The 57,671-nt window shown below is 30.8% G+C and carries 60 protein-coding genes, 3 riboswitches and 1 other annotated feature (1 of these 64 running past the window's edge); of the genes, 9 read left to right on the top strand and 51 right to left on the bottom strand.

Translation table 11 applies throughout. From position 1 onward, the window contains the following. The 17 genes from pheS to RR430_RS00625 all read right to left on the bottom strand — a co-directional run. Nucleotides 1-279 carry the start of a phenylalanine--tRNA ligase subunit alpha gene (gene pheS, locus RR430_RS00705; protein WP_332486301.1) on the bottom strand. The gene continues 756 nt to the left of window position 1, outside the view, so the window shows 279 of its 1,035 coding nt (coding positions 1-279); its start codon is at nucleotides 277-279; the stop codon falls past the left edge of the window. A 39-nt stretch (nucleotides 280-318) separates the two neighbouring features. Continuing rightward, nucleotides 319-522, bottom strand: a binding site (T-box leader). A gap of 39 nt (nucleotides 523-561) precedes the next feature. Then, complete coding sequence (locus RR430_RS00700; RefSeq protein ID WP_332486302.1) at nucleotides 562-3,228, bottom strand: hypothetical protein; 2,667 nt, start codon at nucleotides 3,226-3,228, stop codon at nucleotides 562-564. Then, entirely contained in the window at nucleotides 3,194-3,544 is a 351-nt protein-coding gene (locus tag RR430_RS00695; protein WP_332486303.1) for a hypothetical protein, read from the bottom strand. The genes RR430_RS00700 and RR430_RS00695 overlap by 35 nt, the downstream gene beginning before the upstream one ends. Then, nucleotides 3,541-4,314 (bottom strand): hypothetical protein, encoded by a 774-nt coding sequence (locus tag RR430_RS00690; protein ID WP_332486305.1) that lies wholly within the window; start codon nucleotides 4,312-4,314, stop codon nucleotides 3,541-3,543. Before RR430_RS00690 ends, RR430_RS00695 begins: the two co-directional genes overlap by 4 nt. Before the next feature lie 11 nt (nucleotides 4,315-4,325). Next, the gene (locus tag RR430_RS00685; protein ID WP_332486306.1) at nucleotides 4,326-5,192 is read right to left on the bottom strand and encodes a hypothetical protein; all 867 of its coding nucleotides are present in this window, start codon (nucleotides 5,190-5,192) and stop codon (nucleotides 4,326-4,328) included. Then, nucleotides 5,189-6,220, bottom strand: a complete 1,032-nt coding sequence (locus tag RR430_RS00680; protein WP_332486307.1) for a CpaF/VirB11 family protein — start codon at nucleotides 6,218-6,220, stop codon at nucleotides 5,189-5,191. Before RR430_RS00680 ends, RR430_RS00685 begins: the two co-directional genes overlap by 4 nt. Further along, nucleotides 6,213-7,016 (bottom strand): Flp pilus assembly protein CpaB, encoded by an 804-nt coding sequence (gene cpaB, locus RR430_RS00675; protein WP_332486308.1) that lies wholly within the window; start codon nucleotides 7,014-7,016, stop codon nucleotides 6,213-6,215. The genes RR430_RS00680 and cpaB overlap by 8 nt, the downstream gene beginning before the upstream one ends. Next, nucleotides 7,013-7,414, bottom strand: coding sequence for a DUF5411 family protein (locus tag RR430_RS00670; protein ID WP_332486310.1), 402 nt, complete (start codon nucleotides 7,412-7,414; stop codon nucleotides 7,013-7,015). Before RR430_RS00670 ends, cpaB begins: the two co-directional genes overlap by 4 nt. A gap of 13 nt (nucleotides 7,415-7,427) precedes the next feature. Then, nucleotides 7,428-7,577: a hypothetical protein gene (locus RR430_RS00665; protein WP_332486312.1), complete on the bottom strand. Its 150-nt coding sequence runs from the start codon at nucleotides 7,575-7,577 to the stop codon at nucleotides 7,428-7,430. Between the two features lie 82 nt (nucleotides 7,578-7,659). Further along, entirely contained in the window at nucleotides 7,660-8,922 is a 1,263-nt protein-coding gene (locus tag RR430_RS00660) for an MFS transporter (protein ID WP_332486313.1), read from the bottom strand. Between the two features lie 14 nt (nucleotides 8,923-8,936). Then, nucleotides 8,937-9,260, bottom strand: coding sequence for a TfoX/Sxy family protein (locus tag RR430_RS00655; protein ID WP_332486314.1), 324 nt, complete (start codon nucleotides 9,258-9,260; stop codon nucleotides 8,937-8,939). A 9-nt stretch (nucleotides 9,261-9,269) separates the two neighbouring features. Further along, nucleotides 9,270-9,998 (bottom strand): TrmH family RNA methyltransferase, encoded by a 729-nt coding sequence (locus tag RR430_RS00650; RefSeq protein WP_332486315.1) that lies wholly within the window; start codon nucleotides 9,996-9,998, stop codon nucleotides 9,270-9,272. A 13-nt stretch (nucleotides 9,999-10,011) separates the two neighbouring features. Next, complete coding sequence (locus RR430_RS00645; RefSeq protein WP_332486316.1) at nucleotides 10,012-10,764, bottom strand: DUF2087 domain-containing protein; 753 nt, start codon at nucleotides 10,762-10,764, stop codon at nucleotides 10,012-10,014. A 121-nt stretch (nucleotides 10,765-10,885) separates the two neighbouring features. Continuing rightward, complete coding sequence (locus RR430_RS00640) at nucleotides 10,886-12,589, bottom strand: hypothetical protein (RefSeq protein ID WP_332486318.1); 1,704 nt, start codon at nucleotides 12,587-12,589, stop codon at nucleotides 10,886-10,888. Between the two features lie 35 nt (nucleotides 12,590-12,624). Continuing rightward, nucleotides 12,625-13,359 carry an RNA methyltransferase gene (locus RR430_RS00635; protein WP_332486319.1) on the bottom strand — a complete coding sequence of 245 codons (735 nt, stop codon included), beginning with the start codon at nucleotides 13,357-13,359 and terminating at the stop codon, nucleotides 12,625-12,627. 1 nt (nucleotide 13,360) lies between these two features. Further along, entirely contained in the window at nucleotides 13,361-14,566 is a 1,206-nt protein-coding gene (locus RR430_RS00630) for a peptidase U32 family protein (RefSeq protein ID WP_332486320.1), read from the bottom strand. A 7-nt stretch (nucleotides 14,567-14,573) separates the two neighbouring features. Further along, on the bottom strand, nucleotides 14,574-15,446 hold the full coding sequence (locus tag RR430_RS00625) for a peptidase U32 family protein (RefSeq protein ID WP_332486322.1): 873 nt from the start codon (nucleotides 15,444-15,446) through the stop codon (nucleotides 14,574-14,576). Between the two features lie 92 nt (nucleotides 15,447-15,538). Next, nucleotides 15,539-15,629: riboswitch (THF riboswitch) on the top strand. Between the two features lie 47 nt (nucleotides 15,630-15,676). Between RR430_RS00625 and RR430_RS00620 the strand changes: the two genes are divergently transcribed. After that, nucleotides 15,677-16,240 carry a folate family ECF transporter S component gene (locus tag RR430_RS00620; protein WP_332486324.1) on the top strand — a complete coding sequence of 188 codons (564 nt, stop codon included), beginning with the start codon at nucleotides 15,677-15,679 and terminating at the stop codon, nucleotides 16,238-16,240. On the opposite strand, the gene RR430_RS00615 is transcribed toward RR430_RS00620, so the two are convergent. Continuing rightward, nucleotides 16,233-17,348 carry a CapA family protein gene (locus tag RR430_RS00615; RefSeq protein WP_332508541.1) on the bottom strand — a complete coding sequence of 372 codons (1,116 nt, stop codon included), beginning with the start codon at nucleotides 17,346-17,348 and terminating at the stop codon, nucleotides 16,233-16,235. The two genes, RR430_RS00620 and RR430_RS00615, sit on opposite strands and share 8 nt — an antisense overlap. A 29-nt stretch (nucleotides 17,349-17,377) precedes the next feature. Next, on the bottom strand, nucleotides 17,378-18,256 hold the full coding sequence (locus tag RR430_RS00610) for a PHP domain-containing protein (protein WP_332486326.1): 879 nt from the start codon (nucleotides 18,254-18,256) through the stop codon (nucleotides 17,378-17,380). A gap of 60 nt (nucleotides 18,257-18,316) precedes the next feature. On the opposite strand from RR430_RS00610, the gene RR430_RS00605 reads away from it, so the two are divergent. Continuing rightward, nucleotides 18,317-18,949, top strand: coding sequence for a YggS family pyridoxal phosphate-dependent enzyme (locus RR430_RS00605; RefSeq protein ID WP_332508538.1), 633 nt, complete (start codon nucleotides 18,317-18,319; stop codon nucleotides 18,947-18,949). 101 nt (nucleotides 18,950-19,050) lie between these two features. Here RR430_RS00605 and RR430_RS00600 read toward each other — a convergent pair whose 3' ends face one another. Then, nucleotides 19,051-19,386, bottom strand: a complete 336-nt coding sequence (locus RR430_RS00600; RefSeq protein WP_332486331.1) for a hypothetical protein — start codon at nucleotides 19,384-19,386, stop codon at nucleotides 19,051-19,053. A gap of 118 nt (nucleotides 19,387-19,504) precedes the next feature. Between RR430_RS00600 and RR430_RS00595 the strand changes: the two genes are divergently transcribed. Next, nucleotides 19,505-20,731 carry a pyridoxal phosphate-dependent aminotransferase gene (locus tag RR430_RS00595; RefSeq protein ID WP_332486333.1) on the top strand — a complete coding sequence of 409 codons (1,227 nt, stop codon included), beginning with the start codon at nucleotides 19,505-19,507 and terminating at the stop codon, nucleotides 20,729-20,731. Between the two features lie 25 nt (nucleotides 20,732-20,756). Here RR430_RS00595 and RR430_RS00590 read toward each other — a convergent pair whose 3' ends face one another. The 22 genes from RR430_RS00590 to RR430_RS00485 form a co-directional block, all read right to left on the bottom strand. Continuing rightward, nucleotides 20,757-21,380 (bottom strand): HAD family hydrolase, encoded by a 624-nt coding sequence (locus tag RR430_RS00590; RefSeq protein ID WP_332486335.1) that lies wholly within the window; start codon nucleotides 21,378-21,380, stop codon nucleotides 20,757-20,759. Then, nucleotides 21,380-22,432 carry a low-specificity L-threonine aldolase gene (ltaE, locus tag RR430_RS00585; RefSeq protein WP_332486337.1) on the bottom strand — a complete coding sequence of 351 codons (1,053 nt, stop codon included), beginning with the start codon at nucleotides 22,430-22,432 and terminating at the stop codon, nucleotides 21,380-21,382. Before ltaE ends, RR430_RS00590 begins: the two co-directional genes overlap by 1 nt. A 124-nt stretch (nucleotides 22,433-22,556) precedes the next feature. Beyond that, nucleotides 22,557-23,099, bottom strand: a complete 543-nt coding sequence (locus tag RR430_RS00580) for a hypothetical protein (RefSeq protein ID WP_332486338.1) — start codon at nucleotides 23,097-23,099, stop codon at nucleotides 22,557-22,559. A 1-nt stretch (nucleotide 23,100) separates the two neighbouring features. Beyond that, nucleotides 23,101-23,739 (bottom strand): ATP-binding cassette domain-containing protein, encoded by a 639-nt coding sequence (locus tag RR430_RS00575; protein ID WP_332486340.1) that lies wholly within the window; start codon nucleotides 23,737-23,739, stop codon nucleotides 23,101-23,103. A 1-nt stretch (nucleotide 23,740) separates the two neighbouring features. Further along, nucleotides 23,741-25,759 carry a hypothetical protein gene (locus tag RR430_RS00570; protein ID WP_332486341.1) on the bottom strand — a complete coding sequence of 673 codons (2,019 nt, stop codon included), beginning with the start codon at nucleotides 25,757-25,759 and terminating at the stop codon, nucleotides 23,741-23,743. 97 nt (nucleotides 25,760-25,856) lie between these two features. Then, the gene (locus RR430_RS00565; protein ID WP_332486342.1) at nucleotides 25,857-26,186 is read right to left on the bottom strand and encodes a hypothetical protein; all 330 of its coding nucleotides are present in this window, start codon (nucleotides 26,184-26,186) and stop codon (nucleotides 25,857-25,859) included. Between the two features lie 32 nt (nucleotides 26,187-26,218). Continuing rightward, entirely contained in the window at nucleotides 26,219-26,851 is a 633-nt protein-coding gene (locus RR430_RS00560; protein WP_332486343.1) for a hypothetical protein, read from the bottom strand. Next, nucleotides 26,848-27,738: a C39 family peptidase gene (locus RR430_RS00555; protein ID WP_332486344.1), complete on the bottom strand. Its 891-nt coding sequence runs from the start codon at nucleotides 27,736-27,738 to the stop codon at nucleotides 26,848-26,850. Before RR430_RS00555 ends, RR430_RS00560 begins: the two co-directional genes overlap by 4 nt. Before the next feature lie 273 nt (nucleotides 27,739-28,011). Further along, a complete protein-coding gene (locus RR430_RS00550; RefSeq protein WP_332508537.1) occupies nucleotides 28,012-29,148 on the bottom strand; it encodes a GHKL domain-containing protein in 1,137 nt (378 codons plus the stop codon). A 141-nt stretch (nucleotides 29,149-29,289) separates the two neighbouring features. Beyond that, nucleotides 29,290-29,985: a LytR/AlgR family response regulator transcription factor gene (locus RR430_RS00545; RefSeq protein WP_332486347.1), complete on the bottom strand. Its 696-nt coding sequence runs from the start codon at nucleotides 29,983-29,985 to the stop codon at nucleotides 29,290-29,292. 1 nt (nucleotide 29,986) lies between these two features. After that, on the bottom strand, nucleotides 29,987-30,568 hold the full coding sequence (locus RR430_RS00540; protein WP_332486349.1) for an accessory gene regulator B family protein: 582 nt from the start codon (nucleotides 30,566-30,568) through the stop codon (nucleotides 29,987-29,989). A gap of 153 nt (nucleotides 30,569-30,721) precedes the next feature. Continuing rightward, entirely contained in the window at nucleotides 30,722-31,225 is a 504-nt protein-coding gene (gene nrdG, locus RR430_RS00535; RefSeq protein WP_332486351.1) for an anaerobic ribonucleoside-triphosphate reductase activating protein, read from the bottom strand. Continuing rightward, nucleotides 31,212-33,467, bottom strand: coding sequence for an anaerobic ribonucleoside triphosphate reductase (locus tag RR430_RS00530; protein ID WP_332486353.1), 2,256 nt, complete (start codon nucleotides 33,465-33,467; stop codon nucleotides 31,212-31,214). Before RR430_RS00530 ends, nrdG begins: the two co-directional genes overlap by 14 nt. Before the next feature lie 26 nt (nucleotides 33,468-33,493). Beyond that, nucleotides 33,494-33,688, bottom strand: a riboswitch (cobalamin riboswitch). Beyond that, nucleotides 33,655-34,086 carry a hypothetical protein gene (locus tag RR430_RS00525; protein ID WP_332486355.1) on the bottom strand — a complete coding sequence of 144 codons (432 nt, stop codon included), beginning with the start codon at nucleotides 34,084-34,086 and terminating at the stop codon, nucleotides 33,655-33,657. It overlaps the preceding riboswitch by 34 nt. Then, a complete protein-coding gene (locus RR430_RS00520; RefSeq protein ID WP_332508536.1) occupies nucleotides 34,083-34,580 on the bottom strand; it encodes a cytochrome B in 498 nt (165 codons plus the stop codon). The genes RR430_RS00525 and RR430_RS00520 overlap by 4 nt, the downstream gene beginning before the upstream one ends. After that, entirely contained in the window at nucleotides 34,570-35,067 is a 498-nt protein-coding gene (locus RR430_RS00515; protein WP_332486359.1) for an ATP:cob(I)alamin adenosyltransferase, read from the bottom strand. The genes RR430_RS00520 and RR430_RS00515 overlap by 11 nt, the downstream gene beginning before the upstream one ends. Before the next feature lie 104 nt (nucleotides 35,068-35,171). Further along, a riboswitch (cobalamin riboswitch) is annotated at nucleotides 35,172-35,351 on the bottom strand. A 165-nt stretch (nucleotides 35,352-35,516) separates the two neighbouring features. Then, nucleotides 35,517-36,443: an ABC transporter ATP-binding protein gene (locus RR430_RS00510; RefSeq protein ID WP_332486360.1), complete on the bottom strand. Its 927-nt coding sequence runs from the start codon at nucleotides 36,441-36,443 to the stop codon at nucleotides 35,517-35,519. Further along, nucleotides 36,436-37,530 carry an ABC transporter ATP-binding protein gene (locus tag RR430_RS00505; protein WP_332486361.1) on the bottom strand — a complete coding sequence of 365 codons (1,095 nt, stop codon included), beginning with the start codon at nucleotides 37,528-37,530 and terminating at the stop codon, nucleotides 36,436-36,438. Before RR430_RS00505 ends, RR430_RS00510 begins: the two co-directional genes overlap by 8 nt. Nucleotides 37,531-37,541: 11 nt before the next feature. Continuing rightward, nucleotides 37,542-38,558 carry an ABC transporter permease gene (locus tag RR430_RS00500; RefSeq protein WP_332486363.1) on the bottom strand — a complete coding sequence of 339 codons (1,017 nt, stop codon included), beginning with the start codon at nucleotides 38,556-38,558 and terminating at the stop codon, nucleotides 37,542-37,544. Nucleotide 38,559: 1 nt separating this feature from the next. Next, nucleotides 38,560-39,495 carry an ABC transporter permease gene (locus RR430_RS00495; RefSeq protein ID WP_332486365.1) on the bottom strand — a complete coding sequence of 312 codons (936 nt, stop codon included), beginning with the start codon at nucleotides 39,493-39,495 and terminating at the stop codon, nucleotides 38,560-38,562. 64 nt (nucleotides 39,496-39,559) lie between these two features. Then, nucleotides 39,560-41,200, bottom strand: coding sequence for a peptide ABC transporter substrate-binding protein (locus RR430_RS00490; RefSeq protein ID WP_332486367.1), 1,641 nt, complete (start codon nucleotides 41,198-41,200; stop codon nucleotides 39,560-39,562). Between the two features lie 175 nt (nucleotides 41,201-41,375). Continuing rightward, a complete protein-coding gene (locus tag RR430_RS00485; protein WP_332486369.1) occupies nucleotides 41,376-43,007 on the bottom strand; it encodes a putative manganese-dependent inorganic diphosphatase in 1,632 nt (543 codons plus the stop codon). Between the two features lie 119 nt (nucleotides 43,008-43,126). Between RR430_RS00485 and RR430_RS00480 the strand changes: the two genes are divergently transcribed. Further along, nucleotides 43,127-43,828, top strand: coding sequence for an AzlC family ABC transporter permease (locus RR430_RS00480; protein WP_332486370.1), 702 nt, complete (start codon nucleotides 43,127-43,129; stop codon nucleotides 43,826-43,828). Then, nucleotides 43,821-44,123, top strand: coding sequence for an AzlD domain-containing protein (locus tag RR430_RS00475; protein ID WP_332486371.1), 303 nt, complete (start codon nucleotides 43,821-43,823; stop codon nucleotides 44,121-44,123). Before RR430_RS00480 ends, RR430_RS00475 begins: the two co-directional genes overlap by 8 nt. Here RR430_RS00475 and RR430_RS00470 read toward each other — a convergent pair. The 7 genes from RR430_RS00470 to RR430_RS00440 form a co-directional block, all read right to left on the bottom strand. Continuing rightward, nucleotides 44,116-44,631 carry a nitroreductase family protein gene (locus RR430_RS00470; RefSeq protein ID WP_332486373.1) on the bottom strand — a complete coding sequence of 172 codons (516 nt, stop codon included), beginning with the start codon at nucleotides 44,629-44,631 and terminating at the stop codon, nucleotides 44,116-44,118. The two genes, RR430_RS00475 and RR430_RS00470, sit on opposite strands and share 8 nt — an antisense overlap. Before the next feature lie 10 nt (nucleotides 44,632-44,641). Then, entirely contained in the window at nucleotides 44,642-45,505 is an 864-nt protein-coding gene (locus tag RR430_RS00465; protein WP_332486375.1) for a methionyl aminopeptidase, read from the bottom strand. 5 nt (nucleotides 45,506-45,510) lie between these two features. After that, on the bottom strand, nucleotides 45,511-46,815 hold the full coding sequence (locus RR430_RS00460; protein WP_332486376.1) for a M18 family aminopeptidase: 1,305 nt from the start codon (nucleotides 46,813-46,815) through the stop codon (nucleotides 45,511-45,513). Between the two features lie 72 nt (nucleotides 46,816-46,887). Continuing rightward, entirely contained in the window at nucleotides 46,888-47,397 is a 510-nt protein-coding gene (locus tag RR430_RS00455; RefSeq protein ID WP_332486389.1) for a deoxyuridine 5'-triphosphate nucleotidohydrolase, read from the bottom strand. Beyond that, nucleotides 47,394-48,680 (bottom strand): patatin-like phospholipase family protein, encoded by a 1,287-nt coding sequence (locus RR430_RS00450; protein WP_332486377.1) that lies wholly within the window; start codon nucleotides 48,678-48,680, stop codon nucleotides 47,394-47,396. The genes RR430_RS00455 and RR430_RS00450 overlap by 4 nt, the downstream gene beginning before the upstream one ends. 100 nt (nucleotides 48,681-48,780) lie before the next feature. Next, nucleotides 48,781-49,740 (bottom strand): 2-keto-3-deoxygluconate permease, encoded by a 960-nt coding sequence (locus RR430_RS00445; protein WP_332486378.1) that lies wholly within the window; start codon nucleotides 49,738-49,740, stop codon nucleotides 48,781-48,783. Between the two features lie 8 nt (nucleotides 49,741-49,748). Continuing rightward, on the bottom strand, nucleotides 49,749-50,498 hold the full coding sequence (locus RR430_RS00440) for an SDR family NAD(P)-dependent oxidoreductase (RefSeq protein WP_332486379.1): 750 nt from the start codon (nucleotides 50,496-50,498) through the stop codon (nucleotides 49,749-49,751). Nucleotides 50,499-50,638: 140 nt separating this feature from the next. On the opposite strand from RR430_RS00440, the gene RR430_RS00435 reads away from it, so the two are divergent. Both RR430_RS00435 and RR430_RS00430 read left to right on the top strand, forming a co-directional pair. Next, the gene (locus RR430_RS00435; RefSeq protein WP_332486380.1) at nucleotides 50,639-51,856 is read left to right on the top strand and encodes a PucR family transcriptional regulator; all 1,218 of its coding nucleotides are present in this window, start codon (nucleotides 50,639-50,641) and stop codon (nucleotides 51,854-51,856) included. 69 nt (nucleotides 51,857-51,925) lie between these two features. Continuing rightward, nucleotides 51,926-53,806, top strand: coding sequence for a glycosyltransferase (locus RR430_RS00430; protein ID WP_332486382.1), 1,881 nt, complete (start codon nucleotides 51,926-51,928; stop codon nucleotides 53,804-53,806). 214 nt (nucleotides 53,807-54,020) lie between these two features. Here RR430_RS00430 and RR430_RS00425 read toward each other — a convergent pair whose 3' ends face one another. After that, a complete protein-coding gene (locus tag RR430_RS00425; RefSeq protein ID WP_332486383.1) occupies nucleotides 54,021-54,143 on the bottom strand; it encodes a hypothetical protein in 123 nt (40 codons plus the stop codon). Between the two features lie 239 nt (nucleotides 54,144-54,382). Between RR430_RS00425 and RR430_RS00420 the strand changes: the two genes are divergently transcribed. Both RR430_RS00420 and RR430_RS09285 read left to right on the top strand, forming a co-directional pair. Then, the gene (locus RR430_RS00420; protein ID WP_332486384.1) at nucleotides 54,383-55,060 is read left to right on the top strand and encodes a hypothetical protein; all 678 of its coding nucleotides are present in this window, start codon (nucleotides 54,383-54,385) and stop codon (nucleotides 55,058-55,060) included. A gap of 179 nt (nucleotides 55,061-55,239) precedes the next feature. Further along, complete coding sequence (locus RR430_RS09285) at nucleotides 55,240-55,644, top strand: transposase (RefSeq protein WP_442879630.1); 405 nt, start codon at nucleotides 55,240-55,242, stop codon at nucleotides 55,642-55,644. A gap of 97 nt (nucleotides 55,645-55,741) precedes the next feature. On the opposite strand, the gene ltrA is transcribed toward RR430_RS09285, so the two are convergent. Next, on the bottom strand, nucleotides 55,742-57,028 hold the full coding sequence (gene ltrA / locus RR430_RS00415; RefSeq protein ID WP_332508534.1) for a group II intron reverse transcriptase/maturase: 1,287 nt from the start codon (nucleotides 57,026-57,028) through the stop codon (nucleotides 55,742-55,744). Nucleotides 57,029-57,671 lie beyond the last annotated feature (643 nt).

Below are 57,671 nucleotides of genomic sequence, written 5' to 3'. Positions count from 1 at the left end.
ATCAATCTTTTCTTTTTCAAGTTTTGATGATAATGCACTTACTTCTAATATTTGTTGCTTTTCATCTACTGCTTTTGCAATTGTTTGTTTACAAACATTAACTTCTTGTCCAAATGCAGGTTTTTCCTCAGCACTTAAATCTTTCATCAATGCCATTAATTCTTGAACAGGTCCTTTTTTCCCTAAGTAAGTAACCTTAACTTGTTGTAGTTCTTCCATCGTTGCACATGTTTCTATTTGCTTAAGTGCTTCTTCTTGAACTAATTGAACTTTTTCCATATCATTTCTCCTTTTTCAAATAAAAAAAATCGCTCCCATAACAGGAACGATTAACTCGCGGTACCATCCTGATTTACCTCAAAAAATTGAGATACACCTTAATCCTTGATAACGGGAAACCCCGGAGATGATTAATCTCACTATAAAGGTGAATTCATAAGTCGCCTTGCAAGTGAATTTCACCATTCATCACTCTCTCTAAGCAATTTGTTTCTTACTACTAATCCTTTAGTACGCTTTAACACTTGTTATTATAGTAAATTCACGGCTTTTTTGCAACGACTATTTCTTATCAAGAATCACTTGCTTAATTGGATTAGTTAAATCTAAATCATTAAACCAATTTACTTTTCCTTCCCAACTCTTAGGTAATCCATTTTTAAATGGATCTTTAGGTTCAGAAAAATGAATTCTGAAATCATCATAATAATGATGTGTAATTGCATATTTACTACTCAAACGATATGCAAAACGATTGAATCCAATATCATTACCATTAACAACTATTGGATACTCTTGGCATTCACCACGCGGATTACTATACCATTTATTACCCCCATCCAACCTCGATACATCACTATCTACATACGTTATTCCTGTTTTCTTATCTAAATATACTCGAGGTAATAGAAAACTATTATTATTAAATGTTACTGGCACAACATAATCACTACCAACTAAATAAATATTACTAGCTAATGAAGCTCCTTCTTTAAAGGTCATTGTTGATTGTCCTGTATTAAGTTGAGTATTCAACTCTCCAATATCATTAATAATTCCACTCTTACACTCAAAGTCCTGAATCACACTACATTCATTCTGATATTGTGTATTTACTTTTAAATCAATTCCTTCACCACTCATAATTTCTTTTTTATCTTGATGAAGTGATAAGATAAGTTTTTCATTATACACTCGTGATGATAAACTTGAATCAATAGCACTTGCTACAATAGCATCAAACTCCAAGTAGCCTTTATCAGATTCTTTAAATTCTCTAGTTTTTTCCATAACTTTTAATGTAACTGTTTCATTCTGTATTTGAAATGATAATTCTAAACTACCGATATCATTGGGATTAAAACTTGTTTGTATTTTGTTAATTTGTTTATCTAATTTATGTTTAGATAAAAGCTTTGAATGGTAATATATTCCAATCTCCTTATTTGCTGTTTCACATCCTATACACTCAATAACCATATATATCGGTGTGTTCACATTTAAATCATAACTAGGAACAATAACTGAATTAATAACTGCTTTTGATAATTGAACTGAGATCACATTTGAAGTTATCGTATTTATATTACCAGCATTATCTTCTACATCTACTTTAATTTGATACTCACCAGAATTTAATAAGAGTTTCTCACTGTCTTGTGTTAACCAATCACTATATTTATTAAAGGTTACTCCAGCATCAGTTGATAATTCTATTTTCCACCTTTTAACTCCTGAATGTTTGTCACTAGGCGCAATAGTTACCTCCGTTGGTTTCCCTTCGTTTTCTTTGATACTAAATGATGCATTTGGTTTTTCTTTATCAATTAGAAATAAATTCGATATCTTAGTACCAACATTATTCGCAAGATCATATAGTAACGCTTTGATTCTCCAACGCCCTGTATTTGTAAACGCAAAGGTTTGCACCTCATCAATACCTTCTTTTAAAAATGTTTCTTCTTTTGTATCTTCATTAACTAAATAATATTCAGTTTTACTCAATACTCTAAATTTAGGATCAGTTAAATTTGTATATGTTCGAATATTAACATCATAACTATTCCACCTTGTATTCGCAGAATGTCCTACATGCTTGTAACAGGGTGTTGTATAGCTTCCAATTACGTGGTAACACCAATCTCTATTATTAGAACTAACCTTCAAATAACCAGCTTCTATATTGGGAGACCAATAATTCGCAGATGCTACATATTGAACACCTCTTTTATCATCAATCATGATATAAGGAAACGCTTTTAATCCTCTTCCAAAGGATTCATAGGTAATATATGGCACTATACCCAACTTAGTAAAACCTCTAATATATGTAGCATTACCACCCATATTCTTGATTATGGTAGGAATAGCATACGGCGATATATTCGTACCTCTTCCCCAGTCATACTCAGTCGCCTGTTCTTCAAGAATTGGTACATAGTCACTAACCAATGAAACTGATGGACTAAACAAAGTAGTTGCTTCCTTAACCCATATCTTAGTACCATCACTTTCATATTTGCCATCGCCACTACACCCAATGATTGTTCTTGTTTCAACACCATCGATTACATCCCTTGTCCACCCAACAGTTTCATACACCTTGTAATCAATAATTTGAAAATAATGTAAAGTATACTCATTTTCATCATTTTGATCAAACAATATTTCGATATCTGTAACATCTTGGTATTTCAAATCAATCGTTATAAAATCGTTATCATCACTTTCATATATAGGATATCCATTCAAGATTACTGTTCCACTATCATCGTATTTAGGTTGTCCATTAATATATACTTTTTTGTTTACATTCTCACCTGTTATTTTATTTTTAGCTTCTATTTTAAATTTTATCTTACCTATTCTAATTGATTTACCAAATTCAAGGTGAAAAAAATTGGGATCTTTTATATTTTTATCTACCGTCGTTGTAAAACTACTTGTTCCATCAAACGATGCATGATGTACTGTTTGAGGAAATGCTAAAGTACCAAATACATTTCTTTTAAACGATACCGCTTTAGAATTAACGATTATTTTATCATCTACATTAAACTCTGTATCTATGAAATCAAAGTAATCTACCCATTCTTTTTTAGCATAGTATGTAATTTCTACACAACTTGATGTTGCATCAACTTTTAAAACAATAGGTATACTTACTAACAACAGAAAAATAACACATAGTCTTTTAATAAATAACCCTCCTTGTCTTTTTAGATGCACGTATTTCTACTGGAATATTTACTATAGATATCTTTACTTCTTTACTACATTGAACATTGTATACAAAAAAATCATCCATAACTGCTTTCTCAGTTTTACAAACTACACTAGGATACTTTTCTAATGTATCACTTATCATTTTACTTGCACCATTATCAGCATTAATACCTTCATGTACTTCAATAATTTCAATCAAATACGAAGCTAGCGAATTACATTGGCGATATAGTACCGCAATACCCATTAATTGAGGAAATAAAAAGATGAATACTGCAAATGTAACAATAATCCCATACATTTGAACACTCGCCTTCATGATAAGATATCTCCTATATTTATTGCACTGAACGAAGTAATTAAAACAATTCCTACCCAAATGAAACTGATCCAAGGAATTAACGCTTGTGTATCCAGTACTTTATCAAATTTATCTTGCCTTGCATGATTTACTTTTTCATTTGTTAACTTAGTTAAAGACAAAATCATTTTATTTTTTTGCGAAGATGCAATTGATATATTATATAAAGTCTTCACTACTCTATTTAAATCTTTGACTTGAGGAAATTTGCAATAAAAATCCAAATATGGTACCAATCCCTTTTTATCACCAATGTGTAAATCTTGTACCAGCTCTTCAATATCTTTTTTAAAGATTTCAGGAGCACTATCTAATGATTTAAGCAATGCAATAGGAACAGCATTACTTTGTATTAAAATGCATAGATTATTTAAGTAATATGGAAACCTACTATCAGCTTCCATTAATGTTTTCTCATATTTTTTCTTACACAATACATATTGTAACTTGTACACCATAATAGAAATCAATATATTAACAAGCAATAACTTAATTGATAGTTTATCAATAAATAAAAATGTAAGTAAACTAAAGAATACAATCGTTAACTTAATTCTTTTATGAATTTCTTTTTTTATATCTTTATCCAAATGTTCTAGATAAAATGAATAATCAGGTTCCACAAAAAAGTTTAAAAGCGCTGAATAATCTTTATTAAATCGTTCTTTATCAAAAATCCAAATATAAATTAAACATACCCAAAATAATATAAAACATGGATAAAACATAATAATACCTCTCATTCTATTGATAGTGATTTAAAGCACCATTTCTCATAAAATAAAATAGTGCATAAATTTAATATATAAAAAAGAATAAGCACTAATATCATAGTCATCGATTGTTGATTACTCTGAACATTTATAAAATTAGTTAAACTTAAAACACCAAAAGCATTTAAAACAATAATTAAATAAAACAAAAAATTATTCGATTTTCTTTTTGCTAAACATTCTTGAAAACTTAATTCATAATTCTCTATATTCGTATAAAGATAGTCAATTAAATCGTTATTAACAATACCCTCTATTACTTTGTGCTTAAGAATTATATGAGCATTTATAACAATAGAATAATTATATTTATCTTCCATAATTTTCAATCCATTTACTATATCAGTTGTCTTGTTTATATAGTTATTAACTTCTATTAAGTCATTTTTTAAAGGATTATCTACACTATCCTCAACATCTCTTAATATATCAACGACAGTTTTATCTTCTCTTAAATACATTAACAAAGATTCAGAGTATATAAATATATTTGATAAAAGCTTTTCTTTATATTTTTGTAGTTTTTGAAAATAGATTAAATAAGGTAAACAAATCGTATATACCGTAGTAATCAATAACGTTACATCTAGTCGTTTTATTGTCATATAACAAATAAATCCCAAGCAAATTACTAGTAACAACGCATGTTTTCCATAATTAACCAATGTATATTCAAGTCCTAAATCTTTTAATTTATTATTAATGCCAATATATGTAAAAGAATTAATCTTATTTATTAATTCTATTTCCAGGGTATTTTTTACCTTATCATGTTGAATTTCATTATTGATTAAGTATAAAGATATCCAATAAACAATAAATACTATCTTCATCTTAACTCCTCAACACATTTTCTAATTTGATTTGATAATTCAATTGATAATGGATTTTTCAACTTATCATTACCATATATTTCCACTAAATGACATTTATCTTGCATAGCTTCATAACAAAATTCATGAATCGCTTTTACTTTTCTAACTATTCCATTTTTAGTTTCTATTTTTTCCATATGAATAACCAAATCAAATAAGGCATATACTCTTTTCTTTAAAGAATCATATGATTCAGTATCATTTTTAATCATTTGACATATTCTTGATGGTACGTTATCAGCCGATTTAGCGTGCATCGTAGTCATTACAGTATGTCCTGTAGATATGGCATCAATTAAATCTCTTACTTCGTCACCTCTTGCTTCTTGCAATAATATTCTTTGTACATTTAACCGTAATGCCATAGAAATTATTGTAGAGTATGAAAAATTAGGTCTTATCCTAAATGCTGTACATGATAAATATGGAGCAATGCTTTTAACATTAAATTCCATAGAATCTTCGATTGTCACGATTACCTCATTTTTAGGAATAAATGGAATAAAAAATTTAAGTAACTCCGTCTTTCCTGATCCTGTCTCACCTATAACTAAAATATTTGCTTTTCCTTTAACAGCTAGTATTAATAAGTCTAATCCTTTCTTACTAATTGTTCCGTCATTTACTAATTTCTCATAAGTTAGAAATGACTTTTTTCTTACCTTACGTATTACAAGTGTTGTACCTTCCAATGAAAGATGTGAATGAACACACCCTACTCGATAGTCATTATCATTCTTTTGAATATCACCTTCTAAACTTGGATTAGCAGGGTTGAATTCTTTTTGCATTTTATTAGCTATTTGGTTTGCTATTCTTTCTACTTCTGTTTCTTGAATCATTAGAGGTGTTCGATAATGCCCTTTAGAATTTGATGTTACCCACACTTCATTACCATTCTTACATGCCACATCGGTAACTTCATCTTCTTCCAATAATTTTTGAAGGCATCCAAAATCAACTTCATCAAAACAACGATTATTCATTTTGCTCCTCCTCATTTAATGGAATTAGCGTTACATCTAAAGAATTTCCTAGAATAATATTTTTAATCTTGTATAAATCAAAGTAATCACTGCCCTCTTTTTGACTTATATTGTCATAAGAAATTACTGGCGTAACTGTTCCCATCGCTTTAGCAACGCCAACTAAATGTGCATCTTCTTTTGTAAGTGCTACAACTAAAACATTAGATTCTGTTGCAGTATCACTTTCAATTGAATTACCATCTTTATCCTTAACTGCAATTACTCTAGCATTTTTTACTATCTCACCATGAACAATGGCTTGTGTTGAAGTTGACTGATTCATATTCACTTTACCTAAAAAATATAAATCAATCATATGTCCAACTAAAATTGAATTTGCATAAGATGTCTTCATATCTACATCAATAGAAATCGCTACTTCACCTTCTTGCAACGAAAACAAATTAGCATCATTCATATTTTCTCTATCCGCAATTAATTCACTATAAAACAATGAATTTTGTGCAATAGATTGATATGGTTGTACATATTTTCCTATAAGTTCTGTTTTATCCAAAATAACATTATCAAACGTAACACATTTAGGTACTTCTATCATTTGAATATCATCTTCCGTAATAATCGTTCGAGATCCCAAAGCTTTTGAAGATACAGGAATAAGAACCAGTTCACTTACATCATTAATTGTTTGTTGGTAAGATGCCATACATAATATCCCCAAGACAATTGTTAGTAATAAACTTACCAATAATTTATGTCGATGAATATAATTCTTTTCATTTTTCTTTTTCATTGATGTCCTCTTTCTTCAATTAAAACTAGATTTGTATAATCTAGTTCAAGACTCTCATCGCTTAAATTAAGCGATGAATAGCCTCGAACTCTTACTGCAATTGCTGGTGGAGTTTCATGAATACCTACAAAATCAATTACATAATGCAATTTATTATTTCTGTTTTCATCAAATTGTTTTATCCAATTACTCATCGCTTCTTGCGTATGTATAGAGTAATTATGATCCACAAATAATTCACCAAGATTTAAACTATCTTGAATTACAGAAATTTGTGTTGATCGTGTACTTTCAAAAATATCATCTTCTAAAAATATTCTATTGTTAAAATTAACCAATAGAAACAGCACTATACTTCCAAAGATAATAATTCCGTATATCTTAATAGCTCCACCCATAAAGTTTCACCCCTTACTCACCGATTGTTGCGATTTTATCTAATTGTGTTGTTATATTTTCATTAATTTTTCCAACAAAACCACTTTTTAGATTTAGGATTAATGCTCCTATTAATACAATTGATAAAATAAATCCTCCGTACTCTTGTAGTATCTCTTTCATTTCTGTACTCCTTTCTAGAATGGCTCATTTATTGATACGCAAAAAGAGCATTAAGTCCTAAAAAAAACTTAACAATTTCTTGTTAAGTTTCATCTAATTTATTTTCATTTACCATCTTATTAAAGAATTTTTTACTACACACCGTAACCAGTACTAGTACTCCTAGTAGAATTGAAATTATAAAGATTGCTTGAGTAGAAATATATAACACTAAGATGCTCGTAATAAATGCTGATATAGGCATTGCCGCTACTGCAGATGCATTTATGATTGCATTTACTCTTCCCAAATATTCTTTCTTAATAATCTTCATCATTGTTACACCAATATAAGTGTTAACAAGACCTATTTGTAACCCTGCGATTACACCTCCCACAAATATTAATATGTATTTCATCCATTCTATAGTAATAAAATTACCAATTAATAACGGATATAAATATATTAATATAAGCGAATATCCTGCTTGAATAATAAACTCGTGACTTGATACTTTTTGCCTAACCTTAGGATATATCAATGACCCAACAATACCACCCAATGATAAACTTCCTCCAAGTACCGACAACATAATTTCATTTGATTTAAGTATTTCACTTACAAGTGGGGCTTGTAATGAGTTATAAGGTGAAGTCAAAGCATTCAGTAATAGAGATATGGTCATAAAGTATAAAATGATTGGACTACCTTTTAAAAACTTGAAACCATTTGTAAGCTGTGTAAAATATGATTCATTTGCTTTTTCTTGTTTTTCAATTGGTTTAAGCTTTATAAACATTATTAGAAAAGCGCAAATAAAGAAAGTGGCCATATCAACTAAAATTGCATTTTCAACACCAAATAAACCTATGATAACTCCTGCGCTACCAATACCAATTAATTCTACCGTACTACTTAATCCATGATTCAACGATATTCCATAATCATAATCTTCTATATCTAGTAGTTGCGGAATCATTGTTGATGATGCAGGCATCCTAAATGCTTCTGCTGTCGAGATAATTAATGTCACAAATAGTAAGTGCCATTCTGTTAACCAACTACCCATAACTCCTAAGGCAATATACAAAACACAAACACCACGAATACAATCAGTAGCTATTACTAATAGTTTCTTATTTACCTTATCAGCTAAAACCCCAAAAAATGGTTGCAAGAAAATAGTAGGCAATCTGTTAATTCCAAATATTAACGCAGACCAAAATGCATTCCCTGTAATAGCGTACACAATCCACGTAAATGCAATGCTATCTATTGCATCTCCAAATCGATTAATAATATTTGCAAGCATATAAATCACGTATGACTTGTTTTTTATTAGATTATGATAGCCTCTTTTCTCCATATGCTCACCTCTTTCTATTTTACTTTCCTTACTTTTGGTTTTGGTAATGGTGTAATTGGTACGATGATATCTATAATTTCTCTACTAAAATCGCCATTATCGATATTTAAAATATATTGCTCCTTAGCACCATTATAAGGAATACCCACTGATGCATCACTCATAACATTAGCCAAACAATCATGTTTTTTAACATATACTGTATTGTCACATACAAGTAAAACTGGTTTGTTGTTTACATATACCATATATTCACCAAACATTTTTTTATATCTAATATCCCCTGTTCCACGTATTTGATCACATACATACTCAATAAAATCTATTGACGTTGCCATTTTTTACCCTTACTTTCTATAGCGATACATACAAATGCCCGCAGCAATAGCGACATTTAATGAATCAAATTCATTAATTTCTATTTTAAAATTCTTATCAGTTTTAGCTAATACACTTGAACTAATTCCTTGTCCTTCATTTCCAAACACCAATGCTACTCTATCAAATAATTCGGCATCAGAGAATGGTATTGCGTTATCCAATGATGTCCCAAATATTTTAAATTCATCTTTCTTTAAATCATCGCAACAAGCGATTATATCTTTTCTAATTACTGGAATATGAAAAAATGCTCCTTGCGTTGATCGAATGGTTTTATCATTATATAAATCTACACAATCCATCGAACAATAAACACAATCAAAATTAAATGAATAAGCAGTACGTATTATTGTACCTAAGTTACCTGGATCTTGTATCCCATCTAAAACAATTACACGTTTTGTTTCAATTGGTTCTGCTTTAATAAAATGACATACCGCAATATATTTTGAACCAGAAACATTTTGACTAATTTTATCAAGAACATTTTTTGAACATTCTATCGTTTCTTTAAAATCAAATGGCGATGCACATCCCTCTTCAATCAACAGGCAGTCTACACAATTTTCTTTTAATGCTTCTTGTATTAGATGTTCACCCTCAATTAAAAATTGTTGCGCTTCATCTCTACCTCTTTTTTGATGTAGTTTTACCCATTGTTTTACTCTATCATTTTGAACAGATTGAATTATCATGTTTAAATCCCCTTTATATTACTTTCTTTGTTTTTATTCTATATATTTTACCATCATTTGATCTAACCAAAAATCCATATTCAATTAAATCTCTGCGTAATGTTACAAAGTCATCAAATATTTTCTTAAGTATTTCATTTACTTCTTTTTCACTATAATCTTTGCCACTAGTAAATTGTTTAGATATCTCTTGAAGTAAAACTAATTTCTTTTTTTGTTTACTTGGTAAACTCTTTAGTGTTCCATCAGTATTAAAATATGTTTCCTTAATTATTTTACACTCTTCATCCGTAGTATTGTAGCGATCATCAATCATTGTTGAAGAATCATGAATTACTGGGTATTCTTGTTGTACTGGATTTTCAATTTTAGTTTGTATCTCATCAAATAATGCCATAAACACTTTCGCTTGACGATACTTTTCTCTAAACTTAAATTTATAGTTACGAACAGTAGATGGTGATATTTTTAATTCTGTGGCAATTTCCTTATCATCTTTTCCAAGCCATATACCCTTTAACACTTTCATTTGGCCTTCAGATAATCCAAACGTTAATGCATTTTGACTGAATAGGCAATCGCAAGAAGAGCCATGTTTATCTTTAATATGCCTTTTCATTGCACCATAGGCATCAAAGCACTCATCATTGATTTGATATATTTTTCCACATTCAAACTTCTCATCACAAAATAAGCATTGATAAAAATCATCTTTTTGAACATATCCTTTTTGAATTTCATCGATTGTCGCATCTGATATTCTCATGCACTTTATCTCCTATTTATATAAACATATTATCTCATATAACAAATATATACAAACAATTGTTTATTTTGTTTGTATATAGACTATCCAACAAAAAAGCCCTCTTTACGAGGACTTCATGTTATTTAGTTTGCTTTACAAGTTTTAGCAATGCTTTTGCTGCTTCATCAATACCATGATCACCTTTATCAGGTAGACCTAAACAAGTATAAATTTCACCAACTTGAATATTTTGTTTATATAATTCATCAAACATCTTATCAATTAGAACCATGCATTGTTCTTGCTTTTGCATTGGTCCAAATGGATTTGCAAAGAAAGTTGTAGATAAACCTTTTTCTTGAGTAGTTCCTAATGCAAAACGTTTACCTTCTACAAATATTTGTTTAGCTTCTTCTTGATTATCAACAATTCTTAAACCTCTATTGTCAGTATAGTTATTTGCATACATAAATACATCAACAGTTTGATTCGTTGTTACTACACTATAAGGCGCTGCAGGAATTACAACTCTTGAATTTGAACTTTCTGGATTAAAGAAAATCGAACGGTCCATATCTTTATATGCCGAACCACGATCCAAATCATCTAGTCTTACAAACGCTCCAATTTCAGTTCCTTGCGCAACAATCTTTCCATCTCTATCTATATGTAGTGTACCCATATCATCAAATACTACTTCTTGATAGTCAATTTCTTGTTTAGCTAAAGTAGTTAATGCTTCAATAGTTTCTGATTTACCAGCTCCTGAATCTCCCATAAACATAATACCTTTTTTAGTACCATCTTTAAGATGTAGATTGATCATAGCACCATGGATTGGTAACCAATCTTTTTCAATCATTGCTAAGTTATGTAGAGTTAATGCCATTTTCTTAAGATATCCAAAGTATTCAATCTTTTCTTCATATGATACTTTACCTACCCAAATACCATTTTCTTTATCATGATAGAATGTTGTATCTTGTTTACCATCTTCATTACCAAAAATCATAATACAATCTGGTTTTTTACCAATACATTCTTCTTGCGAAGCAAGTTCAAACAAGTTTGCTAGTGAAATAGCACTTGCAGAGAAATCACGATGGAAATAAATAAATGTCAATAAAGATCCAACTTTACATGGGAAACATACCCAGTCTTCATTGTTGTCTTTGAAGTCTTGTATAGGATTATCAAATACCTCAGTAAATGTACCTGTACGTTTATTAGATTTAGGATGAATAATTAACGGTGTTCTTAACATCAATGTATGAACAAATGGTGTTTTAGCTAGTTCTTTATAAGTATCCGGCATATTCCATTCACATGTACATAACATCATACTAGCATTAGTACCCGCTTGTAATTGACGGAACACACGGTTATTAGAACCTTGTACTTTTTGTTGAACTCTACGATACACACTCAATACTAAACTATTAAATGAGTTATCTGCATCAATAAAGTTTGCTAATTGTAACCCTTCATCATGTTTAGAATAAACAATAGAAATACGTTGCATTCTACGCCAAAATTGATACATAGATTCAATAACTTCTAGTAAACGTGCTGGATGATTAAGAGCTGGATGATTTATTTCATCAATACTTAACACTAATAATATTTTAGCTAATCGAATTAATTCAGTTTTAACTTCTTCTTCTGAGGCATTGTTAGTTAACCACAAATATAAGTCCTGATTATCTTTCATTAAGAACTGTAAATAAGCATTTAAGAATTGATCAAATCCTTCTGATGAGATTAATTCACTACCTGATTTACAATACTTAGTTGTATAGTTTACGATTGCAAGATTGTTTTTTAAATAAAAAGCTTCTTTCATAAGATATCCTCCATTTCGGTATATTATATCACGACCTAATCGTTAGAACTACTGTAATTTCTTTGTCTAACAATTTCAAAACTAATTGCTGCTACAGCGCTTGAAGCATTCAAAGCATTCCTAAAATCATTTGCATATGGAATATATATATTATGCTCAACAATTTCTAAAACACGCTTACTCAAACCCCTCATTTCACCGCCAATTGCAATTAAAATAGGTTCTTTATAAGAGTGTTCAAAGTAAGTCAAGGCATCTTTACGCATTGCCGCAAATGCCTTACAGCCAAACCTATCTTTACATGCTTGAATATCGGTTGCTAAATCATCGCTTAATATTAATGGGATATATTCGCTTGCACCCGCACTTGACTTCAGAATAGTTGTTTCACTATGAGACCAATCCCTATTAGGCAATAAAACACCTGTGCAACCAGCACTATATAATGTTCTAAGGGCATATCCCAAGTTAAAGGGATCTTCTACCCCTTCTAACACACAAATAAATGGATTACCTTCTAGACAATTATCTAATGTTTGATAATTTCTAGCTTGTGCTATTGCTAGTACACCTCCATGGGTTTTACCACTTGCAAGTTCATCTATCTTATCCCGATCTAAACGTTCAACTACGACATTATATTCATGTGCTTTTGCTATAATAAATCCAATATCTTTATCTTTCTTTTTATCATCAATGATAATCTTTTCTATTATTCTATTTTTAGCAAGTAATACTGCTTTTACACTCAATGAGCCTTCTATTATCATCTTATCTTCTCCTAATTAGGTCCTGCGCTTCAACAACAAATGGAATCTTAACATCAACTACCGACATAGGCTGATTTGCAACTTCAATTAAATCACCATCGCTATTAACGATAGAATCTATCACAAATGGTTCATTGTGAATATGAGGCCCAAATACTTCCAAATTGCTACCAATATTAAATACATTTCTTACTTGAACTTTTGCGACACCTGTATCCTTGTTATAACCTAATACAACGCCAACAAAATCATGCGTTACACCAGCTCCATTTACTCCATATAAATGTGCTTTTGCTGTAGGCAATCCACGATAGAAACCTATTGAAGTTGGTCTGTTTTCAGCTTTGGCTAATTCTTTTGTATAATACATGATTCTCTCAGCACTTAATGGCTTTTCTGTTTTAGCAATTTCATCAATAGCCATGCGATAAGTATGAACAACACTCGCTATATAATATGCTGACTTCATTCTACCCTCTATCTTTAATGAAGCTACATTGGCATCCATTAAATCATACATGAACTCGACCGCCATTAAATCCTTAGAACTCATCGAAAATAAACAGTCTTCTATACTTAGTTCTTGATTGCCTTGATATAAATGATATTTCCATCGACACGATTGTGCACAACCCCCACGATTCGCATCCCTAAGTGTCATTGCATTACTTAATGTACAACGTCCAGAATAATTAACACACATCCCACCATGGATAAATGCCTCTGTTGGAATAGATGAATTTGTTGAAATATACTTTACTTCATCTAGATTACATTCCCTCGCAAATACAATTCGATCTACTCCTAAACGCTTATAATATTCAATTGCTTGAAGGTTAGTAGTCGACATTTGAGTACTTAAATGCACCTCAAGTTTTGGTGCTACTTTTTTAACAGTTTGAATTATTGTGGGACTTGCCACAATAACTGCTGTAACCCCAGCACTTTCCAATTCTTTTACATACTCTTCTAAACCATCAAAATCCTCATCATGAGGAATCATATTAATAGTTACATGAATATGAGCACCATATTCTCTAGCATAATCACACGCTTCCTTTATATCTTTTATCTCAAAATTAGACGCTCTTGAACGTAATGAAAAACGTTTACCACCAAGATAAACTGCATTAGCTCCAAAACGGATTGCTGTTTTAGCACGCTCTAAATCGCCTGCTGGTGCAAGTAATTCTATATTTTTATTCATACGCCACCTACTTTACTAAATTAGTCTTTTGATACATGTAACCCTTACTAAAAGGATACATATCATATTTTAGTTCAAATTCTTCCCGTATTAACTTACTTTTACCACTCAATATCTTACAAGCATCAACCACGACATCAATATCTAAAAATATACTATCTACTCGAATTGCATTTAAGCCACAATCTTTAAGAATATTAGCTTCTTCAAATGCATCTAACACATAATCAGTATAAATATGAGTACCTTGCTCATCTTCTAAGATAGGCATACGTCCATCCCGTGTAGATTCCACAAGTATACAATCCATTTTATTAAGGCATGAATTCTTTATTCCTATTTCATCACAATAGTTTTGAATTAAATGTCTTTTAGAATAAGACATATTTAGATACCCAAATAAAATCGCCTCTGTATTACCTTTAACATTTTCAATCATCATTTTCATTTCATCCAATGTGATTTCAGTTGATAATACCGCATGATGTACTCCTTGATCTAGAATAAATTGCATATCTCTAGAATTTGTCATTAATGTATCTGGTTCATATACCAAGTACTTAACCATATCTAAAGAACTAGCTAACATAAATATAGCTGGATCATTATAGTAGATAAAATCCACTTTATTCTCTTTTAAAAATAATAAATATTCGTTAGCTAATTCCAACTCCACATCCGTATAAATACGATTCATAAATACCGCTGTTTTTAAACCACATGAACGTGATTTCTCAAAAGCTAATATTAACTCATCCTTTGAAAACTTTCCTGGTGCTCTTGTCCCATGAAATTCATCACAAAAAATCAAGGTAGTTGCACCCGCTTCTTTTAACATGTTTATTTCTTCTAATTTTCCAACCGTTACAATAATTTCCATAATTCTCACCTTACCCTGTATAGTTTACCTTATTTTGCGCTGTTTATAAAGACAAAGTCCTTGACAAATACCCCACAACTTTATATCCTTAATACAATAACTTAGATGTGCGTTAAGTGCTAATGCTTGGGAAGCATTAGACGAAAAGGAAACTTGCGATACATCTAACGTCCCACATTTGTGAACTGAAGTCTTCTAAATCACACTTTGTGGAGGAAAGGGGACTTTTTATGTTCAAAAAATCAGTAGCAAATCTAAATAATGTTCGTTATCTTGCCATTATGGCTATCTTCATTGTTATCAAGGTAGATATGGCCAGTTTATTCATTCCAGTGGGTGAAAACCTTCGAATCTCATTTACCTTCTTAGTCATCGCTGTAGAGTCTTGCATCATTGGACCAATTCCAGCTCTTGCAAGTGGATTTATTACCGATATTATAGGGTTTATGCTTTTTCCATTTGGTGCATTCTTCCCAGGCTATATACTAAGTGCAATGCTTAATTGCTTTATTTACGCTGTTTTCTTATACGATACACGTATTACAATCGCAAAACTGTTTGCATCTAAATTTATTGTAACCTACTTCTGTAATGTTTTATTAGGATCATTGTGGAGTAGTATGCTTTACTCTAAAGGATTCATGTTTTATGTAACTGCTAGTTTCATTAAAAATACAATCCTATTCCCAATAGAAGTAATTCTATTAGTAATTGTCTTTAAACTAATTTTACCACTACTACAAAAAAAGAATCTTGTACCCAAACAAGATTCTAATAAAATTCCACTTATTTAATTCCACCCAGACGAATAGAATCATCTAGCATTTTAATTACTGAACTATACTCCTCGTATAGTTCATTTTTATTTTCTAAATCAGCTACCTCTTCTAACATCATTACTTTCGATGGATGATCGCTCATATATACTAAGTCAGCTTTAGGTTGGCTTTTTTCAATTGTTGTCTTACCATCAATTACTGTCTTTTGTATGTATATACTGCCAATCATTCCAATACGGTCATCTAAATCTGTATCATCAGTTACTAAGTTTCCTAATGAATAATAAATAATTGTACTTCCAATCCATTCTACGGGTTGAATGCTACCTGTATTAGTACCCAATATAATATCAGCACCAGAATCCGCTAATAACTTTGCAATACGATGTTGTTCATTTGATACTTCAAATGAATCAATATCATTCCAATCAAGATAAACAATTATTACATCAACTTGATTACGTAGTGATTGAATCTCAGTAGTTACTAATTCATCAGAATAAACATCAAGAATACCTGGGTTTGTAATTGTGTATTCCTTTACATTATCTGGCATTGTATAACCCAATAGCCCAAATGTAATACCATTTTTTTCGTAAATTTCTGTTGTAGTGTCACCACTCACCTTACTACCTGCAGTATAAAGAGATTGTTCATTCCAATAGGTATGCGATGTTTGAAGTGCATTTTCTCCAAGTTCTAGTTGTCCTTGACTCGCTAGCGATACCATCGAGAAACCAATGTTAGTAAATTGATCTGCAAATCTTTTTGGTACACCATTCTCTGTGTAAGTATCTACCACAACATCATCTAATTGAAATAACGCAATATCATTATTAGTAATTGCTGGTTCTATATTTTCTAGTAACCCATAATAATCTTCTTTTCCATTAATCGTATACTCTGCAATTAAATCATCGCTAGCGTCTACTTTGCCACCAAAGAATATACTTGCGTTATAGTTATAAACTACTGGCGGTTTATTCTCTTCTATTTCAACCTCTTTTTGTTTTTCATTAAATGTATTAATAAGTATTAACAATACTGTTGCTACGGCGATTACACAAAAAATAATTGTTAAAACAAGCGCAACAATTTCTTTTTCCATTTTTTTATTTTTCATTCTATCACCTCTATTTTATTATACACAATTTATGATTGCATTTCTTTAATTCTTCTTTTCAAGTCCATAATAATTTGGCTACAATCACCCTGATAACCCGTATCACCTAATTCAATATTAGGCTTTGTTAATCCATGAAAATCACTACCAACAGTCATACATAAATTATTACACTTACATAAGTCTTCATAAAATGCCGCATCATCTTTATCATGATATGAACAATATGCCTCAAAACCATCAATCCCCTCATCAATCAACAATTGAATGAGTTTCTCATTTCTAGCAATTGTAATTTTCGGATGTGCACATATACATATACCATTCAAATCATGTATTTGTTTAATTACCTCTTTATAATCTGGTAACTTCATTTCAACATAACCCCATTTACCAATAGCTAAATGTTCCCAATAAAAATTCGCTAATGGATTTGAACTTTTTTCTCCTGTTTTATATATTTCTAAAGCAGGATGATTACAATCCTCAAATAATACTTTTTCTATTTCCACATTTGTGTATGGATACCCAAAATGAGTATATGCTTTAATTTTCTCATCATCTAGCTTACATCCATATTTTTCTTCAATTAATTTTTTACGGATACTTCCCGCATTTTCTAACTCTTTAATATACTTTGTTTTTAAATCTTTAAAATACTGATTTTCTACATCCATTCCATAAGCTGTAACATGAATAATCGTATCCTCGCAAAAACAGTCTATTTCTACTGCTGGTATTATTTCAACATCACTTTGTTTAGATGCTTCAATCGATCCCTCACAAGTATTGTGATCACAAATCGCTAATACGCTTATTCCAGCATTCTTAGCTCGATTTATAACATCATCAACACTTTGCGTACTATCGAAACTATAAATAGTATGACAATGTAAATCACACTTCATTTCAATCACCTGCCATATGAATTATAACACAATCATGTTACAATTTGGTGGGTGATACATATGACAATATACGAAGAGATAAAACAAAATCTAACAGTTCAAAAACTAATCATTGTTACTAAGAAAAGGAACAATGACGAAATAATGAAATACTATAATTTAAACGAAAGATACTTTGGTGAAAATAGAGCAGAGGAATTAATAGCTAAAGCCACCTCACTTCCAAGTGATATACAATGGCATTTCATTGGTCATTTACAACGAAACAAAGTTAAATTAGTTCTTCCATATTTAAGTATGATACAATCGGTAGAAAGTATAAATTTAGTACAAGTTATAAATGATGAAGCCAAAAAATCAAATAGAATCATTCCTATACTTATACAATTTAACTTCGCCAAAGAAGATACTAAAACAGGATTATCTTACACCGAAGCAATCCCGTTTATTAAAAGATGTTTAGAATATCCAAATATTCAAGTTAAGGGTATTATGTGTATGGGTCCCCATACTGATGATACTAATAAAATAGCAGAAGTATTCCAAGAAGCTAGTCAATGTTTTAAAGAATTACAATCATACTTTGGAAAAGACATAATTAGTGAATGTTCCATGGGTATGAGTGATGATTATCTAATTGCATGTACCCATGGATCAACCATGGTAAGAATTGGAACTAGTCTATTTATATAGAATCATTCATCTACAAAAATATCATATTATTTTGCTAACCAAACACAAAAGTCATCCTTCAATTTAGGGAAAGATGACTTTTTAGTTATATCAATTTAATTTTATTTAAAGAAACTCCAACCACAAAACACATAAAACAAACGAATTACGAAACCATTAATACCAATTACATCAAAGAAATATTTAAGTTGTGGTAACACAACGTAGCCTAAATCCCAAAAAATAAAAAAGATAAAGAAAATTGCTACAACGAATTTTTGTATCCATCCATTACTTCTCTTTCCAAAATGCAAACTAATACCAAAGGCAAAACACGTTGCAGCCACTAGTATTGTGATTATGTCATTAGATACAAATGGGTTTATAAATCGTATGATTAAACCACCAATTATCATTACACAAAGGGGATACCCTACATTACGCCAAACATTATTCATAGTATTCACTCCTAATCCAATAAATAGTTTACATTATTCTTACTTTATTATCCACCTATTCTTGATTTTAAACATAATAAAACCTATACTTATACATAAGATGAAAGAAGGAATACCTATGACATTTACAAGAAAAGTTGCTGATCTAGTTCCAATTGTTGATACTGTTTTTGCTGTTGCAGAACTTGCAAAAGCAGATGCTCAAAAAATAGGAGCAGAAAATGTAGTTAATGCCACAATCGGTTCATTATTTGATGAAAAAGGCGAATTAGTTGCATATAAAAGTGTATTTGATCACTATAATCAAATTGCAAATACAACTAAAGCTAAATATGCCGCAAGTTTTGTAGGAAATGACTCATATCGTGAACAAGTCTACCAATGGGTAAGTCAAGGAGCTAATTTAAACTTATATCACCGCGTTATTGCAACCCCTGGTGGAAGTGGTGCTGTCAGTATGACTTTCGCAAATATTTTAGATGCTGGTGAAACTGTTATTCTTCCTAATATAGCTTGGGGAAGTTATAAATTAATGGCAATGCAAAATAATTTTGAAGTTACTACATACTCACTATTTGAAGAAGATCATTTCAATTTAACTTCTTTTAAATCAGTTTGTAGCGAAGTATTAAATAAACAAAAGAAATTGTTAATTGTAATAAACGATCCTTGTCATAACCCAACTGGATATTCAATGACAAGAAAAGAATGGGATGAAGTGATTACTTTCTTGAATGAATGTTCAGAAATAGGCCCCGTTGTACTTATAGATGACATTGCTTACATTGATTACGCTTATGACATTCCTCAATCAAGAAAAGTAATGGAATCATTTAATAATATTTCAAACAATGTTTTAATCAGTGTTGCATTTAGTTGTTCAAAAACATGTACATCTTATGGACTACGTTGTGGTGCAGCCTTGCTTTTATCAAAAACAGAAGGAGGTGTACGTGAAGTTGAAATCGTTTTTGAAAAATACGCTCGTGCTATTTGGAGTAATATTCCAAACGCAGCAATGGATAATTTTACTTGGGTAACTACAGATAATTATTTTAGCTTTCTATCAGAAAAACAAGACTACATTGATTTATTAAAGCAAAGAAGTGACGTCTTCCTTGATGAAGCTAAAAAAGTTAGCTTACCTGTCTACCCCTATCATGAAGGTTTCTTTGTAACTGTTAAGTGCAAAGACAATACAGAAAGAGATGAAATACATCAACGATTAATTAATCATCACATCTACACTGTTAAAGTTAACCTAGGCATTCGTGTAGCTATTTGCTCACTAAGTGTTAATAAAACAAAAGGTTTAGCAACTGCCATAAAAATGTTAATGGAATAGAAAAAAATACGCAAATCGCGTATTTTTATTTTATCAACAATTCAAGCAATTGATTTAAATTCTTAATAATATAATCCGCTTCACCATCATTAGATGAATCACTATATTGTGAATTAAATCCTTGTTTAATTAATACTGTATGTATCCCCATTTCCTTTGCTGGTAGTATATCGTTTTTCACACTATCACCAATCATTAATGCATTCAAAGGTTCACACTCTGCTGTATCTAATGCTAATTCAAATATTTTCTTATCTGGCTTAGCAATGCCAACATCACCAGATCCCACAACTAAATCAATATAAGGAGCAATATACAATTTTAACAAACGATCATATAATCCTTCTTTTTGATTAGCTATAATACCAATGTGATAGTGTTCACGTAATTCTTCTAAAATATGTTTTGTTTGTGGATAAAGTACCTCTTTATCATGTACCCAAGGTTTTGAATCTAAACTATAAAACTGTACCGCTTCATTATAGCCATGTAAGCCATCTTTAATACATTCAATCACTTTATTATTAAACTCATCATAGGATACTGAAGTTCCATTAATTGTATCTTTCATTTGTGATTTAAATGCATCTGTTTCATCAATAAGTGTAGAACCTAAATCAAAGAATATCCATTTAATATTATCTATCATTACTTAACCTTCTTACTAGCTAAGATACACTTAACAAGTAAATCGCAATCTTTTTTATCTACCCAATAATGTGTTACTACTCGATATTCCCCATCGGTTGCAGGATTCATTAAAATCGAATGTTTACTACATTGCTTATCAAACGTTGAATAGTTAATCTTCTTTTTATCAAATTTAAAGAAAACCATACTTATTTGAACTTTATTTAAATCAATTTGAACACCATCAATCTTACTCAACTCTTTTGCAAGATATTTAGCATTAGCATGATCTTCTTTTACACGTTTAGTCATTTTCTTTAAAGCCACTAATCCGCACGCTGCCATCATACCTGCTTGGCGTGTTCCCCCACCTATCATTTTGCGATGACGTCTTGCTTTCTCTATAAATTCCCTTGTTCCAACAATCATAGAACCATAAGGAGCACATAATCCTTTTGATAAACAAAACATTACACTATCAGCATATTGTGCGATGTCTTTAACATCACACTTAAGTGACTCAGCAGCATTAAATATTCTTGCACCATCAAGATGGACGTTTAGTTTATACTTCTTTGCCATTTTATAGTTAGCTTCCATAATATCTAATGGAACAACTAATCCATTTGATAAAGCATTTTCAATTTCAAGTAAAGTAGTTTTAGGTTCATGAATATCATTTGGTCTTATACTTTTTTCAATATCTTCAGGATAAATGAAATCATTATCATGACAAATGGTTCTTGGCATTACTTGGCATATTTGAGCAAGTCCTGCTTGTTCGTGAACAATTATATGATTATGCCAACCAGTAATTATTTCTTCTCCTCTATTTGTATGTGTCCAAATTGATAGTAAATTCCCCATTGTTCCACTGCTCACAAATAAGGCAGCTTCTTTCCCAAGAATCTTAGCTGATAACTTCTCAAGTTCTAGAACCGTTGGATCATCACCATAAACATCATCTCCAACTTTCGCGTTTAACATTGCATTTCTCATTTCTTGAGTAGGAAATGTTACTGTATCACTTCGAAAATCTATAAATTTCATTCCATTCTTTTCTTTACGCATATGAAATCTCCTTTTCTTTCTATTATAGAAGACATTTTCAAAATAGAAAAGATAAACTCAATATTGCTATGAAGTATAAGAAAAATGAAGTTAGGAATTTATGATAACCTAACTTCATCTAATTCTAATCTAATTCAGCTATCTTTGTTGCGTAATCAACATAGTTTAAATACGTAGTTGGTTCAAATCCTTCTGGAAATGAGTAGTATAGTTTATATTTCTTTGTTATATCAAACTCAAAATCAGGTTGTTCATCTAAGTTATCCATTTTCATATTTACTACACCTCCTTGAACACCTCCTGGTTCATCTAAACAATGACTTCCTATTTCAAATCCAATCTCTCCTCTATCGCCAGGTACTTTCATTAATTTAACAATTACATAATCATCAAAAACACATTTATTTCCTTCTATAAAGAAATCGTAATCTGCGTCCACTACTCCATATCCAACATACTGATGTTTAGTTTTCGTAGTGTCATTACTTTGATTTCCTTTATTATCTGTTTGATTATTATCCATTTCGGTAGTCGGTGTTTCCGTAGGCTCTGGTGTTGTTACTACGATTTCATCTGTTCCAGGTGTTGGCACCACAACAACTTCTTCCGCTTTTTTTCCACATCCTACTAACAATAACGCAATTAATACGATAAATATTTTTCTCATTTTAATTTTCCTTCTTTCTTGTTAAGTCTATTTTAATATCTGCAAATTCTCTTGTAGTTAAATCATGAGACACTATGACAACAGTTTTTCCTTGATCACATAGTTTTCTCATAAGACTTAAAATAATGTTTTGATTGTCTTCATCTAATGATGCTGTTGGCTCATCTGCTAAAATTAAGTCTGGATCTTTTAGTAATAATTTAGCTATTGCAACTCGTTGCTGTTCACCACCTGATAGCTCATAAACTTTTTTATTTAGAACATCTTCAAGATTTAGATCTTTTAATGTCTCAATCATTTTTGGTACTTTATTCTTCATTTTGTTAATTCTTTGTACTATTTCTAGATTCTCTTTAACACTACAATTTTCGATTAAACCAAAGTCTTGAAAAATGAATCCTATCTTATTTTGATGCATTAACCTTATTTCTTTTTCCTTCTTATAGACTTTCCCATCATAATATATAGCTCCATCTTGATAATTTTCTATTAACCCGATAATATTTAGTATCGTTGTTTTTCCACACCCACTTGCGCCATAAAGACAAGTAATCTTACCGCTTTCAATTGTTAAATTGAAATGTTTAAATATCTCTAACTTTCCATAACTTTTACTTAAATTATCAATTTTAATTTCCATACTATTTCCTCTTCCTGCAACGATATATAAATAATCCATACATAATTAACTCAACAACCGTTATAAAAATTAAGCAGCTCACAAAATCTTTATTAACTATTTTAGGCATCACTGCAACTGTTATCGTTAAGCCTATAACACTAGCACTTATAAATTTTAAAGCGTATGTTTTAAATTTATATACATTTGCTCCTTCAATAAACGAGATTTGATAACGTCGCATATTGTTATCTAAATCAATTTCAAATAGAAAGATTGTAGCTGCAATATACGCGAATAAAGCAATAACAAACTGCATAAATGATTGAATACTTAAACCTAGATAACCTTGGAAAACAGCCGAGTAATTGCTAGCCATCGAATCGATACTAAACCCTGGTGTATAACCATGAGCTTTGAATATATAGTCTATATATTCTTGTACTGGTATAGTCTCGTTATCATAATAGAATACACTTGTATTCAATTGCCCTCTAAATTGTTTTTCAACTGGCATATATACAATAGGTAAATTATCAATCTCATCTTTAAATAAAAGTGTCCTTGTATCGTAACTTTTTAGATTTTTTTCATATTCAACGTAATTAAACACCGGATCTTTAGTAGTATTTTTTAAGATGTCTTTCCTTAATAAATCTAAATCATAACTATTATCTGGTTTAGTGAAAATATACACTTGATTCTCATCAAATTTTTCATCCGCTAAGCCAACCAAACGCAAATACGATACATCAGCAGAGTAGAAATAATTGATATTATTTGGATCAAAGTTTTCAAAGTCAAAATACGCTGCTTTAGATAATTCGAATCGATTATTATTATGTTCTAAGTCCTTACTTAAAGAAATATAATTATCACTTCCTCTTGCCAAGTGGTAATTCGAGTTAATATGCGCTCCAAAATTATAATAATTTTCTAACTCTTGCACCACTTTATCATATCGAAGATTCATTTTAATAAAATCTACTGCTGGCATGAATTTATTACTAATGATAGGACTTATAAGAATCACTATTACTATTTTTAGTATAAATGCACACTTTTGTATCTTAGGTAATTCATTTTTTCCTTTAATTGAACTTACTTTCGGAACATATGCAATAATGAGATAAACAATTAATGACAGCAATATTTGAAGAACCAAAAGAAGTAAAAACTGCTGACTATATAAACCTGACATCACTTTAAAAGTTAATCCACTTTGGAAGCAATATAAAATCAACAGCAGCGATAAAGAAAAACACATACAATTAACTAAAATAAATGGTTTTAGGAACAACTTTACATAAATTTTTAAATTTGAATATCCCTCAATCTTGTATATTGAGATTGTTTTTTGTAGTGAAAATAGCTTTGAGCACATAATTAACATGATAATAGAAACACATAATGTTTTAATAATCAAAAGATCATCCACAGCTACTTTTGACATTGATTCAGTAAATGTTCTTGCGTTGTGAATAATTATTCCCGGATATAATTGATCCATATCACTTATAAAATTACTAAAGTTTTCTTCAATATCTCCTGATAGATTAGCCATTGAATAACCTGCAGTATTATCAGTTGAGTTGAGCAAGCTATCAATTTCATAAACAGTTGGTGAAAATAAACTTACTAACTTTGTTTCTGGATTTTCGCTGATTGTGCTATATCGTTGATTCGATTTACTATCTAAAGTTCCCTTTTTAAGTAAGAAAACATCTTGAGCATACAGATCGTTACTAGATAAATACATAGTTTCTTTTCTTACTTCTTCATCATCTGCGATTGTATACTGCACCATCACCAAGTTGTTTTTTATAGCACAATCATCAAGATTTTTGTGAAACTCACGATAATCAACATTTGCAATTGATTCATTCTCCGCAATATCTACCATCATTACATATTGTCCATTATTTATGTAGTTATGCATGTAATTGAAATTATAATCAACCTCTGCATTGAAATGCGGAATCATGAAAAGAAAAGACATTATTGTTACGACTATTGAAGATAATATAATATGCTTTTTCATAATATTCCTTCCCCTGTAGTAATCTAAACAGCAAAGTATAGAGTAGTTAGACAAAATAGCTACTCTATACTTTAAAACAAATTTGTTTTCTCAGACTCTATTCTACCCAGTAATCATAAGTACCATAATCACTCAACAAACTGTGACTATGCCCATTGTATAATCTCCCACTTTTTTCATAATATGCACCTTTTGGTGCTAACGGACCACAATATATTTCACCACTTGTGTATTTTGTATGTCCAACGCATGGCCCATAATAATTATAATCAATTTTATTGGTTACACCTGTCCAATATGTTTGGATTTCTGGTTGATCCCAATAAATATAATCCACATTTTTATCACTTATAGATCCTTGTTTTGCAAATGTTGGTATTGTAATTGCTACAAACCCAATTAATACGATTGCTAATATTTTTTTCATTTTCTTTTCTCCTTTTAAGTTATTTAAGTATTCTATTCCCACCAAATTAATTCTAAATCACCATTATCAATTTTATCTATTAGCTCGTAGTATTTCTTACTATTTACTTCATCTAACACCGAATCAATTACTGGGATATTAATTGCAAAATAATCATTTTGACTATTCAATGAATACTCTTTATTAGCTTGTACTACACTATCTTCAAAATCATTCGGATAAATTGCCCAACCACTAAATAGATTCGAACATGTATCCGATTTACATCCTTCAGGTTGATAAACTACGCTTAATTCAATATACTCACTTTCACCCTCACCAATTGTTTTTGCACCAATAAGTTTTAATGGACTAGGTAAAGTAATATTAACAGATAACTTAAATTGATTATCATATAAAGAGTAATGTCTTTTTCCATTCTCATCATAATAAGATATATTCTTATCTACTTGAACTAGTTTATTATCTACCGAACTATTTTCTTTTTCATCTTCATCTGGTATGTTTGTAGGTTTTATTGTTGGATCAACTGCAGGTGTAGATATCACATTAGGTGATTCGCTTGGCACTACTATTGAATTATCGGTTCTTGGACTGCATCCAAATAACATACTGATTATAACTAAAACTGTAAGTCCCACTTTAACTTTTTTCATGTTTATCATTGAAATGTATATATCCTTGTGATATACCAATTAACCATATAATCCTCTAATGTTGCATAATCATTTTTACCTTCCGGGTCATAAATAAAATGTAAAAACGAATTACTTCCATACTGCTCGAAGCCATATACAAGAACAAAATGACTACCACTACCATCTACTTTTTTCATTCCTACCATGACTGGTTTAAGACTTTTTAATCCGCCTCTAATAATTTTTTTTGCCGGTTCTTCATATTGTGGTGATGCTGCTAAAATATTAGCACGCATACTATATTTTCCAGCAGAATAATTCGCATCAAATGTACACGCTTTTGTTCCGAGAGTAGAATTCACATTCAATGGGTTAACATTAAATCTTCCATTATATGTTAAAGCCATTGTAAACGATGTGAGCGCACAGCCTGCTGTTCCTATAGTATCTGAAGTACATCCACCTAACCTAGTATTTGCCCACCTTGAATCGCGTTGATTATACTTAACTATTTGATTAACAGCCCACGCTTGATCAATAACACCCGAACGCAAATAGCCTTTTTGTATAATTGGAAATTCCGCTTTATCTATATATTCATCAACTAATTCATAATTAACTGAAGAAGATATAATATCATTCATTGTTGGATCATATCCCCATACTTGTTGATCACTTTCATCATTCAATGGTGGATCTTGAGCAAAAACATTATCAAATCCAATCAAATTACAGCAAAGCAACAAACCAATAATCGTTATCACTACTTTCATTTTATTAAAGGTTTTATACTTAGAAAGTGACTGACTAATTTTAGGTTGATGCATACCACAAGCCGAAACACAATTAATCGATTTAATACCCTTAATATAAAGTCTTTTTAAAATAAAACTATTTAACTTTTTCATTTTCATTTTTTTTGCGTATTTAGTTTTGAATATAATGCTAAGTAAGAAATCTGTTGACAGTAATTAATATGATTATACATAACATTTCTTCACATATTAAAATAAATTATTTAATTTATTTGCTTATGAATATTCAAAATGACTAAATAAAACGCTAATTGACAGTTATAGTCTTTCCTTTCTTTTGTATCTACAAGTACTTGTTATCTACATTATTACGAATCGAAAGTGCAAAAACAACCAGTTTGGGATATCTGGCTGTTTTCGCGTGATATTTGGTTAAATAAGTGGTATCAATATTGAACAAACAAGGATATCTCCCTCAATATTAAATGAAATATGACCTTTGTTTTTTTCAGCAATTTCAATCATCGATTTAACACCATATCCATGTCCGATACCTTTACTTGAAAACTTAAATTTTTCAAAATCAAAATCCTTATTAATTGTATTTGATATTTTATATAGCGCAAACTCATTTTTTTGTTGGATTGTTACATCAATTTGTCTTAACCCCTTTGAATGCTCAATTGCATTCTCTATAGCATTACCTATCAAAATCATATAATCATTATCGCTAATATTAACTTCTCTACCTAAATTCACAGTATATTTTAAGTCGTAATTTTTAGCAGTTGATTCATCTACAGCCTTATTAATAAGGAAATCTAGGACCGGCGAATCAAAATTACCATACACATTTATCTCGTTTATTTCTTGTAAATATAATTCTATTGAATATTTCGCATCATTTATGTCTTTTGTATTTAACTTGTTTTTAACATTGATTAACACATGTTTTAAATTGTGTTTTAATTTGGCTGTATTATCACACATTTTTTTCATTTCATAATAACGTTTTTCCTCAAAGTTGATCATCTGCAAATTTAATAGTTTTGTTTTTTCTTCATCTTCTTGCCTTAATTTAACAAAGAAATTAAACACTATTCCTAACATAAAAATTGTTATGATTATAGCAATCAATACAATTTCAATTTGCTTGATTTCATTTGAATATATTAATTCTTCAATAAAAATAAACATTATTTGAACAAGTATGATTAAACTCATTAAGTAAATCATTTCACTGTTAGTAATAAATTTATCATATCTTTTTCTAAATTTAATAGTTATAATTAAGCATACTATTAGCAACACCTTTGATGTTAAAATTATATATACAAATGAATCTGCACTTGCTAATGCTTCATAGTTGATTGTATTAAACATAATAAAACTCAATACAATTGTTAATAAATCATTTATAACACTTATTAAAACATATGGATAAATTGAAACAAATATTTTTTCAACAAGAGAATTCTTACAATAAATTAGACAAAATATAAAATCTATAGTAATGAAAACAAATTTAAAAAGACCTTCAAACCCAAAAAACATATTAGAAAACGTCATTAAAAAACTTCCAACTAAAATAAATACAGGTAATATTAAGGGTTTATATTTATCATTAAGACTTGAATATTTTGCAATAAAACAAAATATTATGGTTTGCTCAAAAATATTTATCACTATATCAAACAAAGACATATTTTATCACCTCATTAAGAAATTAGCATATTCGTCTCGTACCATTTTGATTTTTCTTCTACTAATTTGTAGCTCTTGTTTATTTTTCAATATAACTAAATTATTATCCATTCTTTCAATATTTCCTAAGTTTACATAGAATGACTCATGTATAAGAGAAAATGTCTTGTTATCAATTTCTTTAATTAAGTTTTTCATTGATTTTCGTATAGAATATGTTTTATTTTCTACAACGATATACATATTATTTTTATAAACCTCAAAGTAATAAATATCTTGATATTTCACCACTACAGTATTTCCATTTTCACTAAATCTAAATACTTGATTATTTTTTTCAAATAATGCACAGTATTTTTCTATCGCTAACTTCAAATCATTTGCCAGCTTATCCTTTCTAACAAAATAAAGAGATTCAACAATAAATGTATCAAAAACTAAATCTTCTCTTCTTGAAACAAAAATAATTCCCGAGTTTTTGCTAGTTTCATTAATTTTATTTGCGATTTCTATACCATTTACTTGTGGCATGTCAATATCTAGTAAGTATAAATCAAATAATTGTCGATTTTCCAAGATGCTTCGATCATTGAATTCTTCAATATTAAAAACAATATCACTGAATTTATAATTTTTAAATTCATTAGTAATATTATGTAAATCTATTATATTATCATCAACAACCGCTACCTTAATTTCCATATTAGTCCTCTACATAATTAACACTATGTTTCAAAAAAAACATTAATAACGAATCAAAAATAATTACTACATAAATTATTACACTAATTTTACTATGTAGTATCAACAAAATCAAACCTAGACTTGTATAAAAACCTAATATTACCAATGATATTTTGCGGTATTTATGCCTTTCAATTATTGATAATTGGTTATTAACATGTTGAATAGGGGTTTCCTTAACTATATATAGAACAGAAACAATAAATACAAGCAAAATACCAATATATATATTATCAATTGCAACATAAATCAAAATAAAAATTAAAAAAAAGAGAATATATAGTAACATACACTTAGCATAAGTTTCTGCATGATATCCACCTGTATACTTTCTTATAAATGCAAATAAAATCATATATATAATCGATTCAAAAGGAAATCCAAAAAATGATGCTAATATTAAGACAATTAGATTAGTTACACTTTCGTGTATAGTCAACTCAATTGCGTGTAAATAAAGATTTTTATCTTCTTCAATATTATCTAGTTTATTTAAATATTCAAATATTTTCTTAGAAAGATTATGATATATCTCATCCATTAAATTCACCTCACTTTAATTATCGATACTTTATAAAATAGTTAAAGGTTTTTGTGATATTCGGTCAAAATCTGTGATATTTGGTCATTGGAAACTCATTTGCATAAAAAAGATAGCACATTTGAAATGCACTATCTTAATTAATTTTTATATCTAAATTTGCATTAATACAATCTCTTTTATATTCAATGTTTTTTGAACATCAATTATTCTTTGGTTTTTAGAACCTTTAAACTTCAAATCTAATGATTTTTGATTTATATCAAATTTGCCATCTACTAAGATATCGATATAGTTTAGAAATTCATTGATTGAACTATCATTTTTCTCAAGTAGTGTTTCTAATGTATATCCTGTGTAACACCAAATATTTAGTCCTATGCTCTTAGCATATTTTGCTAATAGAGCACATGATTTTGCTTGTTCCATCGGTTCTCCGCCAGAGAAAGTTATTCCAGTATGATAGTCAACTTTATTTATTTCTATGATAATTTGATCAATATCATAGATTATTCCAGCATTATAGTCATGAGACTCTGGATTATGACAACCCACACATGCATGAGGACATCCTTGAGTCCAAATAACAATACGCAATCCTGATCCATCAACGATACTATCAGTTTGTAATGGTGCTGCTAATCTAATTTTTCCCATGTTTAACACGATCTCTAACTTCAGATAATTTGGCATTATTGAAGCGATCAAGTGTTCCTACTAAGTATCCTGTAATACGACGTATTCTTTCAAATGGAATTTCATCTTCATGACGATGACACATTGGACATTCATCATTGATGATACCATTATATCCACAAACTGGATCTCTATCCAATGGATGATTTATTGCACCATATCCTATATTTGCTTCTCTCATAATACGAACTATTTTTTCAAATGCTTCAAGATTATTTGCCATATCACCATCTACTTCAACATATGAAATATGACCACCATTTGTATACTCATGATAAGGTGCTTCAAGTTCTAATTTACGTTTTATATTAATTGGATAATATACTGGTATATGGAAAGAATTAGTATAGTATTCTCTTTCCGTTACATTAGGAATTGGACCAAATACTTCATTATCTATTTTAATGAATCTTCCAGATAAACCTTCTGCAGGAGTAGCAATTAATGAGAAGTTAAGTCCTGTGTCTTTACTAAATTGATCACATAACTCTCTCATCATTTTAACAATCTTAAGACCTAATTCTTGCGATTCTTCACTTTCACCATGGTGCTTACCAGTTAAAGCTACTAAACACTCCGCAAGACCGATAAAGCCTATTGTTAATGTTCCTTGTTTAAGCACTTCGCTAACTGAATCTTCCATACCTAGATTCTCTGAACCTTTCCAGTTACCTTGTGCCATTAAGAATGGAAAGTTTTTAACTTTCTTTTGTCCTTGTACTGCTAATCTTTCTAATAATTGATCTCTAACAAGTTCCATTTTTTCATTTAACTCATTAAAAAATCCGTCCATATCGTTTTTACCTAAGCCATGTTTAATACCTAGTCTTGGTAAATTAATAGATGTAAAACTTAAGTTACCTCTACCAACAACTACCTCATCATTAGGACATGCTGTATTTCCAATTACACGAGTTCTACAGCCCATATAAGCTATTTCTGTTTCTGGTTGTCCTTCTTGATAATACTGTTTGTTAAATGGTGCATCAATAAAGGCAAAATTAGGGAACATTCGTTTTGATGAACAACGTATTGCTAGTTTAAACAAATCATAGTTTATATCTTCTGGATTATAATTAACTCCCTCTTTTACTTTAAAAATTAAAATTGGGAAAATAGGTGTTTCATGATTTCCTAAACCACTTTCCATAGCTAGTAATAAATTACGAGTAACCATACGTCCTGTTTCACTTACACATGTACCAAAATTAATTGAACTAAAAGGTACTTGTGCTCCTGCACGAGAATGCATTGTATTCAAGTTATGAATTAATCCTTCCATAGCTTGATATGTTTCTTTTTCAGTTTTAGCCAATACTTTTTCAAATATTTGCTCAGCATTTTCTACTGCCTTTAAATCTTCTACCTCATCTATCTTTTGATTAATCTTATCCAATTCTTCATTACTATATTTACTAGTAAAGTCCTGATAATCAATCAATACTTGATGATATATTTTTTTAAACGAACATAATACTCCCTTTGATAAGTAATAATCAAATAAAGGTATAGCTTGTCCTCCATGTTGATCATTTTGGTTTGATTGTATTGCGATTGCTGTTAACGATGCATATGACCCTATACTTTTAGGAGCTCTTAAAAAACCATGTCCTGTATTAAACCCTTTTTCAAATAAATGATCTAGATTAATTTGTAAACATGTAGTTGTCCCCATTGGATAGAAATCCATATCATGAATATGAATATCCCCAAAATCATGTGCATCACCAAAACGTTTATCTAAACAATAAGAAGTAGTATAAGCCTTAGATAAAGTACTTCCATACTTTAACATTAGACCCATCGCAGTATCCCCATTGATATTGGCATTTTCTCTTTTTTCATCAACTTCACTCGCTTCTTTTATTCCAAAGTTTTCAAGTGTCTTCATTAATTTATGTTCTCTTGATGAGAAACATTCACGTGCTAGTGTTCTTTTTTGTCTATATTGTTTAAATCTTTTGTATTCAGCTACAAAGTGATTTTCAACATATGATTCTTCTACTATATCTTGTATTCTTTCAATTTCAATTTTGTTAACATTTAATTCTTTTATTTTGTCCATAACACTTGAACATATTTTTTCTATATCTTGATTTATATCTTCTCTATTTATAAAAGCTTTCTCAATCGCCTTTTCTATTTTCTCGCGATTAAATTTTACAACACGACCATCTCTTTTAATTACTTCAATATTTTCCATTATTCTGCTCCCTTTTCTTTTATAAAGAGAAACCTAGTTTGCATGACAGTATTTCGACTTAAGTTCATCCTACTTTTCACCTTCCCATAGAAAAAACTACAGTGGCATTTTGAATTTCGTCCCCTTCACGGCTGCTAGGTCAGTTCTAGATTTTCACTAGATTCCTGTCTCTTTTGCGTTTAATTTATTAGTTGAAATCAGCTGTCAAATTAAAAGTGAAATTATCTCCATCTTTAATTACTGTTTCATCGATACCCATACACATTCCTTGTGCTTTACATGATTCATTATTATCTGATTCATATAACCACCAAGGTCCTGCTTCTTGTGATCCTTGTGATACATCACATAGCGCTACAATATAACGACCATATGCACTTTCTTCTGTAACCATCTTAATATCTTTTGCTTCTACTAGAGCATCACCCAATGTTTCCGCATCCGTATGGATCGTTCCTTTATATAACTCTTTGTTATCTTGTGTTGAATCCATAACTACGATATTAATCGCTTTAGCACCTTCTACTGGTGTTTGTTTTGGAGCTAATTGATTAAACCCAAAAATTGCTAATGCAGCGATAGCGATTATACCTATCGCAATATAAATCTTCTTTTTCATGCGTATTCTCCCTCAATTTTATTTAATACTTTAAGACATGGTTCAAAAATCAATAAACACATCGTCGCACTTAAACACCCTTGTATTATTGAAGTTTTCAATCCTAATAAAATATAAAAGATTGTAACTTCCTTAGAAAATAAGATAAATGGTAAATCTAATAATTGTCCTGTAGCAAATGATAACAATCCACATACAAAGACCATGTATCCTAAGTTCTTCAATAATAATGGTTTAAGAGTTGAAACAATTAAGCTATATAGTGGATATATAACGACATACATCATGGACCATATAGTTATTCCCTGTATCAACATATTTACCATCCCAAAGATAAATGACGCTAATACGGCTTCATTCTTTTTAAACGAACAAGCAAACAAACAAACTGTAAACGTGATTCCTTCTAAGTACAATATTTGTGAAAATATCGTAAAGATTGCACTTTGGATACTTGCCATTATCGCAATCTTTGTCAATGTTTTAACAGTCATAACTTTTCGAAACAAATTTAATTTCATTTATTTGTTCGTTTTTATTTTCAACCAATGCCATATAAAAGAATATATTTGAAAGCATATTGAAGAAATCATGAAGGATTTGTCTTTTTTCTCTATTAGGTTCTTGATCAATTTTATGAATAAGTCGAATAATTGATTTTGTTTTACTACGCAAACAATGTAGGTGACATGCTCCTAAACATCCTTCTGGTATAACAAAATATTTAAGATCACCAACCATCTCTACATATTCATCATAGAGCCTTGAAAGATATCGAATATCCTCATCCGTTATCGCTACTTTAGCACGCATTGAACCATTCGCATGATAAATAAGTTCTACCAACTTACTCAAATCTGAATGTTTTACATAATGCATTGCTAAACCTGTTTGTGATGCTAATTCATCAGTAGCAATTTCATAATCACATAGAGATGAACTCTCATACAAAAACGAATACGCACAAGCACGTTTATCCATCATATTTCCCCCTTCCAAATAAAAACTCATTCTTCTAAAATGAGCGATTTGAAGGTATATAAACATTGTCATGTTTAAACCGTCGACATCTTTCACCCAGAAGATTCGTAACACAACAATAGGCAGGTCTACCGGCTTAGTATCATCCTCGATTTTCCCTTCCCATGCAATAAAGCACAGTGGTTAATTGAAAATCTTGTCCACATCACGGTTGCTGGGGCAGCTAGAGATTTACTCTATTCCCTATTAAGTTATAACATTTCACCTAATTGTTAGTGTCATTATAGCACAGTTTTTTCAGTTGATAAGAGGTAATGCTCAAGTTATTTTTTGCACAACCTAAAAAGCCTTTTATATAGGCAAATGTAAATTTTTTACATAATTTTTGATCATATATTTTCAAAAATAATCATAATAAAACACACGCTAGACCGCATGTGTTTTATGCTTTATTTACTCCAACGAGCAAATTCTTCATCTGTTGCTAAAACAGAATGTGTTTTAGAGAGCTCAAAAAGCTTACCTTTTGTATAATCTACTCCCTCTTTGTCCTTATCATAGACCATGGCAACACGTTTCTTTTCCACCACTGGATTAGGATGTGGTATAGCTGATAAAAGTGATTTAGTATACGGATGGATTGGATGTTGAAATATTTCATCAGTTGTACCTGTCTCCACAATGTGACCTAAATGCATAACACCTATACGATCACTAATGTATTTAACCATAGATAAATCATGGGCTATGAACAAATATGTTGTACCCAACTCATCTTGTAAATCTTTCATAAGATTAACTACTTGAGCTTGTATAGAAACATCTAGGGCTGATATAGCTTCATCTGCTATTACTAACTTAGGATTCATAATTAACGCACGTGCAATCCCTATACGTTGTCTTTGACCCCCTGAAAATTGATGTGGGAAACGAGTAGCATGTTCTTTTGATAATCCAACACGTTCAAGTATTGCATCAACTTTATCATTAAGATCTTTTTGATCTTTATAAAGATGATTAATCTCTAAGCCTTGTGCTATTATTTCTTTTACCTTTTTTCTAGGATTTAAGCATGCCATTGGATCTTGGAAAATCATTTGCATATTAATTCGTAAATGTTTCTCTTCATCACTACTTAATTTACCACTGATTTTCTTTCCATCGAATATTACTTCACCATCCGTTGGATTATACAAACGGATAATCGAACGGCCAGTAGTTGACTTCCCTGATCCTGATTCACCTACTAGTCCATAAGTCTCTCCAGGATAAATACAGAAACTAATACCATCTACTGCTTTCGTTGTATATTTTCTACTAATCTTGAAATATTGTTTTAGATTCTTTACCTCTAATAAAGGAGTAATGTTATCCATTAGCTAAATCCTCCTTCTTCATTTTTTCAATTCTAATACGTAATTGTTCAGGCATCTCAACTTTAGGTGCTCTTGGATCACACAGCCAACTGCATACACGGTGTTGTCCACCAACATCAAAGATTGGAGGTTCTTCTTCAAAATCTATTTTTAGTGCAAATGGATTTCTAGGAGCAAATGCATCTCCTTTAATCTTTTCTAATAAATTGGGTGGTGTTCCTGGTATCGCAAATAAGCGATGGCTATCTGTATCAATATCAGGCATACTACTTAATAGCCCCCATGTATATGGATGACGTGGATCATAGAAAACCTCATTAATATTTCCTTTTTCTACAATCTTACCTGCATACATAACAGCTACATAATCCGCTACTTTTGCTACTACCCCTAAATCATGAGTAATATAAATTACCGAGATATTTTTTTCTGCTTGTACAGCTTTTATTAATTCTAAGATTTTTGCTTGAATAGTAACATCTAATGCTGTTGTTGGTTCATCACAAATCAAGATATCTGGATTACATGATAATGCAATAGCAATAACAACACGTTGTCTCATACCTCCTGATAATTGATGTGGATATTGATTAATTCTTTTCTCAGGTGATTCGATTCCAACATATTCTAGTAGTTTAAGAGCTCTATCTTTAGCTTCTTCTTTAGATATTTTTTCATGTTCAATCATACCTTCCATGATTTGTTTACCAATAGTCATAGTTGGATCAAGTGATGTCATTGGATCTTGGAATACCATTGCAATTTTTTTACCGCAAATTTGGTAACGAATTTGTTTTGGACTCATTTGTACTAGGTCTACTGATTTTTCATTACCTTCTTTATCTTTATAGTTAAAGATGATTGATCCCTCATCAACTTTACCATTACTACTTAAAATACCCATAATAGCTTTTACAGTTACTGATTTACCAGATCCAGATTCACCTACTATCGCAATCGTTTCTCCTCGAAATAAATCTAAACGAACTCCACGAATAGCATTTACTACTCCTGAACCTGTTTCAAACGAAATACTTAAATCACGAATCGATAATACACGATCTTTTTTATTCTTTTTCTCTGTCATATCGATTCCTCCTACATTTGTTTCATTTTTGGGTCAAATGCATCTCGTAACCCATCAGCAAATAAATTTAAACTAAGCATCAATAACGCTAACACAACAATTGCACTCATCATCATATGTGGATATATTGTCATTGATTTATATCCCTCAGCTATTAATGATCCAAGTGATGCCATAGGTCCGGGTACTCCTAGACCAACGAATGATAAGAATGCTTCTGTAAATATCGCATTGGGAATTGAGAACATACTCATAATAATAATTTGACCAAATATATTAGGTAAAATATCTTTGAATATAATCGCAAAGTTTTTAGCACCTAAAGTTTTAGACGCTAATATAAATTCTTGTTCTTTTAGTTTAAGAACTTGCGCACGCGCAATTCGACTCATTCCAATCCACCCTGTTATCATTAAGGCGAAGATAATTGAGGTAATACCTTGTGGTAATACAAGTCCTAATAATGTAACAACTACAAGTGTTGGAATTCCATTTAATATTTCTGCAAATCGTTGCATAACCATATCAACTTTCCCACCGAAATATCCTGAAATTAATCCATAAACCATTCCAATAAATATATCAATAAATACTGCTGTAACAGCAATCATTAATGAGATACGAGTTCCTTCCCACACACGTGTAAAGATATCGCGTCCTTGTGTATCAGCACCAAACCAATAATATATATCTTGAAATCCTTTTTCGATATACATATTCTTGCCATGAAATGATCCATCAAAAATTCCAAAGTTTTCTATAAATGGAATTCTTGGAGTAAGTGATTGATGTTGAATAATAATTGATTTATAGGTATGTTCATTTAAATAAGGGCCAATAATTGCCATTACAATTATTAAGATAATTATTATTCCACCAATAACTGCACCTTTATTTTTAATAAAATGTGACCATACATCTTTTGCATATGATGATGTATTATAAGTTTTATCTATTATTTTTTCATTACTCTCATGAGCAAACGTGAAATCATCTTCCTTAAAATCAATATCTTTGATTTGAGTCATACTATGATCCCTCCTTTGCTACACGAATTCTTGGATCTATTACTCCATATAAAATATCAACAATTAACATTGTGAATATATACAATGCTGAGTAGATAAAAGCACATGCAATAACAACATTGTAATCATTATATTGAATAGCGAGCACCATTAAACTTCCAAGTCCTGGTATACCAAATATCTTTTCTACAACCATTGAACCTGTAAGTAATCCTACAAGTAATGGTCCCATAACAGTGATAATAGGAATAAGCGCATTTCTTAAAGCATGTTTAATAATTAATTTCCATTCTTTGATACCTTTTGATTGTGCTAATTGAATATAATCCGATCCTAATACATCAATCATTTCAGATCGCGTAAAACGCGCAACATTTGCTATTGTAAACAATGATAATGCAATTGTTGGCAATACTGACGATTGTTCTGGTATTGCAGGGTTATATAAAATTGGGAACAATCCCATTTTATATCCCACAAAATAAGCTAATCCTAGTGCAAATACATAAGATGGAACACTTACCCCTATAATTGATATTACCGAACACAAGGTGTCTATCCATGTATTGTGTTTTAAAGCAGCAATAATTCCTAGAACCAATCCAATTACACTTCCAAGAATCATGGCTTGTAACCCTATTCTAATCGTAACAAATAAACGATCTGTTACCATTGAAGTTACCGCAAAGTTTTTATTAATAACGTATGAAACTCCTAAATCTCCTTTTAACATATTTCCTGCATAATTAAAGAAGCGTACAAAGAATGGTTGGTCTAAACCATATTTTGCATTCAATAGAATACGTTGAGCTTCTGTTAATTTTTCATCATTAAAAGGTGATCCAGGCATGAATTCTAACATCAAAAACAGTACAAATAATATAACAATTAATGTAGCTAAACTTATTAATACTCGTTTTAATATATATTTACTCATATCCCTGCCCCTTTCTTTAATTTAAATGAATAGAGCGAGAAACCTCGCTCTATTCTACATAACTTTATTTTCTTGCCATATGACGGTAGCTATCAACCCCAGCGCTATGGAATTCAACTCCAGTAACGTTTGGATTAATCATCATTGCTCCACCATTTTGGTAAACTGGAATTACACCAGCATCATCACCTACTAATACTTTTTCTGCTTGTACTAGTAAATCCCAACGAGCTTGAGAATCCTTTGCAGATTCACCTTGTGTAGCTTCAAGAACTAAATCTTGATATGCTTGACTTTCATATTTACCATAGTTATTTGATGCCCCAACTAAGAATAAATCTAAATAAGTTTGAGGGTCAGCATAGTCAGGTCCCCAACGGTGTAGTGCAACTTGATATTCACCATTTTGCATCATTTGTAGACGAGTCTTTTTAGGTTTACTATCAAGGGTTACTGTAATACCTGGACAGTTTGTTTCTAAATTGTTTTGAATATATTCAGCAACTGATTTACTTGCTTCTGTATCTTCAAATAATAATGTAATTGCTGCATCTTTGCCTAATTCAGCTTTTGCTTTTTCATAGTATTCTAATGCTTTAGCAGGATCATAAGAAGTAATCTTACCAGCAGTATCACGGAACTCAGTGCCATCAGGTCCAGTAGCTAATTGAATAGGAATAATTCCATCAGCAGCAACTGATCCATCTTTTAATACATTAGCAGCAATTGTTTCACGATCAACTGCATACATCATAGCTTTTCTTAAATTAGCGTTTTGCATTTCAGGTACATCAAAATTAAGTGATAAGTACCATAAATATCCTTGTAAACGGTTTGTAAATCCTTCTTGATCTTTATACGCATCAACAAGTTCTCCATTTAATTTAACAACATCTAAGTTTCCACTTTGATATTCAAGCATTGCAGATTGAGTATCTTGGATAAATTTAAAATCGATTCCTTCAGCTTCAATAGTATCTGCTTTGAAGTAGTCATTATTCTTTGCAAATGAATAACTGTTACCTGCAGTCCAATCAGTCATAACAAATGGTCCATTGTAAATCATGTTAGCAGGTGATGTAGCATATTGATCACCTTGTGATTCATAGAACTCTTGATTCAATGGGAAGAAACTTGGGAATGCTAATAAACCAAGTAAGAAATCACATGGTGCATCCAAAGTTACTTCTAAAGTTTTATCATCAAGTGCTTTAACACCTAATTCCTCAAGTGGTAGTTCACCAGCTGCAACAGCATCTGCATTCTTAAGTGTAATAGTAGAAAGAATGAATGCATATTCACTAGCTGTTTCTTGATTAATTAAGCGTTGCCATCCATAAACAAAGTCATTAGCAGTAAGCGGTGTACCATTTGACCATTTAGCATCTGCCAAATGGAAAGTATATACTGTACCATCTTCACTAATATCCCATGTCTCAGCAATCTCAGGGATTGCCATGTTGTTTTCATCTAATTCTGTTAAACCAGAAAATGCTAAAGTTTGTGCAATAAAGGAAGTACCATCAGTAGCAATGTGATGATCCATCGTTGATAAATCTGTATCCGTAGCAACGACAATCTTGTTATTTCCTGTACCACCTGTATTTCCACCTTCAGTACCACCTTCTGTAGCCGGCTTTGATGAACATCCAGCAACGAGAGCAAATACCAGGGTAGAAACAATCAATAATTTGAGTTTCTTCATTTTTTAGTCCCCCTCTCAAAATATGTTCCAAGTATAGCCTTGTGCTTTTCCAGTGTCAAGAAAAAATGAAACATTTTACATTAATTTTGGTAAATTTTACATTATTTTCAATGAAAGTTGTTACATTTCGCTTCAAAATAAAAAATCCCACCTTTTTTAAGTGAGATTTCATCAACTAAATATTCTTTAACATTGAAGATAATTTTGGCATAAGTTGTTGTTTACGAGAAATGATATCATGGTCATAACCTGAAGTTTCATCAAACTGAGTATTCATGACATTGCTCATAATATAAGACAATGGTCCGCTGTACACGAACATTGTTCCCTCTGCCATAACATGTGTAAACATCATTACAAGCAAATCTAATTTCTTTTCTTGTACCTCTAATTCAAGATTTTTTCTGAATTCTGGAAGAATTTTTTGCAAATCTTCTATGTTATGGTAATTAGTTTGTCCAATACCTAACTTATATTTACCTATATCATAACTCTTTAAGTCACGGTTAAGTATTTGCGATGGTGTAGCTTCTATTAATGCCACTGATGCACTTAACATTTCAATCGCATATACATCAACATCAATATGAGCTAAATCCGCTAACCACATCGCTGTTTTTTTATCAAGTTCAGTAGTTGTAGCTGATTTGAAATGCAATGTATCCGAAATAATAGCACTTAATAATATCCCTGCCATCTGTTCATCAGGAGTAACACCATTTTCTTGATATAGTTGCGAAATAATCGTTGCTGTACATCCACATCGTTGATTTCGATAATAAATAGGATGGTCAGTTTCAATATTACCAATATGGTGATGATCAATAATTTCTTGAATATCTGCTTCTTCTATATTATTAATAGCTTGATTTCTTGCACTATGGTCAACGAGAATAAATTTTTTACGGCGATAATTTTGCAAATGGTAACGAGATACAGCTCCTGCAATCTTACCGTCATCGTTTAATACAGGATAACTACGGAAACGAGTATTCATCATCTTTTTAGCCACATCATCAACAAATTCATTTTCATTAAATGTCATTGCATGTGGTGTCATAATACTTCTTATTGGGAATGCTTCATTGATAACTTTAGCTACATTCATTGTATCCCAACTTGTTTGTATAATTGCACAATCGTTTTCCTTTGCTAAACGTAAAACTGAATCATCTACATCTTGACTACATGTAATGATTAAACATTTTGCTCCACCTTCAACTAATTGACGTTGCTTCAATATTCCATCAGACATAATACATATGCTTCCAACCAAATTATCGCTGAAATTATCCATATTCAATAATGTAATAATAAATACTTTACCACTCAATACAAATCCACTAGCTTGATGAACAATTGAGCCATTTACAGTTTTAGATATAGATTCTTGGTTGGTTGAACGCATTAAAAATTCGATTTCCTCTGGCAACATCAAACGGGTCATTGCTAGATTCGATGTAGATAATATCCCTACTAAATCTTCCTTATCATTTACAACTACAAGACTTCTATTACTAGCTCCAAGCATTTCACTCCAAGCTTCATTCATCGTATTGTATTCATTAATCAAATTTGCGTTATCTTTTTCAATATCTTTTAATTGACTTCTTGCATCTTTTAATAGTAAAGGATTCTCTAAATTAAATCGCTTTAATATATACTTTGTTTCGTCATTTAAAGGTCCTAATCTGCATGCAATTGCATCTTCCCCTAATTGTCGTTTTAAATTAGCATACGCCAACGCTGAACATATTGAATCTGAGTCAGGATTTTTATGTCCTACTACATATACTTTATCATCCATTGTTTTCACCTTTTCTACAGTACCTTTATTTTACTTGATATACAGTACAATTTCAAATAATTAGCAAATTAACTTGAACTTTAAAATTCATCGCGTTACACTAATTCAAGGTGATAAGAATGGAACGATTTAAAAAGGGATTAAAAAACGGTCTACCTATTGGTTTAGGATACCTTTCAGTATCATTTACATTTGGTATGGTGGCTACCGCTCAAGGTCTATCCACAATACAAGCTACACTTCTATCATTAGCTAATCTTACTTCAGCTGGTCAATTCGCAGCTATTCAATTGATGGGTGTTAATGCCCCAGTATTTGAAGTGTTTCTTACAACAATAATTATTAATTTTCGTTATGTATTGATGTCTGTGTCATTATCTCAAAAACTAGATTCTAAAATGAAATTAAGTGAAAAATGCATTGTTGCATTTGGTAATACCGACGAAATATATGCTGTTGCTCAATCACAAAGTGAACCTAATCACTTTACATATATGCTTGGATTAATGACTACCCCTATAATAGGATGGACTCTAGGAACTTTTCTTGGTGGTACTTTTAACTCATTATTACCAGCATCGTTACAATCCGCCTTTTCAATTGCACTATACGGTATGTTTATTGCCATTATTTTACCCGTTGCCAAGAAAGTTAAAACCGTTGCCTTTACTATATTAATATCAGTTGTTTTAAGTTCATTGTTCGCTTATATTCCATTCTTTAACTTTATATCTGGTGGATTTTCTATAATTCTTTGTACAATAATTGCCTCGGCAATAAGTGCTTCACTTTTCCCAGTGGAGGTAAATGAATATGAATAATTTCTTACTTTATTTACTTGTTACAGCAGGTACAACATATTTATTAAGAGTAATACCCTTAATATTTATTAAAGGTAAAATTAAAAATAAATGGATTTCAAGTTTTTTATTCTATATGCCTTATGCAGTATTAAGTGCAATGACATTCCCAGCAATTATTAATTCCACCGCATCTCCTATTTCAGCAATCGCTGGATTAATTACTGCATTAGTTCTTGCATACAAAGAAAAAGGACTCCTTACGGTAGCCCTCTATGCTTGTGCTGTTGTATTTATTGTAGAACGTTTTATCTAATAATAGAAAACACATTTTGTTTTCTTGATTCTGGTTTAGGACTTTCATTTCTTGGATACCCTACCGCTAAAGATCCTATGCATGTGTAACCATCAGGTACTCCACATGCTTTTTTTAATTTTGCATATTTAGGATTATTAAACACTTCTTTAGTAGAATGAATCCAACATGTACCTAAATCATTTAGTACTGCAGCATACATCATATTAGCGATTGCTAATGTACAGTCTTCAACTGGTGCAATAGCATCATCAGCTGCAAAGCATGCGATTACTGTAGGTGCATTATAATAAGGTGCTTCCTCAATACCTGTCGCAAGTAAAGCTAACTCCTGTATAACCTCTTCTTTTTGAATTACAGTAAAAAACCACGCTTGCTCATTCATTGCGCTTGCTGCTAATTGAGCTGCTTCAAGCATTTCATGCAAATCTACATTTGAGATTTGTCTTGGTTCAAAACTTCTTATACTTCTACGTGTTTCAAATATTGCTTTTCTTAAATCATCCATACATAACCTCCTAATAAGTCAATATCTCAGAACCCTCTTCAGTTATTAAAATCATATGTTCAACTTGTGCTGATGGCTTTCCATCTGCTGTATAGATTGTCCAACCGTTATAACGATCTACAACTACATTTGCCCCACCAGTATTAATCATCGGTTCAATAGTAAATATCATACCTGGTACAAGTAACATTCCTGTTCCTTTTTTACCAATATGAGAAATAAATGGATCTTCATGGAATTCTATTCCTATCCCATGCCCACCTAACTCTCTAACAACAGAGTATCCATGTTGATGAGCATACTTGCTTATAGCTTCTCCTATGTCACCAACAAAGCCCCAAGGTTTTGCTGCTTCAATACCTATTTTCAAGCATTCCTTTGTAACATCTACTAGTTTCTGTTTTTCTGGGCTTACCTCACCAATACAAAACATTCTTGATGCATCACTAAAGTATCCATCTAATATAGTTGAAACATCGACATTAACTATATCGCCATTTTGTAATTTTTTGATTCTACTAGGTATACCATGACAAACTTCTTCATTAATGGAAGTACACACACTTTTTGGGTATCCTTGATATTGATATGGTGCACAAATTGCTCCATTATCTTTTGTAAATTCAGATACTAATACATCAATTTCTTCTGTACTCATTCCTTCATGTATATGTTTTGCTACATGATCAAGTACTGCCGTGTTTATCTTTGCACTTTCTCTTATCTTTTCTATTTGTGCCGGTGTTTTTATTAAACTACGAGGAGGAACTTCACATCCTCTTTTACGATACATCTCAATCTTTTCGTCTATATGTTTATGGCACTCATCATAAGGCTTACCACTACCACACCAACACATGTCTTTGTCTTCCACAACTTCTACCTCTCAATCTTATATTGATAACCAGCTCCACGTACTAAATGAGAGCTAAAATATTTTTCTAATGCTGTAATCATCATTTCTGTATCTTTTGTTCCTGCTGTTTCTAATGCTGAATGCATTGCTAATTGTGCACAACCAATATCAACCGACAGGATACTTACATGAGAAGTACTGATAGCACCTAATGTTCCACCACCTCGTTCATCAGAACGATTTGTAAATGTTTGAAATTTCACTGAATCATCTTTACACATTTCTCTAAAAATTGCTGCTGATAATCCATCTGTACTATAGCTTTGATTTGCATTATATTTTAATACAATACCCTCATTAATTGATACAACATTAGTTGGATCTGCTTTCTCTGGATGATTTGGATGAATAGAATGAGCATTATCTGCCGATACAATTATACTAGATGCTAACGCTGTTTGTAGATTCTCTTCATTAAGTCCAAGACCTGCATTAATACGCTTAATATTATCCATCAAGAAAGTAGAATCAGCACCTTGTTTTGTACCACTACCTACCTCTTCATTATCGAAACAACAATAAACCGAAATTGTATCCTCATGTCCACCTTGTAAGAAACCTTGTAATGTTGTATAAGCACATTGCAAATCATCCAAATGATTCACTGATACAAACTCTTTATTATCACCCCACACATAACCATTATCAACAGGGTATAAAAATAAATCAGTATCTAAGATATCTTCTTTATTTACATTACAGTTTGATGCAATGATATCCATTAAATCAAAGTCTTTGTTTTTAGATAACATTGGTAATAAATCAATTTGTGGATTTAACTTAACCCCTTCATTGACACCACGATTCATATGAATAGCAAGATTAGGAATTAAACAAACTGGTTCTTTAATAAAAACTAGTTTTAATGCAATTCCATTTTCTTCTTTAACCAATACTCTTCCCGCAACACTTAACAAACGATCTAGCCAAGTATTGAAAATAGGACCACCATATACTTCAGTATTGATTACTTCAAATCCACTATTATTCTTTTTGTTTTTTGGTTTAAGTTTAAATGATGGAGCATCACTGTGTGAAGCTACTATTTGATAATTCAAATCATTTAAGCGTTGGCCTACTTTAAACGCAAGTATACTCGAATAATTTCTTGTTACAAAATACTTCTTTCCTTTTTCAATATGATAAGATTCGTTTTCATTTAGTTCAATAAACCCCTCTTTTTCCAATTCTTTTTTTATTGTATCCACCGCTTGATAACAAGTCGGTGAAGATTGAATAAACGTTAACATCTCTTGTATTTTATCCATATACCAAAACCCCTTTTCTATTAAGACTATTTTACACTAATCAGCATTTTATTAAAATGATAATCAATTAGTTTATTTATTAGTACTACCAAATCCACCATTTCTAATACCATCAGCAGCATCATCAATTGTTATACCAAACGGTACAAATATACCTTGAACTATAGCATTACCTTGCTTCAAATCTATTGATAACCCTTCATCGTTATCATTAACCATTGACATAAACATATGTCCTTCATTATCAGAATTATAATAATCTGAATCAATAATTCCAACTGTATTGCTAAGCTTTAACCCATACTTAAAACCTAAACTACTTCTTGGAAATAATTGTAGTACCCAACCCTCATTAATCCTTACACGTATACCTGTAGGTATTTTAATTTTTTCTTTAGGTTTAAAAAGATAATCAATTGGCAAAAAGAAATCATATCCTGCTGATCCTTTAGTAGCTCTTTGAGGAAGTTTAATCTTCTCATAAATTTCTTTTATTTTCTCATCACTATCTTGATACAAAGTTTGCCAATCTTTTTTAAACTGCACAAAACTTACTTTCTCAAACATTGCTACTTTATTCATAGTTCCTGCCATTTTAACTCCATCCCTTTACTAGTTATAATCCATAACGCTATTGCCGTTTCATACCCAAATACATTAAGAATCAAATGTAGTGGTATCTTACTTGTTTCTGGATATAATAAACAATGTAATAACTTGCAAATTATATCTTTTTTACTTAAGTTAGTTAACGCACTTACTAATTCCTTAACATTTAATTCTGGTAACACTTCATAATTCGAATTAAATGGTGCTTCAAATTCTTTATGAATATTCATTATTACATCATCTGTTTTATATAATTCATATGGACTCATTTGCATTATCGACATAATATCATCCATTAATGCATAATTCATTTCTTTAATTGTTAAATAACTACGATTATTATTTCTACATAATCGGGTTGATACAGCATCTTCATCTGATACTAAAGCTGATTTACTTAACTTATGATCAAAGATTAGTAGTTTTAAATAAAAGCTATTAAACATATCAGGTACTTCACTCAATGGATAAAAAGTATATCGTACACCATCTAATTTCTTAAATGCTTTCATTGTATCAAAATATCCTAATAGTATATTTTGGGTAATGTGTTTTGGATCAAAATCTAAAAATGATCCTAACGAAAAACTTGGACGAATATAAAGTATATTTGGCTTATTTACAAATTGCTTATGAATTGGTTTATCATCTAAATCAACCGCAATAACTTCATCTGCACCTAAACGCAACGCTAATTCTATTGGAAGGTTGTCATAATATCCACCATCAATAAATAAGTAATCATTTAACTCACATTTAGGAAATGCTGGGTAACATGATGCACTCGCTAATAAATATTTCTCACCATTGCCATCTCTCATTATTTCTTTAGTTATATAGTGATGCTTTAATGATGGAAACTCTACTGTAACTAACCCATAATCTATATTAGAAGATAAAAATTTCTCTTCATTATAATACTCATGAATCATTTCTTTAAATGGTGTAATGTCTGCACCTTTTTCTTGCATATATTTCTTAAAAAACGATGTTACACGGTTTGATTCTTTTAAAAATTCATCGATATTTAATTTTATTGGAATTTGATTTGCTAGTACCCTTGAATAATTCATTTGCTTCCACAATTCTATTAAACGATCTTCTTCATGTTGTACAAGTAGTGCTCCATTTAAAGATCCTATCGAAGTTCCAGTAACAATGTCATACTTAATTCCTAACTCTTGAATAGCCTTCACAAATCCCGCTTGATAAGCACCTTTAGTTCCGCCACCTGCCAACGCAATTGCCTTTTTCATTGTATACACCTCTTATTAATATTATACAATAGTATCAATGTTTAGTCATAATAAAAGCCTATATCTTATGACATAGACTTGTATTTAAAATAGTAATTCATTAATTTATTGCTTGTGTTAAACTTTCTTTTTTAGCTAATTTCTTTTGATTTTGTTTATAGATAAATCCTGTAATAGCTGGAGTTAAGAAAGAAGTAATAATTACTGATGCAGCAATTTGAGAAGTCGCAATTGGTGCAATTGCAAGATATGCAGCATCTACTTCTGCCAATGCAGCTGGATTAGCAATTGCACTTGCAGCAGTACTTGAAATAGCCGCTCCTGCCACACCACTACCACCAGTTACTTTATCCATTACAATTGTAATAATACCAACTACAACTGAAGTAATTACTCCTAATAGAATTCCAGAAAGTCCTCCTTGGAATAATTGAACAATACTCATGTTAGCTCCTAATGCAAAACCAACAACGATGATTGAACCAGTTACACAACTTGAAAGTGCCTTCTTAAGGAAGGGGAAACAACTACCAAGTACTAGACCTAGGATAAGAGGAAGAATTGATCCAATAATTGGTCCTATCGAAATACTTGCCAAGCCTGCACTACTAAGCACAATCATCGTTACTGTAGGTCCTACACTTAGTGAAGTAATCGCAACAGCACCTTTGTCGCTATCATCACCAAATTGTGCAGTAATACCTGAATATAAAGCATTATTGGCTACTGAAATACCACCAATAACAGCTAGAGATGATAAACCTAAGAAACTATCATTGAAAATAAAGGCAATTGCTAAACCAATAGCTACAGCAACAGCAATTTTTGTAATAATAATTACAGCACCTTTTTTAACTGCTTTAGGTGTACTTTTAATATCTAAACTAGCACCTAGGAAGAATAAGAAGACACCTACTAGGGCCCCTGTACCACTTTTAACACTTGTGAAAAATCCGCCAATGTTTAAAATTTGAGGAACAAAGGAATTAAGCAACACACCAATAATCATCGGATATACAATCGTATCTCCTGGTATTCTTGGAATTTTAAAGTTTTTCATATGTTCACCTAGTCTAATACTATTCCGCCATCACAATCGCCAATTTCGCCATTTACGAAACTTGCAGCATCTGATGCAAAGAATAAAATCATTTGAGCAATTTCAACTGGTTCAGCAGCACGTCCTAATGGAATCATACTAATTACTTTTGCATTCTTTTCTGCATCTGCTTGTAAACTTGTTGTCATACTAGTATGTGTAAATGATGGACATACAGCATTACAACTAATACCATATTTACCACCTTCTTTAGCGATAGCTTTAGTTAAACCATTAACGCCAGCTTTACTACTTGCGTATGCAGCAGTACCTAATAAACCACCACCAATTTTACCAGCAACAGATGATATATTAACGATTCTACCTTTTCCTTTATCTTTGAAGTAAGGGAATATTTCACTACACGTAGCAAAAGTACCTGTTAAATTAATACGAATTGTTCTTTCCCATTCTTCATCAGAGATATTTTCAAATGAATTCTTACTAATAACTCCACCACAGTTAATCAATACATCAACATGGTCTAAATCTTTAAGAATCTTACCAATAACTTCTCTTATATTTTTACTATCACCTAAATCAATTTTGTAAAAATATGCTGAATCACCAAATTCATTTTTAGTTGCATTTCCAATTTCTTCATTGATATCACAAATTACAACTTTTCCACCGCCATTAATAACTCCTTTAGCAGTTTCTTTACCAATACCTTGTGCAGCTCCTGTAATAATGGCTACTTTGTTGCTAAAATCAAACATGTTTTGTCCTCCTTAAATTGTACAATCATTTGATATTTAAATCACAAATTGATTATATGTTAGTTGTTAATTAATTAACATGTTTATCTAGCATAAGAATTAGTGTATAATTTGTGCTAACAGCACAAGGAGCTAAAACTATGAAATTAAGTAAAAAGGATCAATTAATTGAAGCTGCAATTAAGGGAGAAGACTTTGGTGAGTTAGTAAACATTGCATCCCATCTTCTTAATAACCCACTTGTTATCATCAGCAATTCATATAATATAATTGCTTATTCAAAGACATTTACAGTAGATGATAGTGCTTGGACAAATGCTACCAAAAGAGGATATATCACCTTAGAATTTGGTGCTACACTAAACAATTGGAATCAACATGTTGACCACACCAAACACATCGATTGCATTACCGTAACAGAAATCAGCAAATACACTCGACGTTTTCTTAAAATGATATATAAAGGAAAAATAATGGGTTACTTAAATATAACCGATGTTAACGATTGTTTAGACAAAGTAGATAACTCATTATATCTATTAGTAGCAAGTCTATTAGCAAAAGAAATCGCCTTTAATCATCGTGATTATACTAATCATGCCGCAACTTTCGAAGAAATATTATTTGAGTTATCAAATGATTCCTTCATTAATAAACTACACTTTATCGACCGCGTATCTAGTTGTAATGTAAATATTCAAACTCAATATCAAGTTGCCTGTGTTGATTTAAAACATTTTACATCCTATAACGCAAGGGAAGACAATTTTAAAAATGAAATCTTATCATTCTTTCCAAAGTCAACAATCATCATCAATAATCAATTATTAATAATATTAATAGATTTAGCCAAAATAAAAGATTCTTTATATAACAAAAAATTAGATAGTTATCTAAATAAAAAAGAATTAATTATGGGTGTAAGCGATACTTTTCATGACTTATACGAATTTAAGCATTATATAAAAGAAGCAAAATCATCTATCTATTTCCGTAAATTCTTACTAAAAAAAGAATCTATTATTTACTATGATCAAATTAAGCAGTTTGACCTATTAAGCAAATTTGACATCAGTGAATTACCGTACTATTGCAACCAAAAACTCTATCATCTATACACCCAAGAGAAAGAAGAAGACACTGAATATATCAAAACTCTTCGAACTTATTTAGAGTTTAATCACAGTGTCAAGGAAACTGCAGAGGTCTTATTTATTCACAGAAACACTGTTAATTACCGTATACAAAGAATCAAAGAACTGCTCGAAATAGAAATCAGTGATAGCCACTTAACCAATGAATTATTATTTTCATGTGCTATATTACAAATCATTGAAGACAAGTATAATCTTGATTAAAATCACTACAATTGCATATTTAAGCCACTAGTAATAATATAAAAATAGAAAGCAAGATTAGGTATCATTATGAAAGATACATTGTTTATTTTATCTATATTTATAGCCTTTGTTTTAGTTTTTTACTACTTGGCACATCGCTACCCTACCGCAAAAAAATTATTTGCATACTTCTCGGTAGCTATACTTGTGACCTACATTTTTTGGCGTGGATTTTTCACTTTGCCATTTAATTCTCCAATATCAATCTTTGTTGGAATTATCTTCTTTATAGCGGAACTTATAGGATTAATTGTATTTTCTCTTTTCATTTTATTAATCCATGATTATTCACCTATATGCACAACTAATATATACGTAGATACAAGTTTCACACCAAGCGTGGATTTCTTTATATGCACATATAATGAAGATATCCGACTTGTACTGGCAACCGCTAATATCGCAAAAGTATTACCATATCCAAATAAAAAAATATTTATATGTGATGATGGACATCGTTCTGAACTTGAATCATTATGTAGTAAATTTGGCTTTTACTATATTTCAAGACCTACAAATGAACATGGTAAAGCTGGAAATATTAACTATGCATTAAGTAAAACAAACGGCGAATTCTTTGTTGTTTTAGATGCCGACTTCATGGTCAAAGAGAATTTTATGTTCCGTGCTATTACAAAATTTAAAGATGAAAATGTTGCATTGGTACAATATCCTCAAGCATTTTACAATAAAGATCCTTTCCAACTTATGAATAGTTCTTTATATAATGAGCAAGAATTATTTATGCGTTTTTTTGAACCTGCATTAGCTAGAAACAATGCTTTAATTCATATTGGAACAAATTCTATTATGAGAAGAAGCGCCATTGAAAAAATTGGTGGCATTCCTACCGATAGTATTACCGAAGATATGGCAACAGGGTTATTACTTCAAGAAAATGGATTTAAGACTATTTATATCAATGAAGTATATGCATTAGGTATTACTCCTTATAATGTCCATGAATTAGCAGCACAACGCCAAAGATGGGCAAGAGGTGCTATGCAAGTATTTAGACACCATAGTCCATTTAAGATGAAAGGGTTATCTATTAAACAAAAGTTATGTTATTATAATGCATTATTCTACTGGTTAACCTCATTCCAAAAACTAATATACATGATTGTTCCATCACTATTCTTAATATTTGGTATATTCATTGTAAATTCAAATTTGAAATCATTCTTATTATTTTTTATACCACCTTTGTTGTTAATTACACTTTCATTTAGATTATATATACCTAACATAAGAACATTATCTACTTCTCATATTTATGATAGTTTTGTAGCTCCTATTCACGCTAGCGCAATAATTAAAGAATTATTTATACACGAAAAAGTATTTAAAGTAACTAAAAAAGAAGTATCTTATGACACTAAATTTGATTACAAAACAGTAATGCCACATATTATATTAACTATATGGTTAATTATTGCCGTTATCATTGGATTAATAAAAGTATTTAGCGGTTCAGCATATTCATTAGGATTAATATTATCAATTGGATGGTCTATATTCAATCTATATGGATTAATATTTGCTATTTCAGCCGCTAAAACTAGAGAAGTCATTAATGATGCCGATGCATTAAGCATCATAATCGACGAATCCGTATCATACAATGACCAAGTTTTCAAAATAAACCGCTTTAACTATAATGGTTTTAGAATGTGTGATCTTGATCAAAATACATCATCGATGTTCAAACTTAACGATATATATATTTTCGAAATATTAAATTATAATATCAAAATATCTGCACGATGCATCTCATTAAACGGATCAAATGCTGTTTTCACATTTGAAAACTTAAACCCAGAAGAAGCTGATAAATTATCTAAGTTTTACAGCATGAAATTATATACTCATAAGCCAGTTAATTTTTGCGAACAATATACCGAATAACTGACCTACACAAAAGGATGAACTAGTATCTTCGATACCAATTCATCCTACTTTTTTATATTACCTGCTAAATACAACCACATTAGATGAATTAGCAAATCATTAATTAGAACCTGTGTTCAACACAGACTATTATTTATACATATCTACTTTTGCATCTTTATATATCGAATTATTTTAATTTTTAACAAGATACATCAACAAATTCTTAAAACTATAAATCCCAAGAATATCCGCCTTCTATTGAGTAATACGCTGTATTTAGTTGTGTTTGAGATGCTTGCGTTATTGTCCACTGATTGTATTTAAGTAAATCGTCTATTAAAACTTTTGCCATATAAATTTCTCCTTTTTCATTGTAATTTTCGCGCTACTTCTTACATGAATAATATACAATTAATTATTATTAACTTCTTACTAGTTCCTCACTGAATCTAGCATTTAATCACATATGATAGTTCATTTGAAAATTTTATTTAAATATATAATATCTACTAATGAAATACAGAAATATGAATTGAGATATCTTTATATTGATTTATGACTATGTTAATATAAATAAAAGAGGTAAACTTAATGAAATTTCTATTAATTATGTTACTGTTACTTACTTCATGTTCAACAAATGTAAAGAACAATCCAGAAAAAACCCCTATACCATCACCAGATATTCTTGAAGCAACTCCTACACCTACTTTTGAACCTACTCATATTTTTGATAGTCTTAATGAAGATCCTATTCAGTACTATGTTAACCTAAACAAATATAACTGGGTTAAAGAAATTGAAACAAACATTTTCCTTATCTATAAAGGTCCTGATGACTATGAAGTATTGAATTTAAATGAATTCAAACTCGTAAAATATTTTGGTGATTTAGAATTGGGACGATTTTTGGAAGTATTTGATTTTAAAGAAAACTATCTTTCGTTCAATGGATGTACATACTATTATTTAACAAATGTTTATGATGGTGATAACTGTGGTAATGAGAAAATCAAAAAAAGGTATGGTTACAGTACCGCTCACAGTATAATTCATAACTTTTTAGTTGAATACTATTATGAATACAATGAAGTGATGCTATCTTGTTTTGATCAAAGTACTTGTGATTTCCAAAAGTCTTTCCCCACTGATATTTTAGTGAAATATCTTGAAACAACAGTAAAATATATCGAAAATAATTATACTCTTCAACAAACGAACAAAGAAGACTCATTTTATTCTAATATCTTGGATCAATACCGCAATTAGCAACATTGAAATTATCAAATGTTGAACTTGTTTTAGATGTGCGTAATGTGCGTCATTAATGAGCTCCTTTTTAATGTTCTACAGAAAGATTACATGATGACATTATCATATGGATTTACTTTTCCGGTATATTTCAATAATTTTTTATTAATTAAAATTGACTTTATTTCATTAAAATATTGATAAATAATTATCTTTTTTTTCATATTTTCTTACGTAATTTAGGTATTAAAAAAGATCATCTATTAAGAGATGCTCCTGCTTTCTTAGATATTTTGATCCAAGATTTTACCAAGTCTGAAATCATAGAATTTATTCCTATTGCTTCAATGCTAGTTAAATACAAAGAATATATTCTCAACTCATTTCATACTGTACTTAACCGAAGAATAAGTAATGGACCTATGGAAAATATGAATGGTAGGATCGATAAGATTGAGCTTGTTTCTAATGGAGTTCGCAATTTTCAAAGACTTAGATGCCGTGCTCTCTACTGTTTCAATAAAACAATTAATTTCTCATTAAATAGCGAGTGTCATTCCAAGAAAATCAAAATAGATCCTAGAGGTCCTTATAAGAAATAATCTGTTTGGTGTTCGATCGAGTAGGGGGTAGATAATTAATTTATCTACCGACCTCTCACACCACCGTGCATGCCGTTCGGCACACGGCGGTTCAAATTTACACTAAAATATGTTTCAACTGATACTGGTCTAGTAGCGATACTAGTCCTTTTTGTTTTAGCCGTTGGTTGGTTACAGAGCGTGTCATAATAATTGATTTCGCTACTCTTGCATATTCTTTTCGAGTATTTGCCCACTCCCATGCTTTTCTTTTGGGTATCCCTAGTTTCACTAAAGCTTTTAATTTTGTTGATATCTTTTTCCACTGCTTCCATATGCACATTCGTAATCGAAATCTTATCCAATTATCAATTTTTACACATTTCATTTTGATGTTCACAATACGATAATAATTTACCCATCCAACGATTATCTGCTTAATTTTAAGTAATCGATATTCCATGCTCACTGACCAACTTCGTGATGTTAATGCTTTAAGTTTTACTTTTAGTTTTTGTACTGATTTTTCATGCGGAAGTGCTTTATACATATTTGAATACTTATCTTTATAAAACCCAAATCCTAAATATTTAATTTCAGTTGGTTTGCTTACTTTACTTTTTGTCATATTGACTTTTAGTTTCAGTTTCTTTTCTATAAAGGCACTCACACTTTCCATTATTCTATCTGCTGCTTTACCACTACCAACTAATATAATGCAATCATCTGCATATCTTGTAAAACGCAATCCTCGTGCTTCAAGCTCTTTATCCAATTCATTTAGCACAACATTGCTTAGTAATGGCGACAAATTCCCTCCCTGTGGTGTTCCTATAACTGACTCTTTAAATTCATCATCAATTATTATTCCACTTACTAAAAACTTACGTATCAACGATACTATCGCTCCATCTTTTACATCTTTCATCACTAGTGAAATTAATCTGTCATGGTCTACCGTATCAAAGAACTTTTCTAAATCAATATCCACTATCCATTCAAAACCATCATTCATATATTCAAGTGCTTTTATAATCGCCATCTCACAATACTTATTTGGTCTAAAGCCATAACTTGTTTCACTAAACTTTGGCTCATAGATTGGCGTTAGTACTTGAACGATTGCCTGTTGGACAAATCTATCCATTACTGTTGGTATTCCTAGATTTCTAGTTCCTCCATCAGGTTTTGGTATTTCCACTCTTTTAACTGGACTCGGTTTGTATTTCTTTAATCGTATCTCTTCTTTGATTTCTTCCGTGTGCTCACCTAGGTAATCCTTTAAATCTTTGGTTTCCATTCCATCAATTCCTGCACTACCTTTGTTTTGCACTACTCGAAGATATGCTTGATTAAGATTTTCATCCCTTAGCATTTCTTCTATTAAACTTCTTTCAGTTGTCACACTTCGTTACCTCCATTCTTTTCGTCTTTCATCATACTAGCTTCCAGTTCTTCCTTTTCTCGTTTCCGTGGCTCTAGCTTTTTCACTTTCCCATGATTTCGTATGATGTTTCAATCACTACTTCAATAACTGATAAATCTGTTCTGTCCTTCGCTCCATTTCCATTACACACCTTTAGGTGCCCTTTATGGGGAAACTTCTACACTACTACGACTTCTGCTGACTTCTTGCATCCCACTTTTGCATCACTGCAAATATTTGGTACAGAATGCAAGACCTCCCAAGATAAGGTCAGTAATCTTTCACTCCATCCATCTGCCACATTTACTTATAACAGTACATCCGTGATATTTTGGGTTTATGTTGTTTGGCACATTCGCCCTCTGTTACAAGCCTGATGTGATTTGTATTCCTCAGACCAGAGTTTTGCCTTCATCTTCCTCCAGATTCCACCTCACGATGGACACCCTTGACTTTAGCTAGTGGTTGGCTATCACGGTGATTACCCCCACAGTGGACTTTCACCACCTAGATTTACCGCCATGCTTGGCGTACCAAAAAAAAAAAAAAAAAAAAAAGCAAAACCGTTTTGATAAGATCACTCTAAAGTAGACAATGTAAATAAATAAAACATTGACTATGA

Origin of the sequence: Anaerorhabdus sp. (assembly GCF_036641015.1) — a bacterium.
Classification (GTDB): Bacteria; Bacillota_I; Bacilli_A; order Erysipelotrichales; family Erysipelotrichaceae; genus Anaerorhabdus.
Note: the sequence above shows the minus strand (reverse complement) of the source record. Positions and strands in the feature narration are given on the sequence as shown.

Coding starts and splice junctions, on each gene's coding strand:
- RR430_RS00695 (WP_332486303.1), bottom strand. CDS start 3,544: ATGAAGGCGAGTGTTCAAATGTATGGGATTATTGTTACATTTGCAGTA.
- RR430_RS00690 (WP_332486305.1), bottom strand. CDS start 4,314: ATGTTTTATCCATGTTTTATATTATTTTGGGTATGTTTAATTTATATT.
- RR430_RS00685 (WP_332486306.1), bottom strand. CDS start 5,192: ATGAAGATAGTATTTATTGTTTATTGGATATCTTTATACTTAATCAAT.
- RR430_RS00680 (WP_332486307.1), bottom strand. CDS start 6,220: ATGAATAATCGTTGTTTTGATGAAGTTGATTTTGGATGCCTTCAAAAA.
- cpaB (WP_332486308.1), bottom strand. CDS start 7,016: ATGAAAAAGAAAAATGAAAAGAATTATATTCATCGACATAAATTATTG.
- RR430_RS00670 (WP_332486310.1), bottom strand. CDS start 7,414: ATGGGTGGAGCTATTAAGATATACGGAATTATTATCTTTGGAAGTATA.
- RR430_RS00665 (WP_332486312.1), bottom strand. CDS start 7,577: ATGAAAGAGATACTACAAGAGTACGGAGGATTTATTTTATCAATTGTA.
- RR430_RS00660 (WP_332486313.1), bottom strand. CDS start 8,922: ATGGAGAAAAGAGGCTATCATAATCTAATAAAAAACAAGTCATACGTG.
- RR430_RS00655 (WP_332486314.1), bottom strand. CDS start 9,260: ATGGCAACGTCAATAGATTTTATTGAGTATGTATGTGATCAAATACGT.
- RR430_RS00650 (WP_332486315.1), bottom strand. CDS start 9,998: ATGATAATTCAATCTGTTCAAAATGATAGAGTAAAACAATGGGTAAAA.
- RR430_RS00645 (WP_332486316.1), bottom strand. CDS start 10,764: ATGAGAATATCAGATGCGACAATCGATGAAATTCAAAAAGGATATGTT.
- RR430_RS00640 (WP_332486318.1), bottom strand. CDS start 12,589: ATGAAAGAAGCTTTTTATTTAAAAAACAATCTTGCAATCGTAAACTAT.
- RR430_RS00635 (WP_332486319.1), bottom strand. CDS start 13,359: ATGATAATAGAAGGCTCATTGAGTGTAAAAGCAGTATTACTTGCTAAA.
- RR430_RS00630 (WP_332486320.1), bottom strand. CDS start 14,566: ATGAATAAAAATATAGAATTACTTGCACCAGCAGGCGATTTAGAGCGT.
- RR430_RS00625 (WP_332486322.1), bottom strand. CDS start 15,446: ATGGAAATTATTGTAACGGTTGGAAAATTAGAAGAAATAAACATGTTA.
- RR430_RS00620 (WP_332486324.1), top strand. CDS start 15,677: ATGTTCAAAAAATCAGTAGCAAATCTAAATAATGTTCGTTATCTTGCC.
- RR430_RS00615 (WP_332508541.1), bottom strand. CDS start 17,348: ATGAAAAATAAAAAAATGGAAAAAGAAATTGTTGCGCTTGTTTTAACA.
- RR430_RS00610 (WP_332486326.1), bottom strand. CDS start 18,256: ATGAAGTGTGATTTACATTGTCATACTATTTATAGTTTCGATAGTACG.
- RR430_RS00605 (WP_332508538.1), top strand. CDS start 18,317: ATGACAATATACGAAGAGATAAAACAAAATCTAACAGTTCAAAAACTA.
- RR430_RS00600 (WP_332486331.1), bottom strand. CDS start 19,386: ATGAATAATGTTTGGCGTAATGTAGGGTATCCCCTTTGTGTAATGATA.
- RR430_RS00595 (WP_332486333.1), top strand. CDS start 19,505: ATGACATTTACAAGAAAAGTTGCTGATCTAGTTCCAATTGTTGATACT.
- RR430_RS00590 (WP_332486335.1), bottom strand. CDS start 21,380: ATGATAGATAATATTAAATGGATATTCTTTGATTTAGGTTCTACACTT.
- ltaE (WP_332486337.1), bottom strand. CDS start 22,432: ATGCGTAAAGAAAAGAATGGAATGAAATTTATAGATTTTCGAAGTGAT.
- RR430_RS00580 (WP_332486338.1), bottom strand. CDS start 23,099: ATGAGAAAAATATTTATCGTATTAATTGCGTTATTGTTAGTAGGATGT.
- RR430_RS00575 (WP_332486340.1), bottom strand. CDS start 23,739: ATGGAAATTAAAATTGATAATTTAAGTAAAAGTTATGGAAAGTTAGAG.
- RR430_RS00570 (WP_332486341.1), bottom strand. CDS start 25,759: ATGAAAAAGCATATTATATTATCTTCAATAGTCGTAACAATAATGTCT.
- RR430_RS00565 (WP_332486342.1), bottom strand. CDS start 26,186: ATGAAAAAAATATTAGCAATCGTATTAATTGGGTTTGTAGCAATTACA.
- RR430_RS00560 (WP_332486343.1), bottom strand. CDS start 26,851: ATGATAAACATGAAAAAAGTTAAAGTGGGACTTACAGTTTTAGTTATA.
- RR430_RS00555 (WP_332486344.1), bottom strand. CDS start 27,738: ATGAAAATGAAAAAGTTAAATAGTTTTATTTTAAAAAGACTTTATATT.
- RR430_RS00550 (WP_332508537.1), bottom strand. CDS start 29,148: ATGACGTTTTCTAATATGTTTTTTGGGTTTGAAGGTCTTTTTAAATTT.
- RR430_RS00545 (WP_332486347.1), bottom strand. CDS start 29,985: ATGGAAATTAAGGTAGCGGTTGTTGATGATAATATAATAGATTTACAT.
- RR430_RS00540 (WP_332486349.1), bottom strand. CDS start 30,568: ATGGATGAGATATATCATAATCTTTCTAAGAAAATATTTGAATATTTA.
- nrdG (WP_332486351.1), bottom strand. CDS start 31,225: ATGGGAAAAATTAGATTAGCAGCACCATTACAAACTGATAGTATCGTT.
- RR430_RS00530 (WP_332486353.1), bottom strand. CDS start 33,467: ATGGAAAATATTGAAGTAATTAAAAGAGATGGTCGTGTTGTAAAATTT.
- RR430_RS00525 (WP_332486355.1), bottom strand. CDS start 34,086: ATGAAAAAGAAGATTTATATTGCGATAGGTATAATCGCTATCGCTGCA.
- RR430_RS00520 (WP_332508536.1), bottom strand. CDS start 34,580: ATGACTGTTAAAACATTGACAAAGATTGCGATAATGGCAAGTATCCAA.
- RR430_RS00515 (WP_332486359.1), bottom strand. CDS start 35,067: ATGGATAAACGTGCTTGTGCGTATTCGTTTTTGTATGAGAGTTCATCT.
- RR430_RS00510 (WP_332486360.1), bottom strand. CDS start 36,443: ATGGATAACATTACTCCTTTATTAGAGGTAAAGAATCTAAAACAATAT.
- RR430_RS00505 (WP_332486361.1), bottom strand. CDS start 37,530: ATGACAGAGAAAAAGAATAAAAAAGATCGTGTATTATCGATTCGTGAT.
- RR430_RS00500 (WP_332486363.1), bottom strand. CDS start 38,558: ATGACTCAAATCAAAGATATTGATTTTAAGGAAGATGATTTCACGTTT.
- RR430_RS00495 (WP_332486365.1), bottom strand. CDS start 39,495: ATGAGTAAATATATATTAAAACGAGTATTAATAAGTTTAGCTACATTA.
- RR430_RS00490 (WP_332486367.1), bottom strand. CDS start 41,200: ATGAAGAAACTCAAATTATTGATTGTTTCTACCCTGGTATTTGCTCTC.
- RR430_RS00485 (WP_332486369.1), bottom strand. CDS start 43,007: ATGGATGATAAAGTATATGTAGTAGGACATAAAAATCCTGACTCAGAT.
- RR430_RS00480 (WP_332486370.1), top strand. CDS start 43,127: ATGGAACGATTTAAAAAGGGATTAAAAAACGGTCTACCTATTGGTTTA.
- RR430_RS00475 (WP_332486371.1), top strand. CDS start 43,821: ATGAATAATTTCTTACTTTATTTACTTGTTACAGCAGGTACAACATAT.
- RR430_RS00470 (WP_332486373.1), bottom strand. CDS start 44,631: ATGGATGATTTAAGAAAAGCAATATTTGAAACACGTAGAAGTATAAGA.
- RR430_RS00460 (WP_332486376.1), bottom strand. CDS start 46,815: ATGGATAAAATACAAGAGATGTTAACGTTTATTCAATCTTCACCGACT.
- RR430_RS00455 (WP_332486389.1), bottom strand. CDS start 47,397: ATGAATAAAGTAGCAATGTTTGAGAAAGTAAGTTTTGTGCAGTTTAAA.
- RR430_RS00450 (WP_332486377.1), bottom strand. CDS start 48,680: ATGAAAAAGGCAATTGCGTTGGCAGGTGGCGGAACTAAAGGTGCTTAT.
- RR430_RS00445 (WP_332486378.1), bottom strand. CDS start 49,740: ATGAAAAACTTTAAAATTCCAAGAATACCAGGAGATACGATTGTATAT.
- RR430_RS00440 (WP_332486379.1), bottom strand. CDS start 50,498: ATGTTTGATTTTAGCAACAAAGTAGCCATTATTACAGGAGCTGCACAA.
- RR430_RS00435 (WP_332486380.1), top strand. CDS start 50,639: ATGAAATTAAGTAAAAAGGATCAATTAATTGAAGCTGCAATTAAGGGA.
- RR430_RS00430 (WP_332486382.1), top strand. CDS start 51,926: ATGAAAGATACATTGTTTATTTTATCTATATTTATAGCCTTTGTTTTA.
- RR430_RS00425 (WP_332486383.1), bottom strand. CDS start 54,143: ATGGCAAAAGTTTTAATAGACGATTTACTTAAATACAATCAGTGGACA.
- RR430_RS00420 (WP_332486384.1), top strand. CDS start 54,383: ATGAAATTTCTATTAATTATGTTACTGTTACTTACTTCATGTTCAACA.